The organism is Vibrio sp. HI00D65, assembly GCF_001635455.1.
Taxonomy (GTDB): Bacteria; Pseudomonadota; Gammaproteobacteria; order Enterobacterales; family Vibrionaceae; genus Vibrio.
Map to the genome: position 1 here is coordinate 1 of NZ_LWEH01000007.1, position 57671 is coordinate 57671.

General features: G+C 45.8%; 55 protein-coding genes and 1 pseudogene (1 of these 56 running past the window's edge). 23 read left to right on the top strand and 33 right to left on the bottom strand.

The window, feature by feature from the left end; genetic code table 11:
- Positions 1-38 precede the first annotated feature (38 nt).
- Positions 39-1106 (top strand): annotated as a pseudogene (locus A3712_RS02235) (TrkH family potassium uptake protein); the annotation flags it as partial.
- Positions 1107-1132: 26 nt separating this feature from the next.
- Positions 1133-1708: a DUF3157 family protein gene (locus A3712_RS02240; RefSeq protein WP_063522107.1), complete on the top strand. Its 576-nt coding sequence runs from the start codon at positions 1133-1135 to the stop codon at positions 1706-1708.
- Here A3712_RS02240 and trhA read toward each other — a convergent pair.
- A complete protein-coding gene (gene trhA / locus A3712_RS02245; RefSeq protein WP_063522108.1) occupies positions 1705-2358 on the bottom strand; it encodes a PAQR family membrane homeostasis protein TrhA in 654 nt (217 codons plus the stop codon). The two genes, A3712_RS02240 and trhA, sit on opposite strands and share 4 nt — an antisense overlap.
- Before the next feature lie 141 nt (positions 2359-2499).
- Positions 2500-3291, bottom strand: coding sequence for a sporulation protein (locus tag A3712_RS02250; protein ID WP_063522109.1), 792 nt, complete (start codon positions 3289-3291; stop codon positions 2500-2502).
- 283 nt (positions 3292-3574) lie between these two features.
- On the opposite strand from A3712_RS02250, the gene A3712_RS27660 reads away from it, so the two are divergent.
- The 6 genes from A3712_RS27660 (at position 3575) to A3712_RS02275 (ending at position 8754) form a co-directional block, all read left to right on the top strand.
- Positions 3575-3742 (top strand): hypothetical protein, encoded by a 168-nt coding sequence (locus A3712_RS27660; protein ID WP_197465784.1) that lies wholly within the window; start codon positions 3575-3577, stop codon positions 3740-3742.
- Between the two features lie 130 nt (positions 3743-3872).
- Positions 3873-4136, top strand: coding sequence for a YihD family protein (locus A3712_RS02255; RefSeq protein WP_063522110.1), 264 nt, complete (start codon positions 3873-3875; stop codon positions 4134-4136).
- A 322-nt stretch (positions 4137-4458) separates the two neighbouring features.
- Entirely contained in the window at positions 4459-5877 is a 1419-nt protein-coding gene (gene ccoG / locus A3712_RS02260) for a cytochrome c oxidase accessory protein CcoG (RefSeq protein ID WP_063522111.1), read from the top strand.
- A gap of 71 nt (positions 5878-5948) precedes the next feature.
- The gene (locus tag A3712_RS02265; RefSeq protein WP_063522112.1) at positions 5949-6935 is read left to right on the top strand and encodes a serine/threonine protein kinase; all 987 of its coding nucleotides are present in this window, start codon (positions 5949-5951) and stop codon (positions 6933-6935) included.
- Positions 6936-6990: 55 nt separating this feature from the next.
- Positions 6991-7590 carry a thiol:disulfide interchange protein DsbA/DsbL gene (locus A3712_RS02270; protein ID WP_004739316.1) on the top strand — a complete coding sequence of 200 codons (600 nt, stop codon included), beginning with the start codon at positions 6991-6993 and terminating at the stop codon, positions 7588-7590.
- Positions 7591-7800: 210 nt separating this feature from the next.
- Entirely contained in the window at positions 7801-8754 is a 954-nt protein-coding gene (locus A3712_RS02275) for a DUF2860 domain-containing protein (RefSeq protein WP_063522113.1), read from the top strand.
- 68 nt (positions 8755-8822) lie between these two features.
- Here the strand turns inward: A3712_RS02275 and A3712_RS02280 are convergent, their stop codons facing one another.
- The gene (locus A3712_RS02280) at positions 8823-10346 is read right to left on the bottom strand and encodes a YifB family Mg chelatase-like AAA ATPase (RefSeq protein ID WP_063522114.1); all 1524 of its coding nucleotides are present in this window, start codon (positions 10344-10346) and stop codon (positions 8823-8825) included.
- Between the two features lie 472 nt (positions 10347-10818).
- On the opposite strand from A3712_RS02280, the gene ilvG reads away from it, so the two are divergent.
- From ilvG to ilvA, 5 genes are read left to right on the top strand one after another with little or no spacing between them, the layout of a single operon-like run.
- The gene (gene ilvG / locus A3712_RS02285) at positions 10819-12465 is read left to right on the top strand and encodes an acetolactate synthase 2 catalytic subunit (RefSeq protein ID WP_063522115.1); all 1647 of its coding nucleotides are present in this window, start codon (positions 10819-10821) and stop codon (positions 12463-12465) included.
- Position 12466: 1 nt separating this feature from the next.
- A complete protein-coding gene (gene ilvM, locus A3712_RS02290; protein WP_004739310.1) occupies positions 12467-12751 on the top strand; it encodes an acetolactate synthase 2 small subunit in 285 nt (94 codons plus the stop codon).
- Between the two features lie 12 nt (positions 12752-12763).
- Positions 12764-13717: a branched-chain amino acid transaminase gene (locus A3712_RS02295; protein WP_004739309.1), complete on the top strand. Its 954-nt coding sequence runs from the start codon at positions 12764-12766 to the stop codon at positions 13715-13717.
- Between the two features lie 33 nt (positions 13718-13750).
- Positions 13751-15592 (top strand): dihydroxy-acid dehydratase, encoded by a 1842-nt coding sequence (ilvD, locus tag A3712_RS02300; RefSeq protein WP_063522116.1) that lies wholly within the window; start codon positions 13751-13753, stop codon positions 15590-15592.
- A 3-nt stretch (positions 15593-15595) separates the two neighbouring features.
- Positions 15596-17140 carry a threonine ammonia-lyase, biosynthetic gene (gene ilvA, locus A3712_RS02305; RefSeq protein WP_063522117.1) on the top strand — a complete coding sequence of 515 codons (1545 nt, stop codon included), beginning with the start codon at positions 15596-15598 and terminating at the stop codon, positions 17138-17140.
- A gap of 71 nt (positions 17141-17211) precedes the next feature.
- Here the strand turns inward: ilvA and punR are convergent, their stop codons facing one another.
- Complete coding sequence (punR, locus tag A3712_RS02310; RefSeq protein ID WP_063522118.1) at positions 17212-18126, bottom strand: DNA-binding transcriptional activator PunR; 915 nt, start codon at positions 18124-18126, stop codon at positions 17212-17214.
- A gap of 163 nt (positions 18127-18289) precedes the next feature.
- On the opposite strand from punR, the gene punC reads away from it, so the two are divergent.
- Positions 18290-19501 (top strand): purine nucleoside transporter PunC, encoded by a 1212-nt coding sequence (punC, locus tag A3712_RS02315; protein WP_063522119.1) that lies wholly within the window; start codon positions 18290-18292, stop codon positions 19499-19501.
- A 62-nt stretch (positions 19502-19563) separates the two neighbouring features.
- Here punC and glmU read toward each other — a convergent pair whose 3' ends face one another.
- From glmU to A3712_RS02425, 23 genes are all read right to left on the bottom strand, one after another.
- On the bottom strand, positions 19564-20922 hold the full coding sequence (glmU, locus tag A3712_RS02320; protein WP_063522120.1) for a bifunctional UDP-N-acetylglucosamine diphosphorylase/glucosamine-1-phosphate N-acetyltransferase GlmU: 1359 nt from the start codon (positions 20920-20922) through the stop codon (positions 19564-19566).
- Positions 20923-21103: 181 nt separating this feature from the next.
- Positions 21104-21526, bottom strand: coding sequence for a F0F1 ATP synthase subunit epsilon (locus A3712_RS02325; protein ID WP_004739296.1), 423 nt, complete (start codon positions 21524-21526; stop codon positions 21104-21106).
- An 18-nt stretch (positions 21527-21544) separates the two neighbouring features.
- A complete protein-coding gene (gene atpD / locus A3712_RS02330; RefSeq protein WP_008221380.1) occupies positions 21545-22948 on the bottom strand; it encodes a F0F1 ATP synthase subunit beta in 1404 nt (467 codons plus the stop codon).
- A gap of 51 nt (positions 22949-22999) precedes the next feature.
- Entirely contained in the window at positions 23000-23866 is an 867-nt protein-coding gene (gene atpG, locus A3712_RS02335) for a F0F1 ATP synthase subunit gamma (protein ID WP_004739293.1), read from the bottom strand.
- A gap of 48 nt (positions 23867-23914) precedes the next feature.
- Positions 23915-25456, bottom strand: a complete 1542-nt coding sequence (atpA, locus tag A3712_RS02340) for a F0F1 ATP synthase subunit alpha (RefSeq protein WP_063522121.1) — start codon at positions 25454-25456, stop codon at positions 23915-23917.
- Between the two features lie 13 nt (positions 25457-25469).
- A complete protein-coding gene (gene atpH, locus A3712_RS02345) occupies positions 25470-26003 on the bottom strand; it encodes a F0F1 ATP synthase subunit delta (RefSeq protein WP_004739291.1) in 534 nt (177 codons plus the stop codon).
- Positions 26004-26018: 15 nt separating this feature from the next.
- Positions 26019-26489 (bottom strand): F0F1 ATP synthase subunit B, encoded by a 471-nt coding sequence (gene atpF / locus A3712_RS02350; protein WP_032498590.1) that lies wholly within the window; start codon positions 26487-26489, stop codon positions 26019-26021.
- Positions 26490-26548: 59 nt separating this feature from the next.
- Positions 26549-26806, bottom strand: a complete 258-nt coding sequence (gene atpE / locus A3712_RS02355; protein ID WP_004411110.1) for a F0F1 ATP synthase subunit C — start codon at positions 26804-26806, stop codon at positions 26549-26551.
- A gap of 51 nt (positions 26807-26857) precedes the next feature.
- Positions 26858-27655 (bottom strand): F0F1 ATP synthase subunit A, encoded by a 798-nt coding sequence (atpB, locus tag A3712_RS02360; protein WP_004739289.1) that lies wholly within the window; start codon positions 27653-27655, stop codon positions 26858-26860.
- Positions 27656-27663: 8 nt separating this feature from the next.
- Positions 27664-28053: a F0F1 ATP synthase subunit I gene (locus A3712_RS02365; RefSeq protein ID WP_008221392.1), complete on the bottom strand. Its 390-nt coding sequence runs from the start codon at positions 28051-28053 to the stop codon at positions 27664-27666.
- A gap of 191 nt (positions 28054-28244) precedes the next feature.
- On the bottom strand, positions 28245-29126 hold the full coding sequence (locus A3712_RS02370) for a ParB/RepB/Spo0J family partition protein (RefSeq protein ID WP_063522122.1): 882 nt from the start codon (positions 29124-29126) through the stop codon (positions 28245-28247).
- Between the two features lie 23 nt (positions 29127-29149).
- Positions 29150-29923: a ParA family protein gene (locus A3712_RS02375; RefSeq protein WP_063522123.1), complete on the bottom strand. Its 774-nt coding sequence runs from the start codon at positions 29921-29923 to the stop codon at positions 29150-29152.
- 14 nt (positions 29924-29937) lie between these two features.
- Entirely contained in the window at positions 29938-30570 is a 633-nt protein-coding gene (rsmG, locus tag A3712_RS02380; protein WP_063522124.1) for a 16S rRNA (guanine(527)-N(7))-methyltransferase RsmG, read from the bottom strand.
- On the bottom strand, positions 30570-32465 hold the full coding sequence (mnmG, locus tag A3712_RS02385; RefSeq protein ID WP_063522125.1) for a tRNA uridine-5-carboxymethylaminomethyl(34) synthesis enzyme MnmG: 1896 nt from the start codon (positions 32463-32465) through the stop codon (positions 30570-30572). The genes rsmG and mnmG overlap by 1 nt, the downstream gene beginning before the upstream one ends.
- Before the next feature lie 482 nt (positions 32466-32947).
- Positions 32948-33382 (bottom strand): FMN-binding protein MioC, encoded by a 435-nt coding sequence (mioC, locus tag A3712_RS02390; protein ID WP_063522126.1) that lies wholly within the window; start codon positions 33380-33382, stop codon positions 32948-32950.
- A gap of 50 nt (positions 33383-33432) precedes the next feature.
- Positions 33433-34794 (bottom strand): tRNA uridine-5-carboxymethylaminomethyl(34) synthesis GTPase MnmE, encoded by a 1362-nt coding sequence (gene mnmE, locus A3712_RS02395; RefSeq protein WP_063522147.1) that lies wholly within the window; start codon positions 34792-34794, stop codon positions 33433-33435.
- A 129-nt stretch (positions 34795-34923) separates the two neighbouring features.
- On the bottom strand, positions 34924-36546 hold the full coding sequence (gene yidC / locus A3712_RS02400; RefSeq protein WP_063522127.1) for a membrane protein insertase YidC: 1623 nt from the start codon (positions 36544-36546) through the stop codon (positions 34924-34926).
- Between the two features lie 2 nt (positions 36547-36548).
- Positions 36549-36806 (bottom strand): membrane protein insertion efficiency factor YidD, encoded by a 258-nt coding sequence (gene yidD / locus A3712_RS26450; RefSeq protein WP_004735802.1) that lies wholly within the window; start codon positions 36804-36806, stop codon positions 36549-36551.
- Positions 36773-37096: a ribonuclease P protein component gene (rnpA, locus tag A3712_RS02405; protein ID WP_017055478.1), complete on the bottom strand. Its 324-nt coding sequence runs from the start codon at positions 37094-37096 to the stop codon at positions 36773-36775. The genes yidD and rnpA overlap by 34 nt, the downstream gene beginning before the upstream one ends.
- 45 nt (positions 37097-37141) lie before the next feature.
- Positions 37142-37276, bottom strand: a complete 135-nt coding sequence (gene rpmH, locus A3712_RS02410) for a 50S ribosomal protein L34 (protein ID WP_004735800.1) — start codon at positions 37274-37276, stop codon at positions 37142-37144.
- Positions 37277-37482: 206 nt separating this feature from the next.
- On the bottom strand, positions 37483-38220 hold the full coding sequence (locus A3712_RS02415) for an amino acid ABC transporter ATP-binding protein (protein WP_063522128.1): 738 nt from the start codon (positions 38218-38220) through the stop codon (positions 37483-37485).
- Positions 38217-38888 carry an amino acid ABC transporter permease gene (locus A3712_RS02420; RefSeq protein WP_063522129.1) on the bottom strand — a complete coding sequence of 224 codons (672 nt, stop codon included), beginning with the start codon at positions 38886-38888 and terminating at the stop codon, positions 38217-38219. Before A3712_RS02420 ends, A3712_RS02415 begins: the two co-directional genes overlap by 4 nt.
- A gap of 115 nt (positions 38889-39003) precedes the next feature.
- Positions 39004-39753 (bottom strand): amino acid ABC transporter substrate-binding protein, encoded by a 750-nt coding sequence (locus tag A3712_RS02425; protein ID WP_063522130.1) that lies wholly within the window; start codon positions 39751-39753, stop codon positions 39004-39006.
- A gap of 310 nt (positions 39754-40063) precedes the next feature.
- Here A3712_RS02425 and dnaA point away from each other — a divergent pair, with 310 nt between their 5' ends.
- From dnaA to A3712_RS02450, 5 genes are all read left to right on the top strand, one after another.
- Positions 40064-41491 carry a chromosomal replication initiator protein DnaA gene (dnaA, locus tag A3712_RS02430; protein WP_004739264.1) on the top strand — a complete coding sequence of 476 codons (1428 nt, stop codon included), beginning with the start codon at positions 40064-40066 and terminating at the stop codon, positions 41489-41491.
- Positions 41492-41572: 81 nt separating this feature from the next.
- Positions 41573-42673 carry a DNA polymerase III subunit beta gene (gene dnaN / locus A3712_RS02435; protein WP_063522131.1) on the top strand — a complete coding sequence of 367 codons (1101 nt, stop codon included), beginning with the start codon at positions 41573-41575 and terminating at the stop codon, positions 42671-42673.
- A gap of 37 nt (positions 42674-42710) precedes the next feature.
- The gene (gene recF / locus A3712_RS02440) at positions 42711-43790 is read left to right on the top strand and encodes a DNA replication/repair protein RecF (protein WP_063522132.1); all 1080 of its coding nucleotides are present in this window, start codon (positions 42711-42713) and stop codon (positions 43788-43790) included.
- Between the two features lie 17 nt (positions 43791-43807).
- Positions 43808-46225 (top strand): DNA topoisomerase (ATP-hydrolyzing) subunit B, encoded by a 2418-nt coding sequence (gene gyrB / locus A3712_RS02445; protein WP_063522133.1) that lies wholly within the window; start codon positions 43808-43810, stop codon positions 46223-46225.
- Between the two features lie 506 nt (positions 46226-46731).
- Positions 46732-47166: an Hsp20 family protein gene (locus A3712_RS02450; RefSeq protein WP_004739258.1), complete on the top strand. Its 435-nt coding sequence runs from the start codon at positions 46732-46734 to the stop codon at positions 47164-47166.
- Between the two features lie 119 nt (positions 47167-47285).
- Here the strand turns inward: A3712_RS02450 and A3712_RS02455 are convergent, their stop codons facing one another.
- From A3712_RS02455 to glyQ, 4 genes are all read right to left on the bottom strand, one after another.
- Entirely contained in the window at positions 47286-48539 is a 1254-nt protein-coding gene (locus A3712_RS02455) for a valine--pyruvate transaminase (RefSeq protein ID WP_063522134.1), read from the bottom strand.
- 253 nt (positions 48540-48792) lie between these two features.
- The gene (locus tag A3712_RS02460) at positions 48793-50880 is read right to left on the bottom strand and encodes an alpha-amylase (protein WP_063522135.1); all 2088 of its coding nucleotides are present in this window, start codon (positions 50878-50880) and stop codon (positions 48793-48795) included.
- 202 nt (positions 50881-51082) lie between these two features.
- A complete protein-coding gene (glyS, locus tag A3712_RS02465; protein ID WP_063522136.1) occupies positions 51083-53149 on the bottom strand; it encodes a glycine--tRNA ligase subunit beta in 2067 nt (688 codons plus the stop codon).
- 2 nt (positions 53150-53151) lie between these two features.
- Entirely contained in the window at positions 53152-54072 is a 921-nt protein-coding gene (gene glyQ, locus A3712_RS02470) for a glycine--tRNA ligase subunit alpha (protein WP_008223226.1), read from the bottom strand.
- 420 nt (positions 54073-54492) lie between these two features.
- Between glyQ and A3712_RS02475 the strand changes: the two genes are divergently transcribed.
- Together A3712_RS02475 and A3712_RS02480 are read left to right on the top strand one after the other, a co-directional pair.
- Positions 54493-55050, top strand: a complete 558-nt coding sequence (locus A3712_RS02475) for a TMEM165/GDT1 family protein (RefSeq protein WP_063522137.1) — start codon at positions 54493-54495, stop codon at positions 55048-55050.
- Between the two features lie 147 nt (positions 55051-55197).
- Positions 55198-55452, top strand: coding sequence for a hypothetical protein (locus tag A3712_RS02480; RefSeq protein WP_082856159.1), 255 nt, complete (start codon positions 55198-55200; stop codon positions 55450-55452).
- Positions 55453-55535: 83 nt separating this feature from the next.
- Here A3712_RS02480 and tusA read toward each other — a convergent pair whose 3' ends face one another.
- Positions 55536-55787 (bottom strand): sulfurtransferase TusA, encoded by a 252-nt coding sequence (tusA, locus tag A3712_RS02485; RefSeq protein WP_004739242.1) that lies wholly within the window; start codon positions 55785-55787, stop codon positions 55536-55538.
- A 149-nt stretch (positions 55788-55936) separates the two neighbouring features.
- Between tusA and A3712_RS02490 the strand changes: the two genes are divergently transcribed.
- Both A3712_RS02490 and A3712_RS02495 read left to right on the top strand, forming a co-directional pair.
- On the top strand, positions 55937-56122 hold the full coding sequence (locus tag A3712_RS02490) for a hypothetical protein (RefSeq protein ID WP_063522139.1): 186 nt from the start codon (positions 55937-55939) through the stop codon (positions 56120-56122).
- Positions 56123-56275: 153 nt separating this feature from the next.
- Positions 56276-57217: a LysR family transcriptional regulator gene (locus tag A3712_RS02495; protein WP_063522140.1), complete on the top strand. Its 942-nt coding sequence runs from the start codon at positions 56276-56278 to the stop codon at positions 57215-57217.
- Between the two features lie 88 nt (positions 57218-57305).
- On the opposite strand, the gene acuI is transcribed toward A3712_RS02495, so the two are convergent.
- Positions 57306-57671 carry the end of an acrylyl-CoA reductase (NADPH) gene (gene acuI / locus A3712_RS02500; RefSeq protein ID WP_063522141.1) on the bottom strand. The gene runs 615 nt beyond the window's last position, so 366 of the gene's 981 nt are visible here — the last part of the coding sequence; its start codon lies off the right edge, out of view; its stop codon occupies positions 57306-57308.

Below are 57671 nucleotides of genomic sequence, written 5' to 3' on the forward strand. Positions count from 1 at the left end.
GGCATCGTACTTTTTGACGTTACTGCTTCTTNNGTNTTCTGCTGTGGCGCTCAATACTGCAATGGCTTGGTGGCATTGGTTTCATCGTAATGGCGGTGGCAGTACTGCCGATGCTCAACGTCGGTGGTATGCGCCTATTCCAAACTGAGTCTTCCGATTGGTCCGATAAAAGTAGCCCTCGAGCAAAAACAGTCGCCAAGAACATCGTAGCGGTTTATCTCGTATTAACGGGCTTATGCCTAGTGAGCTACCTGTTTGCAGGCATGAGCGTGTTTGATGCCATCAACCACTCGTTTACCACACTATCGACTGGCGGTTACTCGACTTCAGATGGCTCGATGAACCACTTCTCAAATAGCGCTCACTGGGTGGGCACTCTGTTCATGTTCCTCGGTGGCTTACCGTTCCTACTTTTTGTTAGCGCATTGCGCGGTAGAAAACTGTCTATCCTCTACAAAGATGCTCAAGTGAGAGGCTTCACTTACCTATTCTTGTTCACCAGTGTAGTCATTTCAGCATGGCTAGTGGTGAGAGATGGCTACACCGTTTTGGATGCACTGCGTGTTTCTATGTTCAACATCGTATCCGTGGTCACCACTACCGGTTTTGGTTTGGAAGACTTCACAGCATGGGGCGCTCTACCCACCACCTTGTTTGCCTTCTTGATGATGGCTGGCGCATGTTCAGGTTCAACCTCGGGTGGTATCAAGATCTTCCGCTTCCAGATAGCGATGACGATGCTTCACAAACAGATGATGAAGTTGATTCACCCATCAGGCGTATTTGTTCAACGCTACAATCAACGTCCTGTGAGCGACGATATCGTGCGCTCATTGGTAGCATTTGGTTTGATGTTCTTTATTACGATTATCTTAATCGCTGGCGGTTTGAGTGCGATGGGATTGGACCCAATCACCAGTATCTCTGGTGCTGTGACGGCAGTTGCTAACGTAGGCCCAGGAATGGGTAGTGTTATCGGTCCAACAGGTAACTTTGCTCCACTGCCAGACGGTGCTAAATGGTTACTAAGCTTCGGCATGTTGATGGGAAGACTCGAGATCCTGACGCTTATCGTTCTATTCTTCCCAGCCTTCTGGCGACGCTAGTTACACAAATACTTAAGGATATAGAGATGAGATCATACCTACTTATCGCAAGCGCACTGCTGAGCAGTTCGGCATTGGCCGATCAGATGGTGACTCTGCAAGATGGCAAACAGATATTGCTGAAAGATGATTTTACGTGGCAATACATGGCACCACAGCAGAAAACCAAAGAAGCAGTAACGTCAAAAAGTACGATGCCTGTTGCTGCCGCACCTGTTGTCGCCGTTCCGGTTGCAACGAATGTGCAAGGTACGACGATTGTTGTTGATAGCAAGAAGCCAAGCCTGCAGCTGTCACAATCAGGGGTTGATGTGGTACTCGGTGCTAGCCACTATGAAGATGGTGAGCTGATTATCCCAACGGCGATTACCAACCAAAGCACACAAGCTGTGATCTTGGTATCGGTAAAGCTCGACCTTTATTCTGCCAGCGGTGAGCTTTTAGAAGAGAAAACGGTCTCCGTTTGGAAATCAATCAAGCGTATAGCAGATACCTACCTTCGGCCAAAAACGGATGCTGAAGGCACCTCGATCAAGCTAGAGGTTGAGCAGTACCCTGAGTACCAAATTAAAGCAGAAATCGTTGAAGTACTGACTCGCTAAACCGGGGTCACGTACAGATAGATCGCGAAGAAGTGGCAAGCGCAACCCGCCAACACAAACAAGTGCCAGATGGCATGATTGTAAGGGATGCGCTTAGCTACATAGAAAATCACACCTAACGAGTAAATCACGCCACCGAGTGCTAACAACACCAAGCCGCCCATATCAATATTCATCGCCAGTTGATACACCACGATCAGTGACAACCAGCCCATTGCTAAGTAAGTCACCAATGACAAGCGCTTAAATCGGTAGACGAAGGCTATCTTCATAATAATACCGACCAGTGCAATTCCCCAAATCACCGCCATCAAGCCCATCGCTAGTGGCGTTCTTAAGCTAACCAGTAAGAATGGTGTGTAGCTGCCTGCTATCAGTAGGTAAATCGCGCAGTGATCGAGAGTTTTCAGCAGGCGTTTGGTTTTCTCGGTAGTGATAGAGTGGTAAAGCGTAGAAGCAAGAAACAACAGGATAATACTGCTGCCATACACCGCCATACTGGTAATCGTCAGTGTGTCGGCTTGATGGTCAAACGCACGGATCAGTAGCAGGATTAGACCAACCACGCCAAGTACAACGCCCAAGCCATGGGTTATCGCATTGGCGCGTTCTTCGATGTCACTGTATTCGCTCGCCGATGATGCAGACATGATTATCCTACTAGAGTAAATGTTCGATAACGCTAGTATTACACATTAAGCGTACACGTGTAAGCTTAAATTTTTATGACATGTAGAACTTCAGAAGATCAGAGACAACCGATCCCTTAAACATCATTTATTAAGAAAACACTAAGACGCGTTTTCTAGGTACTCAATGACCATCTTACCCGCCTCTTCTGGGGAGGTATCGAGTGGAACGCTCAACTGTCGATGCAATTGGCCAATGCCTAGCAAGCTTGCCAACATACCTTTTGCCCCATCGCGATTGCGGTCTATTTCAAACCATAGCTTAAGTTCTTTGTCATCTCGATGAGCAACCACTTCCAACTCGCGCCAGCGGCCATGGTAAGGCCCAGTAGTTGGAACAAACTCAAACTCTTGAACAAATGGTAGTTCAAAGCCATCAACCGCCTCACACTCAACCTGACGAATACGTAGGCCTTGAGCTTCCAGTTCGTTAAAAATGCCATCAAGGAGTGCATCAGGGCGAACCGTTAAGATATCTTTATCCGAGGGGTCAATCGCCATCGCGATGTCTAACCCTGTTTCCAGCCACACCTTGGAATCGCCAATCGTCACCGGTGTGTTCAACGGAACATCAAACTCACACTCAAAGTCGCGAGTTTCACCCGGCTGAATAACAAACGCGTATGGCAGACTCCATTTTGCTAGTGAGTATTTCTGCTGCATGCGGCGTGTTTGACCGCCCTCTTGCCTTTGCGAGTTCATGGTGACTTCTTTGACGTAACGACAGCACAGATTAAGATCGATATTGTCGATCTCCTGCGGCTGGGCGCCACCATACACATGCACAATAATGCTCGCCTTCTGCCCTGGGTACAGCACTTCCTGTTGCAATACAGAATCGACCTTGGCCGACCCAATACCAAAACTTGCTAACGTTTTCTTTAAGAACGACATATGCACCTCCTTTAAAGCATCATCTTAAGCCTGAAAGAGGTTCAAACTCAAATATACTGCTCACACAATTTTAGCTCTAATATCGTCTATTTATCACTCAAGCGTCGATCGATAACTGAGATAGTGATAATCTGATACTCGGTATGCATGCATATCATTATCCTGATTTACTATTCGGATTGGCGGAAGCCAGACGAGTGACTCTTTAAGCAATTGAGGCGGATCTCATAGTGAATCAGGCCATTAGATTGGCAATGGATATGCCTGACCGTTAGGTAAATTAATGCGCCCAACAGCTGTCAGGTTCTCGCACACCAACCGTAGTGCGATGCGTCGTCGTAGTGGCTTTGTTGCTACTCCAACGGCAAAAAAATTGGCTCCTACAATGACTTTAGTTGAGAAGACTGCTTTATTAGCACCGACTACAACAAAAGAAATTAAAGCCGCTTAACAAAAAGCGCAGTTTTTACTGCGCTTTTTTCTTGCCTGACATACTCTGGAAATGCGTTTGCACGTTGGTATTCCTTAACCGATTTGATACCTTAACCACAAATCATTATAAAATTTGTGGAGAATAAAGTATGAAGTGTCACCGCATAGAAGAACTGCTTGAACTGATGGAGTCTGAGTGGCAAAAAGATCAAGAGCTTAACTTATTGGAGTTCATCATTAAGCTGTCAAAAGAAGCAGGCTACGATGGCAAGCTTGAAGACCTGACTGACGATGTGCTTATCTACCATCTGAAAATGCGCAACAGCGAGAAAGATGAAATGATTCCAGGCCTTAAAAAAGACCAAGAAGACGATTTCAAAACCGCAATCCTAAAAGCACGTGGCCTACTTTAATCATCTCTATGTGTTAAAACGCGATCTCGCTATAGATAAATAGCTCAATTTAAAAAAGCGACCACTCGGTCGCTTTTTTGTTTCTGTTCGCTATTTTTTCGTCACAACTGTTATGACTTTTGTTGTTAAAGGTTGATTGCGTTAAAGAAATGACAACAAGATTGTCGCTATAATCGCCACCCATAAGGGTCTTCTAAAATAATAAGAGTGAGTGCTCTTTCAGCCTTGCACCAAACTTAAACTTAGATCCTCTCACATCATATTTTTAAAGCAATGTCGTCAATACTCTCGAAGAAGGGTATAGCCACCAAAAGGATAGTCCATGAGTCAGGATAAAATCGATATCAAAGATGTGACTCCTAAAACCTTTAACCCTAAGACACATAAAGGTAATGGAGATCGCTTTAACCCAAATAACCGAATCTATGTTCGAGAAAGCAAAGGTAAATTCCAACAATTACGCCGCTACGGCGGTTGGTTCTTACTTTTACTTTTTTCGCTGACCCCATGGATTCCATTTGGAGAGCGACAAGCAATCTTGCTCGATATCGGTAGCCAGCAGTTCAACTTCTTCGGCACCACGTTATACCCGCAAGATCTAACCCTACTCGCGATCTTATTCATGATTGCCGCCTTTGGCCTGTTCTTTATCACCACCTTTTTAGGCCGTGTTTGGTGTGGTTACCTGTGCCCGCAAACCGTATGGACCTTCATGTATATCTGGTTCGAAGAGAAACTGGAAGGTGCTGCCAATAAGCGAAGAAAACAAGATTCTGGCAAGTTGACCACCAACCTGATGATCAGAAAAACCATCAAGCACATTGCGTGGTGGGCGATTGCGATTGCGACCGGTTTAACCTTTGTTGGTTACTTCATTCCAATCAAAGAACTAGTGGTTGGTTTCTTTACCTTTAACTCTTCGTTCTGGCCTGTGTTCTGGGTACTGTTCTTCGCAGGCTGTACTTATGCCAACGCTGGTTGGATGCGTTCAATTGTGTGTCTGCACATGTGTCCTTATGCTCGCTTCCAATCTGCGATGTTTGATAAAGATACTTTCATCGTAGGCTACGATAACAAGCGTGGTGAGAGCCGTGGCCCTCGTTCTCGCAAGGCGGACCCAAAAGCGCTTGGTCTTGGCGACTGTATTGACTGTAACTTGTGTGTGCAAGTGTGTCCGACGGGCATTGATATCCGTGACGGCCTGCAATACGAATGTATTAACTGTGGTGCGTGTATTGATGCTTGTGATAAGACCATGGAGCGTATGGGCTATGACAAAGGACTGATTAACTACACTACGGAGCATAGGCTTGAAGGACGATCGACTAAAGTAATGCGTCCTAAGTTATTGGGCTATGGTGCAATACTTGTTCTTATGCTTGGCTTGTTCTTTGTACAAATCGCTAGCGTCGACCCAGCAGGATTAAGCGTTCTGCGTGATAGAAACCAACTGTTCAGAGTCAACACTCAAGGGCTGGTTGAAAACACCTATACCCTCAAAGTGATCAATAAGACTCAACAAGAACAAGAGTACAAGCTCGAAGTCAACGGATTACCAGGTTCAATTTGGTACGGCAAGCAGACCGTGACGGTTGCTCCGGGCGAGGTTTTGAACCTACCTATCAGTTTAGGTGCCGATCCTGAGAAACTGAGCTCACCTGTTTCGACAATTCAGTTTATACTCTCGGATAATGAAGAGTTTACGATGGAAGTAGAAAGCCGCTTTATCAAGAAGCTCTGATACTAATCACACACGATTGGTATAACACCTAATAAATGGAAAAAGGCTCAGTAATGAGCCTTTTTTATTATATGACGATGCAAGCCTTTAACTTTGATAACCTGACCCCCGACTTCATGTGGTACGCACTGGAGAGCATTGGGGTACGAGCTGAGTCCGGGCTCCTTGCTCTGAACAGCTACGAAAACCGGGTCTATCAATTCACCGATGAAGACCGTAAACGCTACGTCGTTAAGTTTTATCGCCCTCAGCGCTGGAACAAAGCACAGATCCAAGAAGAGCATGACTTTGCATTAGAGCTCATCGACCAAGAAATTCCCATCGCGCCTCCAATGCGTATCAATGGTGCTACCTTGCATGAGTATCAAGGCTACCTGTTCGCGCTATTTGAGAGCGTCGGTGGCAGACAGTATGAAGTAGATAATCTGGATCAATTAGAAGGCGTTGGCCGTTTCCTTGGCAGAATTCATAAGGCGAGTGCAGCGAAAACCTTTCAGCATCGTCCGACGATCAGCCTAAATGAATATCTGCATCAACCACGTAAGATATTAGAAAACTCTCAGTTTATCCCGATGCATCTAGAGAACGCCTTCTTTAACGACATCGACTTGCTGATCAAAGAGTTAGAGAGTCAATGGCCGAACAACGTTGAGAACATCCGCCTGCATGGTGATTGCCACCCAGGTAATATCTTATGGCGCGATGGACCAATGTTCGTCGATCTCGATGATGCACGTAACGGCCCAGCCGTCCAAGACCTATGGATGCTGCTGAATGGTGAACGCCAAGATAAGCTGATGCAACTGGATATTCTGCTAGAGAATTACCAAGAGTTTTGCGATTTTAATAGCTCACAACTGAAACTAATTGAGCCCCTGCGCGGTCTACGTATGGTGCATTACATGGCATGGTTAGCTAAGCGATGGGACGATCCAGCGTTTCCGTTGGCCTTCCCATGGTTCAATGACCCTAAATATTGGGAGCAACAAGTACTTGCTTGTAAAGAACAAATTGCTACCCTGCAAGAGCCACCACTTTCGTTAATGCCTCAGTGGTAACCGCAATCGCAACATATAACTAGATAAAAATTCAAACATAATGGAGATTGAATAAATGAAAAAGCTATTCGCATTTTTCTCATTGATCATGTTGAGCCTGTCAGCTCACGCTGCGAAATTTAACGAAGGTGAGCACTATAAAGTTCTTGATCTAAAAGCATCAAAGAAACCTATGGTAACTGAATTCTTCTCGTTCTACTGCCCACACTGTAATAGCTTTGAACCTATCATCCAGCAGCTAAAACAGCAGTTACCGAAAGACGCTACGCTGCAGAAAAACCATGTTTCATTCATGGGTGGCAAGATGGGCCTGCCAATGAGCAAAGCTTACGCGACTATGATTGCACTAAAAGTCGAAGACAAAATGGTACCAGTGATGTTTAACCGCATTCACAATATGCGCAAGCCACCACGCGATGAAGCAGAACTGCGTCAAATCTTTATAGATGAAGGGATTGATGCGAAGAAGTTTGATGCGGCTTACAACGGCTTTGCAGTAGATTCCATGGTTCGTCGCTTTGATAAAGCATTCAAAGATAGCGGCCTTTCTGGTGTTCCTGCCGTTATAGTAAATAATCGTTACCTAGTAGAAGCACAAGGCATCAACGGCCTAGATGAATACTTCGAATTGGTTAACTTCTTACTGAAAAAGTAAAAAATCAAAATCCAAATTAAGGAAGCTTTGGCTTCCTTTTTTGCACCAGGCACTTTTTAGTTATCTCTCACAAAAATATTGTTTGGGGACACGGTTCAGTCAACACTTATAAGACACACGATAAAGTGAACTTTTAGGCGTTATTGTTTTCTACAGCTTTTTATCAATATCGATTTATTGCTACCGATCACTGGGGCAAGGAGCCTCTGAATGAAAATCAAATATACATTATTAGCGCTTAGTGTTGCCGCTGCGCCCGCATTTGCCAAGCTTGCTGATGAGCAAGGCTTCAGTGGTGAAATCTCTATCAACACAGGTGTCACATCTTCGACCTCAAACTTTAATACCGACGCTGACAGTAAGATCTCCTCAACCAATCAAAAAGCTTCGTCTGATAGCTCATTTTTAGTTTCACCTCTCGGCCACATTGCTTATACCTTTGGTGAAACGCTAAACCATCAGGTTTATACTGGTACTGCACGTGATGACGTGGCAACGGGTACTGTAGTGCTTGAGTTAGGTTATAAATACCAGCTTAATTCTGGCATGGTGATTGACGCATCCATTCTGCCGACGATAATGTCTGGTGAAACTTGGGCTGATCCATACAAAACGAGCTCATCTCGTAGTAAAACCGATGAAACCGGTAATGCGTTCCGTCTAAAACTAGAAAGTATTGCTGGCTCTGCGTTCTCACTAGATATGGCTTACGCAATTAAAGATGTGAAAAACGATCTAGTTGAAGACGCACTAAAGCGCGATGCCGATACCTTCTACATAAAAGGTCAGTATCGCCAACCTATCAGCAGCACCATGATGTTAGTGCCGTCTTTAATTTATCAATCCAGTGATGCAGAAGGCGATGCGGCATCGTTCGAACAGTTCGGTGGTGAGGTTAGCTTGTTTGGTGGTATAGGTCGTCACCAATACGCACTAACAGCGGGTTACAATCAGCGCTCTTACGATGCAAGCAGCATGACTTTCCAAAAGAAGCGCAGTGATGACAACATCAACCTATTCGCAGCATATGAATATGATCAATTCATGGATTGGGAAAACTGGTCGTTCGTTTCTCTTGCAGGTTACGGTACGAGCGACTCGAATATTACCTTCTATGATGAGTCTCAATACATTGTTTCTGTTGGCTTGAACTACAAGTTCTAACCCCAGCCGATACGGATGCACTATCAAACCAAAGCCTGCATCTATGCAGGCTTTTTTCCTGCTTTTCACTATACAGCTTGTGCCGTAAGTTGCTTCAATAATCTATCCATCGCGCGATAACCGAGAGCCTCCGATAAGTGTTTCTTTTCTATCTGCTCGTTACCATCCAGATCAGCAATAGTTCGTGCGACCTTGATGATTCGGTGATAGGCGCGAATCGATAATCCTAAACGATGCAGTGCTGTTTCGAGAAACTCCGCATCTTCGCGTCTCAATGGGCAGTACTTTTCAATTTCTCGACTACCGAGCAGTGCATTCGATTTTTGGTTCCTAGACAGCATGGTTTGACGAGCCAGCTTAACTCTTTGCTTTACTACTTGGGTGGTCTCGCCGCGATCACCACCTTCGGCGAGCATTCCTTTGGGTAAAAGTGGAATTTCGAGAGACATATCAAATCGGTCAAGCAACGGCCCTGATAGTCGGTTGAGGTAGCGCAATATGATCTGTGGGTTAGCGCGTGCTTGATTGCCCTCGTAGTAACCGGTTGGACTTGGATTTAATGCACCAATTAACTGGAAACGCGCTGGAAAGCGAGTTTTACCCGCCACCCGCGAGATAATGATTTCACCCGACTCCAGTGGCTCACGCAATGAATCGAGCACCTTGCGCTCAAACTCGGGCATCTCATCAAGAAACAAAAGGCCATTGTGCGCCAAAGATATCTCTCCGGGTCGAGGTACAGAGCCACCACCAACCAGCGCAGCCATTGAGCTCGAATGATGTGGTGCGCGAAACGGACGTTGCTTCCAGTTGTACTGATTAATCTCTTGCTGGGTTAACGAAGCCACCGATGCAGTTTCCATCGCCTCGTCATCACTCATGTCAGGTAATAAATCACGTAGACGAGACGCCAACATAGTCTTGCCCGTTCCGGGAGGTCCGAGAAAAAGTAAGTTATGGTTACCCGCCGCTGCGATCTCTAATGCTCGCTTACCCTGCTGTTGGCCAATGATGTCCTGCAAGTCGCGAAGCTCAGACACATCGACTTGATGTTGCTCAGTACGATACAAACCCAGTTGAGCCTGACCACACATATCTGCGCAAACTTCCAATAGGCTTTGGGCCGACTTATGGGCCCCCTTACCCACTAGGGCCGCCTGATCACCATTGTGATGCGGCACAACTAAGCAGCGCTCGACACTATCAGCAGCCAGTGTCGCTGGCAGCACCCCTTTCACTGAGCGCAGTTCTCCAGACAATGCCAATTCACCAATAAACTCATGTTGCGCGATCTTGGAGTTAGGTAGTTGCTCAGAGGCAACTAAGATTCCAAGCGCAATCGGTAAATCAAAACGCCCGCCCTCTTTTGGCAAATCCGCTGGAGCAAGGTTGACCGTGATTCTTTTCGATGGAAACTCAAAGCGAGAATTGATGATGGCACTTCTGACTCTGTCCTTAGACTCTTTGACTGTCGTTTCAGGCAACCCCACCAGCGTGAACCCCGGCATTCCATTGCTGATATGCACCTCAACCGTCACTTCTGGCGCTTCTACCCCCACACTAGCCCGGCTATGAATTATCGCGAGTCCCATAACTTTCCTTTGTCTTTGATTTAAAAGTATTCGCTCTGGATATTCGGTGCGCACCAAAGCAATGAGATTGTTATATAGCTTGGTGAAATGGTGTTTTAATGTGAAAAAAGAATGACATTTTCCTTGTCATGCGACAGATTTGTGTGATAACACTAGAGATGTAGACATTTACTGAACAGAATAAATAAGAAAACTCGAATTATATGAACTTCAACACTCGCATTTACGCACTGATTAACCTGATTATCGTAGTCATTATTGAGACTGCGCGGGGGCGGGTGGGAAAAAAGTAACCACGAATTAGAAAAAACCCCCGCACTGACAAGTCCGGGGGTTTTTTCTAATTTATAGATTCGATTTTTATATTTTTGAACATTTTCGGCTTTGCCGATTTACAGGAAGAATGGGAGCACAAGATGTGCAGAGACAAAGGAAAAAGTTACCAAAATAAAGGTAATACGGGAGAATTCCGATGAAAGGCGCAGAATTAGTCGTATCCGCACTGAAGCAGCAAGGAATAGAGACCGTATTTGGCTACCCAGGTGGTGCCATCATGCCAATCTACGATGCACTTTATGACGGTGGAGTTGAACATATCTTATGTCGCCATGAGCAAGGCGCAGCAATGGCTGCGATAGGTATGGCTCGTGCAACACAAGATGTGGCAGTATGTATGGCAACCTCAGGCCCTGGTGCTACTAACCTAGTCACAGGCCTAGCCGATGCCTTTATGGATTCTATCCCACTGGTTGCAATCACAGGTCAAGTTGCAAGCTCCCACATAGGTACCGATGCATTCCAAGAGATGGATGTGATTGGTATGTCTCTATCATGTACTAAACACAGCTACCTAGTCACCGACATTGAAGAGCTAGCTCCAACACTAGCTGAAGCGTTTGTGGTAGCAAAATCTGGCCGACCAGGCCCCGTTATCGTTGATATCGCAAAAGATGTTCAACTGGCTGAAGCTCCTGTTAACTCTCTTCCGGAATTTACTCCTCCTGCAATTCCAGTTGCGACAACCGATGCTATTGAGCAGGCACAATACTTCTTATCTCAAGCAACCCGCCCTGTTTTATACTTAGGTGGTGGTGTGCAACTAGCAAAAGCTACCGACGCAGTTCGTGAGTTCTTACGTCTAAACCCAATGCCAGCAGTAAGTACATTAAAAGGTTTAGGTACCATTGAGCGTGATGACCCACACTACTTAGGCATGTTAGGTATGCACGGCACCAAAGCCGCTAACTTAGTGGTTCAAGAGAGTGATTTATTGATTGTTGTTGGTGCTCGTTTTGATGACCGAGTAACTGGCAAGCTCGATACCTTTGCACCTCACGCTAAGGTTATCCATATCGATATCGATGCAGCTGAGTTCAGCAAACTGCGTCTGGCTAATGCGCCAATTCGTGGTGACATCAACAAGATCATGCCTCAACTAGAGCTTACTCAGGATATCTCTTCTTGGGTTCACCACTCAGAAGGCCTACGTAGCTCATTCAAGTGGCGCTATGATCACCCTGGCGATCTGATCTTTGCTCCACTGCTGTTGAAACAGCTGTCAGACATGATGCCAGCAAGCTCTATCGTTTCAACCGATGTGGGCCAACACCAAATGTGGGCTGCGCAACACATTCAACCTCGCGATCCACAGAACTTCATCACCTCTGCTGGTTTAGGCACCATGGGCTTTGGTTTACCAGCCGCTATGGGTGCTTCGGTTGGCCGTCCTGATGACCAATCTATCCTTATCTCTGGCGATGGCTCATTCATGATGAATGTGCAAGAGCTTGGTACGCTAAAGCGCCGCCAGATCCCAGTGAAGATGGTACTGCTAAACAACTCTCGCTTGGGTATGGTTCGTCAATGGCAATCGCTATTCTTTGATGGTCGCCATAGTGAGACCATCTTAGATGACAACCCAGACTTCGTTATGCTTGCAAAAGCGTTCGATATTCCAGGCAAGACCATCACTCGCAAAGAAGAAGTAGAACCCGCTCTAAAAGAGATGCTTGAGAGCAAGACGGCTTACTTACTTCATGTTCTTATCGATGAAGAAGAGAACGTATGGCCACTAGTACCGCCAGGTGCTTCAAACAGTGATATGTTGGAGAACACATAACATGAAAAGATACCTATTAGACATCAAAGCCGATGATAAGCCAGTACTACTAGAGCGTGTTCTTCGTGTTATTCGTCACCGTGGTTTCATCGTTAAGCAAGTAGCCGGCACTCAGAACCATGAAAGCAAGATCGCCAGCGTTGAGATCATTGTCGACAGTGAGCGTCCAATCTCCTTCTTGGTCAATCAAATCGAAAAACTGTGGGATGTGCGTACCGTTGACGTTATCTCTATCAGTCGTAATGAATTGCCAAACAACAACTTACAACAAAAGATAAGTGCATAAGGAACCGAAAACATGACAGCAAAAACGGCAGACTATATTTGGTTTAACGGTGAAATGGTTCCTTGGGCAGAGGCGAACGTTCACGTCTTAACCCACGCAATGCACTACGGTACTTCAGTGTTTGAAGGTGTTCGTTGCTACGACACGCCAAAAGGTCCGGTGATCTTCCGTCACCCAGAGCACGCAAAGCGCCTGAAAGACTCAGCTAAAATTTACCGCTTCCCGATTCCTTATACAGAGGAAGAAATTATGGAAGCGACTCGTGAAACACTACGTCAAAACAAGCTAGAGTCTGCGTACATCCGCCCTCTAGGCTTTGTTGGTAACGTTGGTTTGGGTGTATGCCCTCCAGAAAACACGGAGATGGACCTAATCATCGCCGCTTTCCCTTGGGGCTCTTACCTAGGTGAAGAAGCGCTAGAAAATGGCGTAGATGCGATGATCTCAAGCTGGAACCGTGCAGCTCCAAACACCATCCCAACGGCTGCGAAAGCGGGTGGTAACTACCTCTCATCACTACTGGTTGGTGGTGAAGCACGCCGTCATGGTTACGATGAAGGTATCGCTCTCAGTGTCGATGGTTATCTTTCTGAAGGTGCAGGTGAAAACATCTTTGTAGTACGTAATGGCGTGCTATCCACACCACCAGCGACCAGTGCAATTCTGCCGGGTATCACGCGTGATTCAATCATGACGCTAGCAAAAGACATGGGTTATGAGATCCGTGAAGAGAACATTGCTCGCGAAGCGCTATACCTTGCCGACGAAGTCTTCATGACAGGCACAGCAGCGGAAATTGTTCCAGTTCGCAGTGTAGACAAAATTACAGTAGGTGAAGGCAAACGCGGTCCTATCACTGAAAAAGTTCAAGCGGCTTACTTTGGTCTTTTCAATGGTACCACTGAAGATAAATGGGGCTGGCTAGACTATGTTTACCCAGAAAACCAAACTTCAGAAAATCAGTAAGCAACAGCCAAATATTTTATAAGGATTTAAGCAATGCCAATCTATCGTTCAGCAACGACTACCCACGGACGCAACATGGCTGGTGCGCGCGCTTTATGGCGTGCAACTGGCGTTAAAGATGATGACTTCGGTAAGCCAATCATCGCAGTTGTAAACTCTTTCACTCAATTCGTACCAGGCCACGTTCACCTTAAAGATATGGGCCAATTGGTTGCGGGTGAAATCGAGAAAGCGGGCGGTATCGCTAAAGAATTCAACACTATCGCAGTTGATGATGGTATCGCAATGGGTCACGGCGGCATGCTGTACTCACTGCCATCACGTGAGCTTATCGCAGACTCAGTCGAGTACATGGTTAACGCTCACTGTGCGGATGCGATGGTATGTATCTCTAACTGTGACAAAATCACTCCGGGAATGATGATGGCGGCTATGCGCCTAAACATCCCAGTGATCTTTGTATCAGGCGGGCCAATGGAAGCAGGTAAAACCAAGCTTTCCGATCAAATCATCAAGCTAGACCTTGTTGATGCGATGATCCAAGGTGCCGATCCAACAATTTCAGATGAGCAAAGTGAGCAAGTAGAACGCTCTGCATGTCCAACATGTGGTTCATGTTCAGGTATGTTCACGGCTAACTCAATGAACTGTCTAACCGAAGCGCTTGGCCTATCTCAGCCAGGTAACGGTTCTATGCTAGCAACCCACGCTGACCGTGAAGAGCTATTCATCAATGCCGGTAAACGTATCGTTGACCTGACTAAGCGTTACTACGAGCAAGATGACGCATCAGCACTGCCTCGCAATATCGCGAACCGCGCTGCCTTTGAAAATGCGATGGCTCTAGATATCGCGATGGGTGGTTCGAGTAACACTGTTCTTCACCTATTGGCAGCGGCTCAAGAGGGTGAAGTCGACTTTGATATGGGTGATATCGACGAGATGTCTCGCCGTGTTCCACACCTATGTAAAGTTGCTCCTTCAACACCGAAATACCACATGGAAGACGTTCACCGCGCTGGTGGTGTAATGGCTATCCTAGGTGAACTAGACCGTGCAGGCCTATTGAATAACCAAACTCGCACCGTGCTTGGCCTGAGTATGCAAGAGCAGCTTGCTCAATACGACATCATGCAGACAGAAGACGAAGCGGTACTTAAGTTCTTCCGCGCGGGCCCAGCAGGTATTCGTACAACTAAAGCCTTCTCGCAAGATTGTCGTTGGGATCGCCTTGATAACGACCGCAAAGAAGGTTGTATCCGTACTAAAGAGAATGCATTCAGCCAAGAAGGTGGCCTAGCGGTACTTTCAGGTAACATCGCCGTTGACGGTTGTATAGTTAAGACAGCAGGCGTTGATGAAGAGAACCTGAAATTCCAAGGTCCAGCTATCGTATTTGAAAGCCAAGACACAGCCGTAGAAGGTATCTTAGGGGGTAAAGTAAAAGCGGGTGAAGTCGTTGTTATCCGTTACGAAGGTCCTAAAGGTGGTCCGGGCATGCAAGAGATGCTTTACCCAACGACTTACCTAAAATCGATGGGCTTAGGTAAGTCTTGTGCACTACTAACGGATGGTCGTTTCTCTGGTGGTACATCGGGCCTATCTATCGGTCACGCTTCTCCAGAAGCAGCAAGTGGCGGTACTATCGGCCTGGTTCAAGATGGCGACATCATCACTATCGACATCCCTAGCCGTTCGATCACACTTGATGTGCCTGAAGCAGAACTAGAAGCACGTCGCATTAAGCAGGATGCACAGGGCTGGAAACCAGCAGATCGTCAGCGTGAAGTCTCATTCGCGCTAAAAGCTTACGCAAGCATGGCGACCAGTGCCGATAAAGGCGCGGTGCGTGATAAGTCGAAGCTTGAGGGCTAATCTATGAGTGATGACACGGTCAGTCCCCAAAAACAAACTGGTGCAGATTACCTGCGTCAGATCCTGAGAGCACCAGTTTACGAAGCTGCAATCGTGACACCTCTGCAAGAGATGCCTCGCTTAAGTGCTCGTATTGGTAATCAGGTTCAGCTAAAGCGTGAAGACCGTCAGCCGGTCCACTCGTTCAAGCTACGTGGTGCCTACAACATGGTATCAAGCCTTTCAGAGCAGCAGAAAGCCGCAGGTGTGATTGCAGCATCGGCGGGTAACCATGCTCAAGGTATGGCGCTGTCCGGTTCTAAGCTTGGTATTCATACCACGATTGTGATGCCAAAAACTACACCAGACATCAAGGTTGATGCTGTACGTGGCTTTGGAGGTAACGTAGTTCTGCACGGCAGCAACTTTGATGAAGCGAAGGCTGAAGCAGAGCGCCTTTCCGCTGAACATGGCTACACCTTTGTGCCTCCTTTCGATCACCCATTGGTGATCGCAGGACAAGGCACCATGGGTATGGAGATGCTTCAGCAAAATGGTCATATGGATTACATCTTTGTGCCTGTCGGTGGTGGTGGTTTAGCTGCTGGTGTTGCAGTGCTGGTTAAGCAGCTGATGCCTGAGATTAAAGTCATCGCGGTTGAACCCGAAGATTCATCTTGCTTGAAAGCAGCGTTAGATGCGGGTGAGCCAGTAGTACTGGATCAAGTCAGCATGTTTGCCGATGGCGTTGCGGTTAAGCGCATTGGTGAAGAGACCTTCCGTCTGTGTCAGCAGTACATCGATGGTCACATTGCTGTCTCTAGCGATGAGATCTGCTCTGCGGTGAAAGACATCTTTGAAGACACTCGTGCGATTGCTGAACCTTCAGGAGCGCTTGCTCTGGCAGGTTTGAAGAAGTTTGCTGAGCAGAACCAATTGCAAGGTAAGCAACTGGCAACCGTACTATCTGGTGCGAATACCAACTTCCATGGTCTGCGCTATGTGTCTGAACGTTGTGAATTGGGTGAGAAGCGTGAAGGTCTGCTTGCGGTTACGATTCCTGAGCGACAAGGTGCCTTCCTAGAGTTCTGTAATATCATTGGCGGCCGTGCTGTGACTGAGTTTAACTACCGTCATAACGATGACAGCCTAGCGAACATCTTCGTCGGTGTACGTCTCAATGGCGGGCAAGAAGAACTCGATCACATCATCAACGACCTGCGTGAAGGTGGCTACCCGGTCGTCGATCTATCTGATGATGAGATGGCAAAACTGCACATTCGCTACATGATTGGTGGCAAGCCATCAAAACCATTGAAAGAGCGCTTATACAGCTTTGAGTTTCCAGAATACCCAGGTGCATTGATTAAGTTCCTTGATACCTTAGGTACTCACTGGAATATCAGCCTGTTCAACTACCGTAACCACGGCGCTGATTACGGCCGTGTATTATGTGGCTTCGAACTGGATGATGATGATTTGGCTCACTTCTCTACTCACCTCACAGAGCTTGGTTATCAGTGTAAAGATGAAACCGATAACCCTTCTTACAAGTTCTTCTTGTCATAAGAGCGAGTTACCAAAACAAAAGAGCGAGTTTTCACTCGCTCTTTTTGATCTTGCCGACAAAGATCTTTCAACTAGATCATTTTGCGATGATCCAACCAATCTCGGTGAAGTTGTTCACTGGATCCTAAATAGTTGACCATCCACTCGATCAATTTGTGGTTTTCGTCTTTTCGCCACACCAAGCAGCACTGACTCAACGGGCTTGGTTCTGGCAAAATTTTCTCCACCAGCAAACCTTGCTCGATAATCGGCGCGGCAATATGCCTTGGCATGTACCCCACTCCAACACCATTCTTCAGGCATTCAATAGCGCTATACCAGTTAGGTAACAGTAAACGCCTTTGATTGGCGTAGTGGCCAGTGTGGCGCTTAGGCAGCACGCTTGAGGTGTCATCCAAACAGATAGCTGGATATTGGCTCACGAACTCTTCATAGAGGTTCTGTTCGCGAACACACGGGTGACTTGGTGACATTACAAACGCCCAATCTAGTTGCCCCATGTCTTTGACTTCAAAATCGCCACCCACTGGTACCGCAGAGGTCGCGCCAATCACGATATCCGCCCTGCCCTGTGCAATCGCTTCCCATGAGCCGTTGAATACCTCCATGTTGATCTGAAGCTCGGCAAACTCAAAGGTTTGATAGAACTCTTCAATCATCGGCTTCATCTTGTCGAGCTTCACCACATTGTCGAGCGTGAGACGCAAAGTTTTCTTCCAACCACGGGCTGCCCGACGAGTCTGGGCACTGACCTCTTCCATTTGCCTCAGTAGTGCACGCGCTTCTTCAATGAACAATTCACCTGCCGGAGTGAGCTCGACCTTTCTCGGTAAACGCCTGAAAAGTAGCACATCCAGTTCTTGTTCGACCTGTCTAACACCATAGCTGATCGCCGAGGGCACTTTGTGCAACTGCTCCGCCGCAGCAGTAAAGCTACCTAAACGCGCTACCGTGTCGAGCATTTCTAAAGAGGATTTAGAGAACATAAGCATTCAAATTTTTTGATTGATAACCACATATTTTAGCGTTTTATTTTATCATATGCGAAAAATAGAATGTCAGCACTAATAAACAGGGACCTTCACCTCTGTATATCAAACAATTTTTTTGATGATAAAAACATCACTACTTTTAGCGTAATGGCATCTTATGAATATTTCTAAATTTCAATTGGTCTACCTTGCAGTACTTTCAATGCTAGGTTTTATCGCGACCGATATGTACCTTCCTGCATTTAAGGCGATGGAGATCGATTTCGCAACCGGCCCCGAGCAGATAGCACTATCTCTTACTGTGTTCCTTGGTGGTATGGCAATGGGTCAACTGCTTTGGGGATTGGCGAGTGATAAATACGGTCACCGTAATACGCTAGCGGTTGGTCTTCTTATTTTCACTGCCGCTTCGTTCGGTTTGGCATTCAGTACTGAAGTTTGGCACCTACTGACGCTGCGCTTCATTCAAGCGATTGGCGTATGTGCACCAGCGGTAATCTGGCAAGCGATGGTTATCAAACGCTACTCTGAGAGCAGCAGCCAACAAATTTTTGCAACCATCATGCCTTTGGTGGCACTGTCTCCAGCTCTGGCACCTCAACTTGGTGTACTGCTGGCAGATAACTTTGGCTGGCACAGCATCTTCGTGACATTAACACTAATGGGTGCGCTGCTAGTGGCAACCACTATGGCTCAACCAAAAGAAGCGCCAGAAGTAAAGCAAACATCAGTGAAAACTGATATCAAGATGCTGCTTAAATCGAAGCCTTACGTGGGTAACGTATTGATGTTTGCATCGGCTTCTGCAGCATTCTTTGCTTACCTGACGGGTATGCCTGAGATCATGGCTCAGCTGGGCTACGAAGCAAAAGACATCGGTCTGAGTTTCATCCCACAGACGATCGCATTCATGGCGGGTGGTTACTTCGGTAAGCAAGCAGTGAAGAAATATGGCGATGGCGTGGTACTAAGAAATCTGATTGGTTTGTTCAGCGTTGCTGCAATGCTTATCTTTATCGCATCACAGTGGGAACTGACATCAATCTGGCCTCTACTTGCACCCTTCTGTCTGATTGCCGCAGCAAATGGCGCACTTTACCCAATCGTGGTAAACCGTGCTCTATCAAGTGCGAAACAAAGCCCAGCAACAGCAGCTGGTCTACAGAATAGCTTGCAAATCAGCATCAGCGGTCTATCAAGCGCATTGGTAGCAGCAATGGCAAGCCAAGCACTAAGTGCAACAGGTATTGCAGTTGTAATTTGTTTAGGCGCACTGTGGATTGGCTACATTGTGTCGAACAAAGAGCTTTCAGAACACTTTGCAGCGCCAGATAACTCCCGTGTTGTAGCAGAAGAGAAGCAAGACTAGTTTCTAGCTTTATAGAAAAGCCAATAGCGGTCAACGCTACTGGCTTTGATAGGAGTTGAAGCTTATTTCTTCGTTGGGCGCTGCCAATCCGCAATCTTGCGCTCTTTAGCACGACTGATTACCAATTCATTTTCAGAAACATCACGTGTTACCGTTGAACCCGCTCCTACTGTCGCGCCATTGCCGATAGTAACAGGAGCGATTAATTGGCTATCAGAACCAACGAATACGTCATCGCCGATGATGGTCTTAAACTTGTTCGCACCATCGTAGTTACAAGTAATAGCACCAGCACCAACGTTAACACGCTGACCAATCTCAGCATCGCCTAAATATGTTAGGTGGTTCGCTTTAGAACCCTCACCAAGACGAGTGTTCTTCACTTCCACAAAGTTGCCAACGTGCGAATCATTACGCATGTCAGCACCTGGACGTAGGCGAGTAAATGGACCAACTGTACAGTCTTCACCAACAGTTGCACCTTCAATTACGCTGTATGGGCGAATAACCGTGTTATCATCAATTTCACAGTCCTTTAAAACACAGCCAGTGCCGATAATCACGTTATCACCAATACTTACACTGCCTTCAATAATAACGTTGGTGTCGATTTCAACATCCATACCACACTGCAGTTCGCCACGTAGCTCAAAGCGGCTAGGATCGCGTAACATAACACCCTGCTTCAACAGTTTGTCTGCTTGTTCAGCTTGGTAAGCACGCTCTAGACGAGCCAGTTGAGAGCGATCGTTCACACCTTCAACTTCAATTGGGCTAACTGGATGTACCGCTTCTACCGCACGACCTTCATCATGAGCTGCAGCAATAACGTCAGTCAGGTAGTATTCACCTTGCGCGTTGTCATTGCTCAGGCCTGACAACCAACGCTTAAGATCACCACCCGTCGCGACCATAACGCCGGTGTTGATCTCTTTGATAAGCTTCTGCTCATCCGTTGCATCTTTTTGTTCAACAATCGCCACAACTGGACCATTGCGACGAATAATACGGCCGTAACCCATTGGGTTATCCAGTACAACGGTAAGTAGTGCGATACCACCGTTTGGTTGAGCGTCTAATAGGTTTTCAATAGTTTCAGGCGAGATAAGAGGAACGTCACCATAAAGTACCAATACTTTCTCATCGTCAGCAAAGTGAGCTGATGCCTGATCAACCGCGTGACCTGTACCTAACTGCTCTGCTTGTAGTGCCCAATTTACCGATTCCTCAGCCAAAGTAGCCTTCATCTGGTCACCACCATGGCCGTAAACCAAGTGGATATTTTGAGCGCCTAGGCCATTACAGGTATCGATCACATGCTTCACCATTGGTTTGCCCGCAAGAGTATGCAGAACCTTTGGTGTGTTTGAGTACATGCGAGTACCTTTGCCCGCAGCAAGAATTACCGCGCTAAACTTCATTTTAAACCTATCCAACGTAATTTTTATTAAGCTGATATTGTAACCGTTTTGAGACAAAAACTTAAATTGTAATAACCATTTAATTGGTAGTGATACGTAAACGTATATTTATGAGAATGCAAAAAACAAAAAGGCGACCCTTAGGTCGCCTTTAGCTCAGAACCAATAATCTTATAAAAGATTAACGGCGCTGTTTTGTCAGTTCGATAACTCGTAACTGAGCAATGGCTTTAGCCAGTTCACCGGCCGCTTGTGCGAAGTCTATGTCGCCATGCTGATTTTGGATATTCTCCACAGCCTTGCGTTTAGCTTCTTCCGCCTTTGCTGCGTCTAGCTCTTCACCACGGATAGCTGTATCAGCCAGTACAGTCGCTGTACCAGGCTGAACTTCTACCATACCACCAGAAACATAAATGATTTCTTCGTGGCCGTGCTGCTTAACAATACGCACCATACCAGGCTTGATAGCGGTCAGCAGTGGAGTATGACCATGGAAAATACCAAGCTCACCCTCACTACCGGTCACCTGAAACGTCTCAACAAGACCAGAAAAAAGCTTTTTCTCTGCACTTACTACGTCTAGGTGAAAGGTTATTGCTGCCATATCGCCTCCTAGTTAGCCTTATAGCTTCTTAGCATTCTCAATAGCTTCGTCGATAGTACCGCAGTACATGAACGCTTGCTCTGGAATGTCATCGTATTCACCAGATAGTAGACCTTGGAAGCCACGTAGAGTCTCTTTTAGAGGTACGTAAACACCTGGGTCACCAGTAAATACTTCCGCTACGTGGTAAGGCTGAGTAAGGAACTTCTCAATCTTACGAGCACGGGATACTACTTGCTTATCTTCTTCAGATAGCTCGTCCATACCTAGGATAGCAATGATATCTTTCAGCTCTTTATAGCGCTGAAGTGTAGACTGAACACCACGAGCGATGTCGTAGTGCTCTTGTCCAACTACCAATGGATCCAGTTGGCGAGATGTAGAATCTAGCGGGTCGATCGCTGGGTATAGACCCATAGCTGCGATGTTACGGTTAAGTACAACCGTTGCATCCAAGTGCGCGAACGTTGTTGCTGGAGACGGGTCAGTCAAGTCATCCGCAGGTACGTATACCGCCTGTACAGACGTGATAGAACCTTGCTTAGTTGACGTGATACGCTCTTGTAGAACACCCATTTCTTCCGCAAGAGTAGGTTGGTAACCTACCGCAGAAGGCATACGGCCTAGAAGTGCTGATACCTCAGTACCTGCAAGCGTGTAACGGTAGATGTTATCTACGAATAGTAGAACGTCACGACCTTCGTCACGGAAACGCTCAGCCATTGTTAGACCAGTCAGTGCAACACGTAGACGGTTACCTGGTGGCTCGTTCATCTGACCGTAAACCATCGCTACTTTTGATTCTTCAGGGTTTTCAACGTTTACAACGCCTGCTTCCTGCATCTCAAAGTAGAAATCGTTACCTTCACGAGTACGCTCACCTACACCTGCAAATACAGATAGACCAGAGTGCTGAAGTGCGATGTTGTTGATAAGTTCCATCATGTTAACGGTCTTACCTACACCTGCACCACCGAATAGACCGATTTTACCACCCTTAGCGAATGGACAAACCAAGTCGATTACCTTAACACCCGTCTCTAGAAGAGCTGTCTCGTTAGACTGTTCTTCGTAGCTTGGAGCTTCACGGTGAATTGCATAGTGCTCTTCTGCACCGATTTCACCACACTCATCAATCGCGTCACCTAGAACGTTCATGATACGACCTAAGGTCTTAGTACCTACTGGTACTGAGATTGGAGCGCCAGTATTTTCTACTGTCAAACCACGACGTAAACCATCAGAGCTACCCATTACGATTGCGCGAACTACGCCACCGCCAAGTTGTTGCTGAACTTCAAGAACTAGACGCTCTTTCACTTCATTAACATTCAGAGCATCGTATACACGAGGTACTTCGCCCTGTGGGAACTCTACGTCGACTACCGCACCGATGATCTGTACGATCTTACCTGTAGCCATCGTTAATCCTCTAACTATTTAGTTTTACCTAAGCTTAAAACGAATAAGCGATTAAACCGCTGCTGCACCTGAAACGATTTCAGAAAGTTCTTGTGTAATAGCCGCTTGACGCGCCTTGTTGTACACAAGCTCTAAATCATCGATTAGGTCGCTAGCGTTGTCGGTTGCAGCTTTCATTGCAATCATTCGAGCCGCTTGCTCACAAGCAAGGTTCTCTACCACACCTTGGTACACTTGAGATTCGACATAACGAACCAATAGTGCATCTAGTAGTGGCTTTGGCTCAGGCTCATAAATGTAGTCCCAAGCATGATCGCGCTGCATGTCTTCGCTATCTGATTTAGGCAAAGGAAGTAATTGATCGATCGTTGGTTCTTGTACCATAGTGTTTTCAAACTTGTTGAACACTACGAATAGGCGATCCAATTCACCTTCATCATATTTCTTTAGCATTACGCTTACAGAGCCGATTAAGTCTTCAAGGCTTGGGCTATCGCCTAGACCAGAAACTTGAGCTGCTACTTTCGCGCCGCTGTTGTTGAAAAATGCTGTTGCTTTTGAACCGATAATTGCCAGTTCAACTTCAGCACCTTTCTCAGACCAGTCTTTCATGTCTAACATAGCTTTCTTGAACAAGTTAATGTTCAAGCCGCCACATAGACCACGGTCTGTAGAAACGATGATGTAACCAACACGTTTGGCTTCACGTTCCTCAAGATAAGGATGCTTATACTCAAGGCTACCGTTAGCCAAATGACCGATCACTTTACGCATTGTTTCTGCATATGGACGAGTAGCTTCCATTGCGTCTTGAGAACGACGCATTTTTGAAGCTGCTACCATTTCCATTGCTTTCGTAATCTTCTGTGTGCTTTTAACACTACCGATTTTATTACGTATCTCTTTTGCGCCGGCCATCGTTACTCTCCGTTAATGGTATGAGGTGACCCGAAGGCCACCCACCAATTACCAGGTCTGGGTTGCTTTGAAATCGTCAACAAGCTTCTTCAGCTCAGCTTCGATATCATTGTTGTAAGCACCCGTTGTGTCGATCTGTGTAGCTAGATCGCCATATTGACCGCGAGCAAACGATAGTAAAGCAGCTTCAAAATCTAACAGCTTATCAAGCGCTACATCTTGAAGGTAACCACGCTCTGCAGCGAAGATTACAAGTGCTTGGTCAAATACAGACATAGGAGCGTATTGCTTCTGCTTCATTAGCTCTGTAACTTTTTGACCATGGTCTAGCTGCTTCTTAGTCGCTTCATCAAGGTCAGACGAGAACTGTGCGAATGCCGCTAGTTCACGGTACTGTGCTAGAGCTGTACGGATACCGCCAGATAGCTTCTTGATGATTTTAGTCTGCGCTGAACCACCTACACGAGATACTGAGATACCAGGGTCAACAGCTGGACGTACGCCTGCGTTGAATAGCTCAGTTTGTAGGAAGATCTGACCATCGGTAATCGAGATTACGTTCGTCGGTACGAATGCAGATACGTCACCAGCTTGCGTTTCAATGATAGGAAGAGCAGTTAAAGAACCAGTCTTGCCTTTCACTTCACCGTTAGTGAATGTTTCTACGTAGTGTTCGCTTACACGAGCAGCACGCTCTAGTAGACGAGAGTGAAGGTAGAAAACATCACCTGGGAATGCTTCACGACCTGGTGGACGCTTAAGTAGTAGCGAGATCTGACGGTAAGCTACGGCTTGCTTAGATAAATCATCATAAACAATCAGTGCATCTTCACCGCGATCACGGAAGTATTCACCCATCGCACAACCTGCGTATGGCGCTAGGTATTGTAGCGCTGCAGATTCAGAAGCAGATGCAACAACAACAATAGTGTTAGCTAGCGCGCCGTGCTCTTCTAGTTTGCGAACTACGTTAGCGATAGTCGATGCTTTCTGACCGATTGCTACGTAGATAGAGAAAATACCAGAATCTTTTTGGTTAATAATCGCATCGATCGCCATCGCTGTTTTACCAGTTTGACGGTCACCGATTACTAGCTCACGTTGACCACGACCGATTGGGATCATTGAGTCAACAGACTTGTAACCAGTTTGTACAGGTTGATCTACCGATTTACGGTCGATTACACCTGGTGCAATTACTTCTACAGGCGAAGTTAGTTTCGCTTCGATAGGACCTTTACCATCAATTGGCTCACCTAGTGTGTTTACAACACGACCAAGTAGTTCTGGACCTACTGGCACTTCAAGAATGCGGCCAGTACCTGTAACTTTCATGCCTTCCTGTAGGTCAGCATATGGGCCCATTACAACAGCACCAACCGAATCACGGTTCAAGTTAAGTGCTAGCGCGTAACGGCCACCCGGTAGTTCAATCATTTCACCTTGCATCACGTCCGCTAGGCCGTGAATGCTAAGGATGCCATCGCTTACCGAAACGATAGTACCTTCATTGCGAGCTTCACTAACAACGTCGAAAGATTCAATACGTTGTTTAATTAGATCGCTAATTTCAGTGGAATTAAGTTGCATGCTCCAATCCCCATTAAGACTGCAATGCATCGCTCAGGCGGTCTAGTCGACCACGCGCTGAGTTATCGATGACTAGGTCTCCGGCTCGAATAATAACTCCGCTAAGCAGAGTCTCATCTATACTGCAATTCAGCTGTACTTTGCGCGCTAGGCGCTGTTCCAATTTGCTGCTGATATCTGCGCGTTGTTCTTCCGAAAGTTCAACCGCTGAAGTCACTTCAACGTCGATCTCTTTCTCGTGCTCTTGTTTGAGCAATAAGAACTCTTTGCAAACATCAGGAAAAGCCATTAATCGGCCATTCTCTGCCATCACTTTTATCAAGTTCTGGCCGAATTCATCAAATTGTTCGCCACAAACTGCAATGAATACTTCCGCTAATTTTTCAGCAGTTAGAGAACTGCTTAGTAGATTGTGGATATCATTGTTTTGTGCCACTTCGGCAGCAAAAGAGAGCATTTGACTCCATTGGTCAAGCTCACCTTTTTCTACCGCAAAGTCAAAAGCTGCTTTAGCATAGGGGCGTGCGATTGTTGTCAAATCAGACATATACAGCCCCTTGCTTTAAAGTTTTGCAGTAATGTTGTCAAGAAGGTCTTTGTGTACGTCTTTATCGATCGTACGCTCAAGGATCTTCTCAGCACCAGCTATAGCCAGAGTTGCGACTTGTTTGCGCAGGTCATCACGGGCACGTGTGCGCTCAGCTTCAAGTTCTGCTTCAGCTTGCGCTAAGATTTTCTGGCGTTCTGCCTGAGCTTCTTCGCGAGCTTCATCAATAATTTGAGCTTTACGTTTGTTTGCCTGTTCAATAACCTCAGTTGCAGTGCGCTTTGCTTCTTTCATTTGCTCAGAAGCGTTGGCTTGTGCCAGGTTCAAGTCTTTAGCAGCGCGCTCAGCGGCTACTAGACCGTCAGCAATTTTCTTCTGACGCTCTTCAATTGCTTGCATGATTGGTGGCCATACATATTTCATGCAGAACCAAACAAACAGTGAAAAAGCAATTGCTTGACCCAGCAGAGTTGCGTTCATATTCACAACAGCTACCCCTCGTTAAGAATCAACTACAAAAATTTAATTAACTATTAGAGAGTTAATTAGCCTGCTAGTTGACCAACAAATGGGTTAGCAAACGTGAATAGTAGTGCGATTACGATACCGATCATTGGAACAGCATCCAGTAGACCAGCGATGATGAACATCTTAACTTGTAGCATAGGAGCCATTTCAGGTTGACGCGCAGCGCCTTCTAGGAATTTACCACCAAGAATAGCAAAACCAATTGCAGTACCTACGGCACAAAGACCAACAATAATAGCAACAGCGATTGCTGAAAAACTTAGTACAGTTTCCATTTACGTTCTCCGATTAACATTAATAGTTAGAATAAAGCTTAAAAATTTTTTTTAGTGATCACTATCTTCGTGAGCCATTGATAAGTAAACAATTGTCAACATCATGAAAACAAATGCTTGAATCAAAATAACCAAGATATGGAAGATAGCCCAAGGTAGTGCACCTACCCATTGTAAGTACCACGGTAGCATTGCCGCGATAAGAATAAACACCACCTCACCCGCAAACATATTACCAAATAAACGCATACCTAGAGATAGTGGCTTCGCCAGAAGCGAAATTACCTCAAGTACCAAGTTAAATGGAATCATGATTGGGTGATTAAATGGATGCAGTGCCAATTCCTTAGCAAATCCACCCAAGCCTTTTACTTTGATGCTGTAGTAGATCATCAGAGCAAAAACACCTAGAGCCATTGCCATGGTTATATTTACATCAGCTGTAGGAACCACTTTCAAGTAAGGGATACCTAACCAATGCTCTGCAGGATATGGTAAGAAATCGATTGGCACTAAGTCCATCAAGTTCATTAAAATAATCCAGCAGAATATAGTCAGTGCTAATGGGGCAATCAGCGGGTTGCGGCCATGGAAAGTTTCTTTAACGTTGTCGCCAACGAATTCCACTACCATTTCTACAAAACACTGAAGCTTACCAGGTACACCTACTGTTGCTTTCTTAGCGACTGAGCGAAAAACCCAAAGGAATAACATCCCTGTCAACACCGAAAAAAACAGACTGTCTATATGTACGTTCCAGAAACTTGTCTCCTCTACAAAACCTAACTTAGCTAAAGATAGATTCTGTAAGTGGTGTTCAATGTATCCGGATGCTGTTGCCGCAGCCATAACTCGTCCTATTTCTTATTGTTAATGAAAAGCACTGGCGCAAAGATATTAATACCAAGAACCAGTAAATAGGTCAGTTTGAGGGGAATTAACTCCACCTGCATATACATGTAGACAATAGAGAATAGTAGAACTGTGATTAGGATTTTTAGCGCTTCGCCAGCATAGAAAGACGCCGCAACTAACTTAGTCGCGCGAGCTCCACAAAAAAGGAAAGCACACACACAAAAAACCACATTCGCGATGACAAAAATGCCGCCACCGATTAATGCAGCAAAACCCCAGTCAGGATTAACAGCTAAACCTAACCCTATCGCCACTAATATAACCGCGCTAAGCTCGATCAATAACATTTGCTTTGCAAGCACTCGTCCTGGTCTTGCTAACGCCGCTACCATGTATTCGTTCCTCTTTAAGCCCACTTTACCACTCGCTAAAAAGCGTGCTGAGAAATTGGCGAAAATTATACGTTCAGCCAAATCGATTGCAATAAGAACGCTGCAATCATTTACATTTTTGCATACAAACCGACAACTTTTGTACGAAATTACTTGTTTATTACATAATTGACCTAAATCAATTATCTCATTTAGTACTCTAACTTAGCAATAAGTTGCTCTAATTTGTGAGGCTCATCAAGAGTAATTGTCACTTTTGACTTGCCGCTAACAGAACGAGTAACTGAAACGTTTGCTTGCAATTTTTCCGTGAGTCTTCGCGAAAGTTCGATAGCTTCTGTGTCTTCAGGCTTAGATTCAGGCTCAACGTCTGGTTTTAAACACTTTTTGACTAGTTGTTCAGTTTGGCGCACGGTCATGCTTTTGGTCGCCGCAGTGTTCGCTGCCTCAACCTGGGTATCGCCTTCAAGCGCAAGCAGTGCTCGTGCATGCCCCATTTCCAGTTGTTTGTTGGAAACTAAACCTTTTACTTCATTTTCGAGCTGATTGAGACGTAATAAGTTACTAACCGTTGCTCTCGATTTACCAATCACATCAGCGACTTGCTGGTGCGTCAGTTCAAATTCGTTCTGTAAGCGCTCTAGCGCTTGTGCTTCTTCGATAACATTCAGGTCTTCACGCTGAATATTCTCGATTAACGCCATCGCAATCGCGGCTTTGTCTTCAACTCGCTTGATAAGACACGGCACTTGCTTAAGGCCCGCTTGACGAGCCGCTCTCCAACGACGCTCACCCGCAATAATCTCATACTGATCTTGCGCTAATGGACGTACAACGATTGGCTGGATGATACCTTGAGATTGAATTGAAGACGCCAGCTCTTCTAGCGCTTCAGGCGCGATATCTTTACGCGGTTGATAAACACCTGGCTTCAAGCTACCAACAGCCAATTCTGTTAGCTCTCCATCAGCCGATAACGCCTGACTATGAGAAGCGACTTGCTGTTTTTCACGAGCCAATGAGCTAGTTGCAAGCAGTGCATCTAGCCCTTTTCCTAAACCACGCTTAGACATTGAGCGAATTCCTTTGGTTAGACCTATACTGGGACTTCTTCACGACGCAACATTTCGCCTGCAAGGGCAAGATATGCCTTAGCACCAGCGGAATATTTGTCGTAGTACATTGCTGGTTTGCCGTGACTAGGCGCTTCAGCAAGACGTACATTTCTAGGGATCACGGTTCGGTAGACTTTGCTACCGAAGTGTTTTTTGAGTTGATCTGATACTTCGTTTGATAAGCGGTTGCGAGGATCATACATAGTACGCAGAAGACCTTCGATCTTCAGGTTCTCGTTAACCACCGCCGCAAGCTTACTTATGGTATCCATCAACGCAGTCAAACCTTCAAGAGCAAAGTATTCACATTGCATTGGAACTAATACGGAATCGGCAGCTGCCATGGCATTAATTGTAAGAAGGTTTAATGAGGGCGGGCAATCAATGAAGATGAAATCATAATCATCACGAATGGATGCAAGTGCATTTTTAAGGCGAACTTCGCGCGCGAACACTTCCATTAGCTTGATTTCTGCCGCAGTAACATCACCGTTTGCGGCGATGAGGTCATAATTGCCAGATGTACTCCGGCAAACTACCTCATCAAATGGGGTGTCTTCAACCAACAAATCGTAAGCAGTTGCTTCAACCTGATATTTGTCGACACCGCTCGCCATAGTGGCATTACCTTGGGGATCGAGGTCAACAACCAATATCTTGCGTTTAGTTGCCGCCATTGATGCTGCTAAATTAATGCAAGTTGTTGTTTTTCCTACGCCACCCTTCTGGTTGGCAATTGCTACGATTCTACCCACTATGGCCTCGCTGATTATCCCTGACGCGATAAAGTTACTAGATGACGCTCTCCGTCAAGCTCTGGCACTCGCAAAGCTTTGATATCTGTCACTGAACACCATTCAGGTAACAGGTCAATTTCGTCTCTAGGATTTTGTCCCTTAAGAGCCAAAAATACACCGGATTGCTCTTTAGGTAAATGGTGACACCACTCTACCATGTCTGTCATTGATGCAAATGCGCGACTGAGCACTGCATCAAACTTTTCTTCAGGTTGAAACTCTTCAACACGGCTTTGAACCGGCACAACGTTGTCTATGCTTAACTCATGAACTACCTGTTTAATAAAACGAATACGCTTACCTAAGCTATCTAGCAAGTAAAACTCGCAGTCTGGGTTCATGATTGAGAGCGGAATCCCAGGTAAGCCTGGTCCGGTACCCACATCGATAAAGCGCTTACCCTGTAAGTGAGTGCTAACAATGATGCTATCTAAGATATGTTTCACCATCATTTCTAATGGGTCACGAACCGAAGTCAGGTTGTAAGCCTTATTCCATTTGTTGAGTAATTCAACGTAGCCAACCAGCTGTCTACGTTGTTTTTCAGATACTTCTAGGTCGGTCTGGCCAATCAGGTGATCCAGTTTTTCGCGTAATACGCTCATTATGCTTCCTCACCTTTTTTCAACAGGCCGTGTTTTTTCAAGTAAACCAGTAGAATTGAAATTGCCGCAGGTGTAATACCCGAAATACGAGAGGCAATACCAATTGAATCCGGTTTAGCGTTAGTTAGTTTTAGAACCACTTCGTTAGAAAGCCCTTTTACCTGGCTGTAATCAATATCAGCAGGCAGTTTGGTGTTTTCATGACGCAGTGATTTTTCAATTTCGTCTTGTTGACGCTGAATGTAGCCTTCGTACTTCACTTGGATCTCAACTTGCTCAGCCGCTTGTTGATCTTCCAGTGCAGGAGAAAAACGATCCAGAGCCGTCAGCTGTGAATAAGTCATTTCAGGACGACGCAGAAGATCTTCACCGCTCGCTTCACGAGACATTGGTGTTTTTAGGAACTGGTTCAGCGCACCAATATCTTCAGACTTTGGATTAATCCAAGTCTCTTTTAGACGTTGACGTTCTTTCTCCATGTTGTCCATCTTCTCGTTGAATCGAGCCCAACGTGCATCATCAACCAAACCAAGTTCACGAGATTTTTCTGTCAGACGGATATCGGCGTTGTCTTCACGAAGCAATAGACGGTATTCCGCACGAGACGTAAACATACGGTACGGTTCTTTGGTGCCCATGGTTGATAGGTCATCGATAAGAACGCCCATGTAAGCTTGGTCACGACGTGGGCTCCAGCCTTCTTTGCCTTGAGTAAACAAGCTTGCGTTCAAACCAGCCATCAGGCCTTGCGCAGCAGCTTCTTCATAACCGGTTGTACCGTTGATTTGACCAGCAAAGAACAGACCTTTAATAAACTTCGTTTCGTAAGTCAGTTTTAGGTCGCGTGGATCGAAGAAATCATACTCAATCGCGTAGCCAGGGCGCACGATGTGAGCATTTTCGAAGCCCTTCATTGAGCGAACAATTTGAACCTGTACGTCAAACGGCAGACTAGTAGAGATACCATTCGGGTATAACTCATGTGTCGTAAGGCCTTCAGGCTCAATAAAAATTTGGTGGCTGTTCTTATCAGCAAAACGCATCACTTTGTCTTCAATCGAAGGACAGTAGCGAGGACCAATACCCTCAATCACGCCAGCGTACATCGGGCTACGGTCAAGGTTGGCACGAATCACATCATGCGTATTTTCATTGGTGTGCGTGATGTAACATGGGATTTGGCGTGGCTGTTGTGCTCGGCTGCCCATGAATGAGAAAACCGGTGTTGGGTTATCACCGTGTTGAACCTCAAGCTCAGAAAAATCAACACTACGCGCATCGATACGAGGAGGCGTGCCGGTTTTCAGGCGATCAACTCTAAATGGAAGATCACGAAGACGGTCAGCTAAAGCGATCGATGGAGGATCACCAGCACGACCACCAGAAGAACTTTCCATACCAATATGGATCTTACCGCCTAGGAATGTACCCACAGTCAATACCACAGCATTAGCACGGAACTTAAGGCCCATTTGGGTTACCACACCGACTACTTGATCCTGTTCAACGATCAGGTCATCAACCGATTGTTGGAACAAGGTTAGGTTTGGTGTGTTTTCAAGAACATTACGGACAAAGGCTTTGTAAAGCGCTCGGTCTGCTTGAGCGCGAGTTGCACGAACCGCAGGACCTTTTGACGCGTTTAGTGTTCTGAACTGAATACCTGCATGATCAATGGCTTGTGCCATCAAACCACCCATTGCATCGACCTCTTTCACCAAGTGGCCCTTACCGATACCACCGATAGCTGGGTTACAAGACATTTGTCCCAAGGTATCGATATTATGAGTAAGTAATAACGTACTTTGACCAGTACGTGCAGATGCGAGTGCGGCTTCCGTTCCTGCATGGCCGCCACCAACAACGATGACGTCAAATTTTTCGTGATAAAGCATGAACCGACCTCAGGTATTCAAACGTTTTCTAGACTGATAAAAAGGAGCGATATTCTACCTGTTTTCATGGCTTGAGAAAACGTTTTTGGAATTTTTCGATTAAGCTATTTTTAATTAATATAGATAAGATCTTTAAAGAGATCTTTTATTGGATCTATTATTAGGATCGAATTGATCTGTGGATAAGTCTAAAATGATCAATGAGATCATAGATCTTTTTTGGATCAAATGGTGTGATCTAACTTTGATCAGGATGAGGATTAGCTGGGATCAAAATGGCTACTTATTCACAGGGAGAAATGGATCTAAAACTTGTTATTTGGATAACTATAGGTTAATCACCGAATATATATGATCTTATCCACAACAGATCTTGAAAATAAATGGCTAATTTTTAGCTTTTACCCAAAAAAGTTATTCACAATCTCGATATTCAGGCACAAAAAAAGCGGCAAAAGCCGCTTTTTTAAGAGAAGAGAGCGTTAAAATTGGCCACTATGATCGTTAAACCACTGTTCAGCGGCGTCTTCAGGGACCGGAGTCTCCAAAACATCGATGGTAAAACAGTCAGAAATCGCCTGTCCGCCAAATTTTGTTAATAACTCATGAGCGGTTTGGCCTGCTGCGCAGAAGGTGTCGTAGCTTGAATCACCAATGGCAATGACTGCAAAGCGAACCTTATCGAGTTGAGGTGCGTGTTCTGTCAGCTCGGTAATGAATGGCTTGATATTGTCAGGGAATTCACCAGCGCCATGGGTCGAGGTCACCACTAACCATAAGCCTTGCTGAGGAATATCATTGTATTCAGGCTGGTTGTGTAGCGTTATCTCATGGCCTTGTTCTTCTAGAAGATCATTAAGGTGATCGCCAACGTATTCAGCGCCACCTAAGGTGCTACCTGTAATAATGTGGATCATTAAGCTGTCCTTACTAAAGAAAAAGACCGGCATCAGCCAGCCTTCTTGGGTTATTTACCAATACAGAATGAAGAGAAGATACGGCCCAAGAGATCGTCTGAGCTGAACTCGCCTGTGATCTCATTAAGGTGTTGCTGAGTGATACGAAGCTCTTCCGCTAAGATTTCCCCCGCCATGTAGCCTTCAAGTTGCTGCTGGCCAATATCGAGGTGCTCAGAGGCACGTTCAAGCGCATCTAAGTGACGACGGCGGGCCATAAAGCCACCCTCATGACCACCAGCAAAGCCCATACACTCTTTTAGATGACTGCGCAGGGCATCCACGCCTTGACCTGTTTTTGCGGACAAGCGAATCAGAGTTGGATCGTTTACGTGACAAATCCCGAGTTCTTCATTGGTTTGATCCGCTTTGTTACGAATAACGGTCATACCAATGTTATCTGGTAAACGATCAACGAAATCTGGCCAGATATCTTTCGGGTCAGTGGCATCGGTTGTGGTGCCATCCACCATAAACAGGACTCGGTCTGCTTGAGCTATTTCTTCCCAAGCGCGCTCAATACCGATTTTTTCGACTTCATCAGACGCATCACGCAGGCCCGCGGTATCGATAATATGCAGTGGCATACCATCAATATGGATGTGTTCTCGCAGTACATCACGTGTGGTACCAGCAATATCAGTCACGATTGCCGACTCTTTGCCTGACAGCGCGTTCAGTAGGCTAGATTTACCGGCATTTGGGCGACCAGCGATCACCACTTTCATGCCTTCACGCATGATGGCACCTTGGTTGGCTTCTTGGCGTACTGCCTCTAGGTTGTCGATGATAGCCTGTAAGTCAGCACTTACTTTACCGTCTGCCAGAAAGTCGATTTCTTCTTCTGGGAAGTCGATAGCTGCTTCAACATAGATACGCAGGTGAATCAGTGAATCGACTAGGGTGTTAATGCGTTTTGAGAACTCACCTTGAAGAGATTGCAGTGCGGATTTAGCCGCTTCTTCTGAGCTTGCATCAATCAAGTCTGCAATCGCTTCAGCTTGGGTCAAGTCCATCTTGTCGTTCAAGAACGCACGCTCAGAGAACTCACCAGGACGAGCTGCGCGTACACCTGAGATGCCTAGGATGCGCTTGATGAGCATATCCATAACCACTGGGCCACCGTGACCTTGCAGCTCTAGAACGTCTTCACCGGTAAAAGAGTGCGGGTTAGGAAAGTAGAGCGCGATACCTTGGTCGAGCTCGATGCCATCGGCAGATTTAAAAGGTAGGTACTCAGCGTAGCGAGGCTTAAGTGCTTTTCCCGTTACTTCTAGGGCAACCTGAGTCGCTAATGGGCCGGAAACGCGGATAATACCGACGCCACCACGGCCTGGCGCAGTCGCTTGAGCAACAATCGTATCTGTAGTCATAGTTGTGCCTGCTAGCATGTGAACGCCAAAAGGGGCATTCACGATTAATCAATTAGCTGAATTGTAATCAGCTAAAAACAAAAAGGCGACCTTTTGGTCGCCTTTCTTTAGCTCTTTCTATTATCGAACTTACTTAGAATGTAAGCCTTTCTTTTCCAGCGCGCGGTAGATAAGCGTTTGCTGAATCAGAGTTACGATGTTCGATACTAGCCAGTAAAGAACCAGACCTGAAGGGAAGAACAGGAAGAAGAAAGTGAACATAACCGGCATAAATGTCATGATCTTCTGCTGCATTGGATCCGTTACTGTTGTTGGGCTCATCTTCTGGATTAGGAACATTGAAGCACCCATCAGAAGTGGCAAGATGTAGTATGGGTCTTGCGCTGAAAGGTCAGTAATCCAACCGAAGAACGGTGAGTGACGCAGTTCAACAGACTCCATTAGTGCCCAGTATAGCGAAATGAAGATAGGCATTTGCAGGACGATAGGTAAACAGCCACCAAGTGGGTTTACTTTCTCTTTCTTGTACAACTCCATCATTTCTTGGCTCATGCGTTGACGGTCGTCGCCGATACGTTCACGCATTGCAGTCAGCTTAGGCTGAAGCATACGCATTTTCGCCATAGACGTGTACTGAGCTTTCGTTAGTGGGTACATAGCACCACGAACGATGAAAGTTAGGATGATGATTGCCACCCCCCAGTTCGATACGAAGCCTTGGATGAACGAAAGCAGAGTATGAAGTGGTTTAGCAATGAACCATAGCCAGCCGTAATCTACTACCAAGTCCAGGTTTGGTGCAGTTGCTGCCATTTGGTCTTGAAGTTTAGGACCAACCCAAAGTGTTGCTTTAAAGCTTGCTTCGTCACCGTTTGCGATGGTTTTGTTCGGCATACGAACACCGATGTCGCCTAGGTTACCGATTACACGAGTGTAAAGGTTGCTGCCTGCTTCGTCGCGTGGGATCCAAGCACTTGCAAAGTAGTGTTGAATCATTGCTGCCCAACCTTGACCGTTTGCTAGGTTAAGAGACAGGTTGCGATCTTGCATGTCATCGAAGCTGTATTTTTTGTAACGCGTATCTTCCGTAGAGTAAGCACCACCACGGTAAGTTGGCATTGTTAGGCTACCGCCGTCATCCATAACGTTTTGACGTAGATGAGCGTACATACCTAATGTCGCGTTGTTGCCAGAGTTGTTGACTACATCGTATTCAACGTCAATCGCGTAGCTGCCGCGCTTAAGGATGAATGTTTTTGTGTAATTTAGGCCGTTCGCTTGGTAAGTCATTGGTATGCGTAGTTCATCCTGACCGTCAGCCAGCGTAAAGCTGTCTGCTGAAACCGTGTAGCTAGGGCGGTTTGTGCTGCTAAGGTCGATACCTTGAGGACCAACTAGACCGCTTTGAGCGATAAATTGGTGGCCTGGTTCATTCTTAAGAAGAACAAAGCTCTCTTTAGAATCGTACTCAGCTGAATAATCATTTAGGTTTGCTTTCACAACATCACCACCAACCGTATCAATTGACAGAGTCAGTACATCAGTGGTCACTGTGATAGTTTTTACAGAAGAAGCAACTTGACCAGGAGCCGGATCTAGATCATCTGCATAAGATGGCGCTGGTAGGGTGCTGCCAGATTGTGCCTGCTCAACCGCTTGTGGGGCTGGATTCTTAGCTACATTCCATTGTTGGAAAAGTAGGAAAGAAACCAAAGCCAATGCGATTAACAGGATATTACGTTGAGAATCCATCGTTATTTATCTCTGTCTTGTTTTTGGACTGGTGGAACGGGGTCAAAGCCCCCTTCGTTCAAAGGATGGCATTTTAATAGACGTTTGCCTGATAACCAACACCCTTTTACAAAACCGTGAGCTTTCAACGCTTCTATCGCATATAAAGAGCAGGTTGGAGTAAATCGGCAGCGTGGGCCGATGAGTGGACTAATAAACCATCTATAAAAATAGATGGGTATTAGCGCTATCCACGCGAAGGGCGAGACAGGCGAAGCCATAATTTGTCGAGTAGTTTGAACATTTCTTCATTGCTTAAATCTTGCGCGCTCTTCTTAGCGATTACAACAAAATCTTTGTTAGGAAGTTTGTGCTGAGTGTTACGAAAGCTTTCACGAGTAAGACGCTTGAATCGATTACGACCCACGGCAGTTTTAATCTGTTTTTTCGGAACGGCTAATCCAAGGCGAGGATTTGAAAGAGAGTTATTTCGAGCAATGATGGTGAAATGAGGAGAGCCAGCTCGATGAGCTTGCTTGAAGACATTTTGATAATGTTCGGGAGTTAACAAGCGTAACTCCCGACCGAAGGCTAGCTTATTCAAAATAATCAAAGATTACTTAGAAAGACGCTTACGGCCTTTTGCACGACGTGCATTGATTGTTGCGCGACCGTTCTTAGTAGCCATGCGAGCACGGAAACCGTGAGTACGCTTACGCTTTAGAACTGTAGGTTGAAAAGTGCGTTTCATTGTAATTACCTTACTGATCAGTAGTTTTAGGTTTTTGTTAAACCCGGCGTGGGCATTTTTTCTCTTCTTTATATAAGAAAGGAAAACCGACGCCTCTCAACAAAGAGGCGGAATTGTAATCACTGTCACAAAAAGTGTCAATGATTGGGTTAACTAAAATTCCGGTCGGGGGATTATACGTAGAATAACTAAAATCACAAGGATCCTTAGTCGATCCCAACCTTATTTAGGAATTTTTTTAATTTAGGATCTTGTGGATTACCAAAAATATCCTGTGGAGATCCCTGCTCGATAATATGACCGTCAGCCATGAAGATCACTCGGTCTGCAACCTCTCTAGCGAACTGCATTTCATGGGTAACCACCAGCATGGTTTGATGTTGGTTTGCCAATTTTTTCATTAGGTTAAGTACTTCGCCAACCCATTCAGGATCCAGCGCAGAAGTTGGTTCATCAAACAGTAAAAGCTCTGGTTGGAGTGCCATTGCACGGCCAATACCAACACGTTGCTGCTGACCGCCAGAAAGCGCTGCTGGGTAGCTGTCTGCTTTGTCACCTAGGCCGATATCATCAAGTATTTGTTGTGCTTTTTCATAGGCTTGCTGCTTCTTCCAACCACGCACTGTAATCAAACCTTCAGCAATGTTCTGCTTGGCGGTTTGGTGAGCAAATAGGGCATAGTTTTGGAAAACAAAGCCAGTCTTACGTCGCAGTGCTAGCACCTCTGCTTTGGTATGCTTTTGGGCATCGACTTTGATGTCATCAATCGAGATCGTGCCTTGGTCGGCTTGCTCGAGAAAGTTCACACAGCGCAGTAGTGTCGACTTACCTGTACCACTCGAACCTATGATAACAATTATTTCACCTTGCTTGATTTCTAGGTCGATCCCTTTGAGAACTTCGGTGTCACCAAAGTGCTTGTGGATATTTTGTAATTTGATCATCGTACGTATGCCTTATTCAGTTTCACTTCGGCCCAGATTTGAATACGAGTGAGGATAATCACCACGCCCCAGTAAATAAGAGCAACCGCCAAGAAAGCCTCGAAGAAACGGAAGCTTGAAGATGCCTCCATTTGAGCCTTAGCCATAATCTCAGCCACGCCTAGCGTAAAGGCAAGTGAGGTCGATTTGATCATATCGATGAAGTAGTTCATCAGAGAAGGTAAAGCGACACGGGTCGCTTGCGGCAAGATCACTCGACGCATCGCTTGGCTCGTCGTCATACCTACCGAAAGGCTCGCTTCCATCTGGTTGCGATCAATACCGATAATCGCGGCGCGAATACTCTCTGCCATGTAAGCGGCAAAGTGTAGGGTTAAGCCAATGACTGCAGCACTGAATGCATCTAAACCAACCATCCACGGGAATACCTGAGGTAAGCCGTAATAAAGGAGGAACAGCTGAACCAGAAGTGGGGTGCCACGGAAGAAGCTAATATAAAGCTGGCTGAGTTGGTCAAGTACTGGGATTTTGAACACACGAATGTTTGCCAGTATCACAGACAGGATCAGAGCAAAGAACAAGCCCCAAATCGCCATCTCCATGGTGGTGCCGAGATACTTCAACAGTATCGGTAGCAGCTCTAGCATGTAGTTAAAATCAAATCCCATAATCTATCTCGTATTTTTATTGGAAGCCGCGTGATATCAAACGTTTTTATCAGTGATATAAAAGCAAAAGCCCACCGCTGTATAAAGCAGTGGGCCTTGAATGGAGAGTGAGTGATTACTTCTGAGTAATGTCCGCACCAAACCATTTCTGAGAGATACTTTCTAGCGTACCATCTTCGCGCATTGCTGCTAATGCTTCGTTTACTTCGGCTTGTAGTTTCTTACCGTTATCGTTGTCTACGAAAGGCCAAGCATTTTCAATCGTTTCGAATGGCTGACCTGCTAGCTGTAATGGTAGACCAGTCTTCTTGATAAGCTCTAGTGCAGATAAGCGATCCATAATGAATGCATCGGCACGGCCAAGAGCGACATCGTGTTCAATACCTGTGTCGTAGGTTTTTACGTTGATCTTGCCATCTTTATCGTAGCTGCGTAGCAGTTGTTCGAAGTTTGAGCCTAGGTTTACCGCAACAGTTTTGCCTGCAAGGTCTTCGATACCTTTAATGCTGTCATTACCCTTACGAACGGTAATTTGAGCGCCGTCTACTACGTATGGGTCTGCGAATAGGTATTTCGCTTTACGTGCATCCGTCATTGTAATTTGGTTAGAAATGGTATCGATTCGACCCGTTTCAAGAAGACCAAACAGACCAGAGAAGTTCGCTGTTACGTATTCAACCTTGTAGTCGTTACGTTTACCTATCTCATCCCATAAATCCACTTCAAAACCTTGTAGTTGGTCTTGCTTAACGAAAGTAAATGGAAAGTAGCGACCAGACATGCCGACTTTAACTTCAGTCGCAGCTTGAACAGTAGCAGCAGAGAGTGCGATAGCCGCAATTGCAGCCTTAATCCAGTTATTCATTTGGTAACTCCTTATATTTATGGGATTGGATGTTACTGGTAAATTGCTCGATAGAATAAATAACCAGATGTTATTAACCATAACTAGATTGCATTCTCGTTTTGGGGATAACTAGCAAGGATCCGGGCATAAGTGGATCGTTGTGTGAGTAAATTTGGGGCAAGATGTGCGGATCCGCCGGTTAATTACAAATTTATTGTGAATAACTTGGATCTTATTCACTGGATCTGTGATCAATTGCTGGTGATCTGACTTATCAACAGGTAAAATTAGCAGTCATTTCATATTACTTAAATAGAGTGGGGGCACCGTGTCATCTTCGCTTTGGTTGCAGTGTTTGCAACAGCTTCAAGAAGAGTTACCAGCTACAGAATTCAGTATGTGGGTTCGTCCGTTACAAGCGGAGCTCAATGACAATACTCTAACTCTATTTGCACCGAACCGTTTCGTACTCGATTGGGTTCGTGATAAGTACTTAAATAGCATTAACCGTCTGCTGCAAGAATATTGCGGCAACGATATTCCGCATCTGCATTTTGAAGTAGGCAGCAAGCGTGTATCGGCACCAAAGCCAGCAGCGCCTGCATCGGCTCCTGCGCCAACTCGCACTGCTGCAGATGTAGCGGCAGAGTCGTCGGCGCCTGCACAGCTGCAAGCTCGTAAGCCTGTTCATAACACATGGCGCGATGAAGAGCCTGTGGATGTGGACATCAACCACCGTTCAAACGTCAACCCTAAACACAAGTTCAATAACTTCGTTGAGGGTAAGTCGAACCAACTTGGTTTGGCTGCAGCACGTCAGGTGGCAGATAACCCAGGCGCGGCATACAACCCACTATTTTTATACGGTGGTACCGGCCTAGGTAAAACTCACTTGTTGCACGCGGTCGGTAATGCCATTGTTGATGGCAAACCGAATGCAAAAGTGGTGTACATGCACTCTGAGCGTTTTGTTCAGGATATGGTTAAAGCGCTACAAAATAACGCGATCGAAGAATTCAAACGCTACTACCGTAGTGTTGACGCACTGCTTATCGATGACATTCAATTCTTCGCTAATAAAGAGCGCTCTCAAGAAGAGTTCTTCCATACCTTTAATGCGCTGCTTGAAGGCAACCAACAGATCATCCTAACGTCTGACCGTTATCCAAAAGAGATCAACGGCGTAGAAGATCGTCTTAAATCTCGTTTCGGTTGGGGTTTGACGGTTGCGATCGAGCCACCAGAGCTTGAGACGCGTGTTGCGATCTTAATGAAGAAAGCAGAAGACCATCAAATTCATCTTGCAGATGAAGTGGCTTTCTTTATTGCTAAGCGTCTACGCTCTAACGTTCGTGAGCTAGAAGGTGCACTGAACCGTGTAATCGCGAATGCGAACTTCACTGGCCGCCCAATCACAATCGATTTCGTGCGCGAAGCGCTACGTGATCTACTGGCACTGCAAGAGAAGCTGGTTACTATCGATAATATTCAGAAGACCGTTGCTGAGTACTACAAAATCAAAGTGGCTGACCTGCTGTCTAAGCGTCGTTCTCGTTCTGTTGCTCGCCCACGTCAACTGGCGATGGCACTGGCGAAAGAGCTGACTAACCACAGCTTGCCTGAGATTGGCGACGCATTTGGTGGTCGTGACCACACTACAGTACTGCACGCTTGCCGTAAGATTGCTCAGCTGCGTGAAGAGAGCCACGACATTAAAGAAGATTATTCGAACTTGATTCGTACCCTTTCTTCTTAATACACAGTATTCTTAACCTTAATAAGCAGAATTTTGGTCACGCACCTATGCTGCGTGCCATTTAGACCGTAAGAGCAAGATATGAAATTTACCATTGAACGTAGTCATCTGATTAAGCCGTTACAACAAGTGTCTGGCGCGCTAGGTGGCAGGCCAACACTTCCAATTCTAGGAAACCTACTGATTAAGGTAGAAGATAACGTGTTGTCGATGACAGCAACGGACCTAGAAGTTGAATTGATCAGCCGTGTAACGCTTGAAGGTGATTTCGAAGCCGGCAGCATCACAGTACCTTCTCGTAAATTCCTAGATATCTGCCGTGGTTTACCTGATAGCTCAGTGATCACTGTGGTATTGGATGGCGACCGCGTTCAAGTACGCTCTGGGCGTAGCCGTTTCTCATTGGCAACCTTGCCTGCGGCCGATTTCCCTAATATAGAAGACTGGAGCAGCGAAGTTGAAGTGTCTGTGACGCAAGCTGAACTGCGTGGTCTTATCGAAAAAACTCAATTCTCAATGGCGAACCAAGACGTTCGTTATTACCTCAACGGTATGTTGTTTGAGATTGAAGGCTCGACTCTACGCAGTGTGGCGACCGATGGTCACCGTATGGCGGTATCTCAAGCGCAGCTTGGTGCTGATTTTGCTCAAAAGCAGATCATTGTTCCTCGTAAAGGTGTGCAAGAGCTAGTGAAGCTATTGGATGCACCTGAACAACCAGTAACGCTGCAAATTGGTAACTCAAACGTGCGTGCTGAAGTGAACAACTATGTCTTTACTTCGAAGCTAGTTGATGGTCGTTTCCCTGATTATCGCCGCGTAATGCCGCAAAATACCACCAAGACACTAGAAGCGGGCTGTGATGAATTGCGTTCAGCGTTCTCTCGTGCAGCGATTCTATCGAATGAAAAATTCCGTGGTGTTCGCGTGAACCTTGCAGATAGCGAGATGCGCATTACTGCTAACAACCCAGAACAAGAAGAAGCCGAAGAGATGCTAGACGTGACTTATGATGGTGACGCGCTAGAGATCGGCTTCAACGTAAGCTATGTACTTGATGTATTGAATACACTGCGTTGTGAACAGGTTCGTATCTCAATGTCAGACGCGAACGCGAGTGCCTTGATTGAAAATGCACAAGATGACAGCGCAATGTACGTTGTTATGCCAATCCGTCTATAGAGTTGGTGCTATCGTTAATGATTAATATGATGACGCTATGCCGCTTTCTCGTCTAATCGTTCAGCAGTTTAGAAATATTGAAGCCTGTGACATTCAACCGTCATCAGGCTTTAACTTTCTTATAGGGCCTAATGGAAGCGGTAAAACCAGTATCCTTGAAGCGGTATATCTGCTCGGCCACGGTCGCTCATTTAAGAGTTCCCTAACGGGACGCATCATAAAAAATGAGTGTAGCGAACTGTTTGTGCACGGCCGTTTTATGACCTCGGATCAATTTGAGCTGCCAATTGGCATTAATAAGCAGCGCGATGGCACAACAGAGGTTAAAATAAGCGGTCAAACTGGGCAAAAACTCGCGCAGTTAGCGCAAGTCTTACCTTTGCAGTTGATTCACCCGGAAGGGTTTGATTTACTGACAGATGGACCTAAGCATCGCCGCGCATTCATTGATTGGGGAGTCTTCCACAGTGAGTCGGGTTTCTATGATGCATGGGGCAGGGTAAAGCGCCTCAATAAGCAGCGAAATGCCTTATTGAAAACGGCAACCCACTATCGAGATCTTAGCTACTGGGACCAAGAACTGGCCCGTTTAGCGGAAAGCATCAGTGAGTGGCGTGCCACCTACGTCAATCAGCTCAAAGAAGTCGCCGAAGAGATCTGCGCGACCTTCCTACCTGAGTTTGAGATAAAGATTAACTATTATCGTGGCTGGGACAAAGACACCCCATACGCCGAGATATTAGAGAAGAATTTTGAAAGGGATCAGCAGCTTGGTTACACCTTTAGTGGGCCAAACAAAGCAGACCTGAAGATAAAAGTGAACGGCACTCCAGTGGAAGATGTCTTGTCACGAGGTCAATTGAAGTTGATGGTGTGTGCGTTGCGAGTAGCACAAGGGCAACACCTCACTCAAATGACAGGTAAGCAGTGTATCTATTTAATAGATGACTTCGCTTCCGAATTAGATAGCCAACGCCGCGCACGTCTTGCTGAGTGTTTAAAGGCGACCGAGGCTCAAGTTTTTGTAAGCTCTATTACCGCTGATCAGATTGCAGATATGCATGATGAAAATAGCAGGATGTTTCATGTGGAACATGGCAAAATAGAGCAAGGATAATTAGTCAGAGAGTAACTATGTCAGATAATTACGATTCATCGAGTATTAAGGTACTGAAGGGTCTGGATGCGGTTCGTAAGCGTCCTGGAATGTACATTGGCGACACGGATGATGGTACCGGTCTGCACCACATGGTCTTCGAGGTAGTAGATAACTCTATTGATGAAGCGCTTGCTGGTCACTGTAATGACATCATTGTTACTATCCATGAAGACAGTTCAGTATCGGTACGTGATGACGGCCGTGGTATTCCAACTGAAATTCACCCAGAAGAGAACGTGTCTGCTGCTGAAGTAATCATGACGGTTCTTCACGCTGGTGGTAAGTTCGATGATAACTCATACAAGGTTTCAGGTGGCTTGCACGGTGTAGGTGTTTCAGTAGTTAACGCACTGTCTAAGCAGGTTACTCTGACTATCCACCGCGGTGGTCAAATCCATACTCAAACGTACCACCATGGTGAGCCTCAAGCGCCACTAACTGTGATTGGTGATACGGACAAAACGGGTACAGAAATCCGCTTCTGGCCAAGTGAAGAGACATTCTCAAACGTACTTTTCCACTACGATATTCTAGCTAAACGTCTACGCGAACTGTCGTTCCTAAACTCAGGCGTTTCTATCAAACTAATTGATGAGCGTGAAGAAGATAAATCGGATCACTTCATGTTTGAAGGCGGTATTCAGGCGTTCGTTGAGCACCTAAACACCAACAAAACACCAATTATTCAAAAAATCTTCCACTTCGATAACGAACGTGAAGATGGCATTACTGTGGAAGTAGCAATGCAATGGAATGATGGTTACCAAGAGAACATCTACTGTTTCACAAACAACATTCCTCAACGTGATGGTGGTACTCACCTTGCTGGTTTCCGTGCTGCGCTGACGCGTACTCTGAACAGCTTCATGGATAAGGAAGGCTTCTCTAAAAAAGCGAAGACAGCAACATCGGGTGATGATGCTCGTGAAGGTCTGACTGCGGTTATTTCGGTAAAAGTGCCAGATCCTAAGTTCTCTAGCCAAACTAAAGACAAGCTGGTTTCTTCTGAAGTGAAATCTGCCGTTGAACAAGCTATGGGTGAAAAACTGTCTGAGTTCCTTATCGAGAACCCAACGGAAGCGAAAACCGTTTGTACTAAAATTATCGATGCAGCACGAGCTCGTGATGCAGCGCGTAAAGCACGTGAAATGACGCGTCGTAAAGGTGCTTTAGACCTAGCTGGCCTACCAGGCAAGCTTGCAGACTGTCAGGAAAAAGACCCTGCCCTGTCTGAACTATACATAGTGGAGGGTGACTCGGCAGGCGGCTCCGCAAAACAAGGCCGTAACCGTAAGAACCAAGCGATTCTTCCACTAAAAGGTAAGATTCTAAACGTAGAGAAAGCACGTTTCGACAAGATGCTTTCTTCACAAGAAGTGGCAACCTTAATCACAGCTCTTGGCTGTGGTATCGGCCGCGACGAATACAACCCAGATAAGCTGCGTTACCACAACATCATCATCATGACCGATGCCGATGTCGATGGTTCGCACATTCGTACGCTACTATTGACCTTCTTCTACCGTCAAATGCCAGAGCTTATTGAGCGTGGTTACATCTACATCGCTCAGCCACCACTTTACAAAGTTAAGAAAGGTAAGCAAGAGCAGTACATCAAAGATGAAGATGCAATGAGCCAATACCAAGTGGCATTGGCTCTAGACAACGCAGCGCTACACGTAAACCCTGATGCACCAGCATTGGCAGGTGAAGCGTTAGAGAAGCTAGTTCAGCAATACAATTCTGGTATCAAGCTGGTGGAGCGTATGAGCCGCCGTTACCCACATGCTCTAATGCATGAAATGATCTACATGCCTCGTCTAACTGCAGAGCAGTGTCACGATGAGTCAGTAGTAGAAGCATGGGGCAAGCAGCTAGTAGAACAGTTGAACGCGAAAGAGGTTGGTGCAAGCCAGTACTCTCTAGAAGTTGAGAAGCATGAAGAGCTAGGTCTAAGCCTACCTAAGATTGTGGTTCGTACTCACGGTGTGACACACGAACACGCGCTAAGCGTTGATCTGTTCAACTCGAAAGAGTACGGCAAGCTAGCAAGCCTATCAGAAGCGTTAGATGGTCTGATTGAAGAGGGCGCTTACATCAAACGTGGTGAGCGTACTCAAGCAGTATCAAACTTTGTTGAAGCGCTGAACTGGTTGATTAAAGAGTCTCGTCGTGGTCTAAGCCTACAACGATACAAAGGTCTAGGTGAGATGAACCCAGATCAGCTTTGGGAAACCACAATGGACCCAGAGACACGTCGCATGATGCAAGTAACTATTGAAGATGCAGTCGGTGCAGACCAACTGTTCACCACGCTAATGGGTGATCAAGTTGAACCTCGTCGTAACTTCATCGAAGAAAATGCACTTAAAGTAGCAAACTTAGACGTTTAGTATCTTTGATACTTCGCTCTTTGGCTTAATTTCTGTGTCAGAGGTGCTCACATACATTCGTATGCTCCGCGCCTCTTCCTTGAACTAAAGTAAAATAGCTTCGTCTCAAAAAACTAAAATCATTTTAAAGCACTATCCTTTGGATGGTGCTTTTTTACGTTTTTAAGGTATTGAAAAGTATTGATTTGAAAAAATAATTGAAAATAATCCCTTGAAACTATTTTGCTCAATCCATATATCTATTTATGAAGAGAATGACTGTCTTGCTCTACAAGAGAAGAAACAGAACCTTTACTAACGCTGACGAAGTATCGCTCAACAGAGGATAACTTTAGCAGCACACAACTTGAAAATTGATTCACTGTCATGTCCCAGTGTTGTCGCCAATAGAGGTGAAACCCGAGGAATGCGAATTGAATCTCTTAGCTGTTTACTTGGTCTCATACACAGGTTCGATCTAAGTAAAATTCGCAGCTAAGACTATTGCTTACTAAAAGGATAGCATTATGAGAACTGTAGATTTCACTCCACTTTACCGCAACGCAATTGGCTTCGATCGTCTATTCAACATGATGGAAGCGAACACATCGAAGAACACTTCTGGCGGTTACCCTCCATACAACATCGAGCAAAAAGACGAGAACAACTACCGTATCACTATGGCTGTTGCTGGTTTTGCTGATGACCAATTAGACCTGACTCAGAAAGAGAACATGCTAATTGTTAAAGGTGAGCGTAAACCTGAAGCAGAAAAAACGTATGTGTACCAAGGTATCGCAGAGCGTGATTTCGAGCGTAAATTCCAACTGGCTGACTACGTAAAAGTGGTAGGTGCAAGCATGGAAAATGGTCTTCTTCACATCGACCTAGAGCGCGAAATCCCAGAAGCGATGCAACCACGTAAGATTGCAATCAATGGTAATAGCCTACTTGAAGGTTAATTGCTGTTAGCTCCTTAGAGCTAAAAATTATCGGGAAGTAAAGTGAAAGAGCACCTATGAGGTGCTCTTTTTGTTTGTTTTTCTAACGTCATTCCATAGAGGGAGGAATGACCGAATCTCTATTTGCTTTCGCTGTAAGCCTTTTTCACTTCCTCTGCAATGATCGCAATACCCTTCTGCATTGCTTCATCGTCTTGTACGTAGTTCATACGTAGGCACTGATGAGCATGATCCCACTCGTCTTCTTGGCCGATGAAGAAGTATTCACCCGGAACAATCAATACACCACGAGCTTTTAATCTGTCGTACAGTTCCATGGTGGTGATTGGCAGTTCATCAAACCATAGCCATAAGAAGATAGCGCCTTCAGGTTTGTGAATTCGAAAACGCGGGTCATCAATCGCTTCTTGCAGCAGTTCAACGGCGCGCAAAGACTTTTCTTTATAGAAAGGCTTGATCACTTCACTGCTCAAGCGCAGCAGATCACCGTTTTCAATCATGTGGTTGGCGATAGCTGGCCCAATACTGCTTGGCGCTAAGCTGATGATGCCATTCATGTTGGTTAGCGCTTGGGTTACTTCTTCGCTCGCAATCACGATACCGCAACGCACACCAGGTAAACCAAGCTTAGAAAGGCTCATGCACAGAATCGTATTTTCATTCCAGAACGGTTCTACATCTTCAAAGATGATGTTTGGAAATGGTAGGCCATAAGCGTTGTCGATCAGCAGTGGGATGTTGTTGTCACGTGCGAGTTTATCCAACTTACGTACTTCCTCGTCGGTCAGTACGTTACCGGTTGGGTTAGTTGGGCGAGACGCACAGATAGCAGCGACTGAGTCATCCACTTTTAGTTGTTCAAAATCGACATGGTATTTGAACTGGCGATTTTCTAGCAGTTCGATCTCTGGGTGGTAAGAGATAAAGATATCGTCATCAATCCCCGCATCGCCGTAGCCGATGTATTCCGGCGCGATCGGCAGTAGGATTTTCTTATGTGAGCCATCTGGCTGTTGGCCTGCTAGCAGGTTGAAAAGGTAAAAGAAGCCACTTTGACTGCCGTTAGTTAGACTGATGTTCTTTTCGCTGATGTCCCAGCCATAGGTCTCTTTCAGCATTGCCGCTAGAGACTTAATAAAGCTGTCTTTGCCTTGTGGGCCATCGTAGTTGGCGAGGGCGGCGATGAGTTCTCCACTGGCGAGCATGTCGGCACTGGCTTGGTTAAAGTAATCGAGCATGGCAGGGATAGCGGCTGGGTTGCCACCACCAAGCATGATTGCGCCAGGAGTGCGCAGGCCATCATTCAAATCATCCATTAAACGAGTGATTCCAGAGTAACGATTAAACTTTTCACCAAACTTAGAGAACTGCATTACTTATTTTACCTAATTCATTGTGATTGCTTGTTATGTGTCATTAAGGCAGACCTTATGTCTGCCATCAGTGTAATCCTTGAACATACCGCAATGTTTTTGCGACGCATAGCGCCAAATGCTCTAACACGTAAAAAACTTCTATAAAGTTTGGCTAATGAATAACTGCTTGCTTATTGCACTGGTTTTTGAGATCAAAAAGGAGAAGACTAAGCTTCTCCTTGAGTTTCTGCTGTTTTATGTCACTCGGCGTTTACTTAGAACCGGTATACACCACCAACACCTTGTCGTCTTGGTATTGACGTTCGAAGGCGTAATAGCCCTTGCTGTTGCGGATGATGTGCTTACCTTGCGCGACAGCAGGATGGCGCTGACGGAATTGTCCGAGTGCTTGCCAGTGCTTTAACAGCTCAGCTCGCTCTCCGGTTATTTGATCCCAAGGCATTTCTGAACGAGTACCCTGCATGGGATCGGATCCTGTTGGGCCAAAATCACGGGCGATTTCATCTCCGTAATAGATCTGGACTGCACCCGGAGCCAACATCAATGCGTTTGCAGCTTTAGTTTGTTTTTCAAAGTCACTGCCGTGCTGCGTCCAGAATAGTGAGGTATCGTGAGAGGATAAGTAACTCAACACGTTGAACTTGCTGTCACTGTTGATCTTCTCTGCATAGCGAAGGTAGTCAGCATCGAGATCGGATAGGCATTTAAGCGCTTTAGGGGCGATATCGCTCTGGAATTCAAAGTTGATGATCGAATCAAATCCGTTAGCGAAGTAATCTGACTTCACCACGCTGTGTGCCCATACTTCGCCGGTCATCCAAAATGGTAAGTCATCTAAGGCTTTGTCTGGGTTGTTCTGTTTCCATTCAGCCAGCGCTTGGTTGGTGCTCTCTTTGAGCTCTGCCCAGGCTTCGAGCTCAACGTGTTTTGCGGTATCGACTCTAAAGCCATCCACGCCGTATTCACGTACCCAATCTGAAAGCCAAGTGATGAGGTGGTCACGAGGTGTTTTGAGTTCATCAGTCGCGCTGGTGGGTTTGTTGCGATAGAAATTCGGTAGCCCTGTCGTTTCCGTCGATTCTGTCTTGAAATCAGGTAAGTGCGCCAATGACATGGTCAGGTTGTTGTAACCGGGAGAGTCGTAAGCACCGATATCGCTACGCAGCCAGGCTTTGCCCCACCATTTTTCCCACGCTTCTTTGTCACCGTAAGAGATGTAGTTGTTGAAGTAGTGCCAGTTCTGACCTTTAGCGGGTTGCCAGTCTGTCCAGTTTTCGCCAAGTGTTTTTGTTGCTTCTTCATCATTCAGGTTGAGCTTACCAAAGTCGAACTCCTGCATATCGGCCAAGGTAGCGTAGCCAGTGTGGTTCATGACTATGTCCCAGATGACACGAATGCCTTTGCTGTGCGCAGTATCGATGAAGGTTTTTAGCTCGTCTTCGGTACCCATGTTGTCATCAAGTTTGGTCCAATCTTGATGGTAGTAACCATGGTAGCCATAGTGTTTGAAATCGCCACGGTCACCACCGCCAACCCAACCATGTATCTGCTCTAAGGGAGACGTAATCCAGATAGCATTAGCACCGAGCGATTCAATGTAGCCGAGCTTTTCAGTTAAGCCTGCTAGGTCACCGCCATGGAAGGTGCCAATTTCATCTTGTCCGTCTTGGCTACGGCCATAGCTATTGTCATTGTTAGGGTTACCATTGTAGAAGCGGTCGGTCATCACGAAGTAAACTGTGGCGTTATCCCAACTAAAATCTGCTTTGGTTTCTGGTTCAACTTTTTCTAGTAACAAAACGCCTTGGCTACTTTCAGCTGGTTGCATGGTGGCACTGCCGTTAGTGACCGTTGTTTGTATTCCGGAAAGGGCATCTCTGACCAAGGTGCCATCATCAAAGGTTTGAGCAACATTGATGGTGGTTGGCCCGTCACTAGGGAGCGGACAAGCAAAACTTTGGACTTGTTGCTGTTTTGGCTTTATTTGAACCTTTAACTCATTGGTTTGCGGGTTGAGTGTAAATTGGTAGGTATTCGCGCGAAAGACCTTAATAGCGAGTTCAGATTTCTCAGCGCAATCGTCTAGGCGAAGGGGTTTATTGAACTTAATGCGACTCTCTTCCGCAAGTGCATAGTTGGTGCCACAGGTATTTTTACTGTCGCTGATGGAGAAGGTATAGCTACCTTTGGCGAGCTCCTGTTCTGCGATTACAGTGCCTTTGCCTGTTGATTCGAATACAACTGTGTTGTTATCAATCGTTAGTAATAGGTTGCTGTCGCTGGTTTGGCTGCATGCGCTGAGTGCAAGCATTGAAAGTGCGAGTACTGTTTTTTTCATTGTTCCCTTCCCCTGAATAAACAGGTCAGTTATAGCAAACAATGCCCTCTACAGTCTGAGTGCTGATTCATTCAGTTAATCAATAACACCTCTACAAACAAATGCTTGGTTCACAAAAACAAAAAGGGAAGCTTTCGCTTCCCTTTGGGTATTTACCTTTCGTTGCTCAGAGCATCGCTTTGAACAGCTTGCTCACTCGTACTTATTTTTGCAGGAGAGAGATGTCAGCAATCTGTAGGAACAGGTTACGTAGGTTATTCAGTAGCGTTAGACGGTTCTTCTTAAGTGCTTCGTCATCAGCCATAACCATTACGTTATCGAAGAACGCATCAACAGGCTCACGTAGAGCTGCTAGCTTGCTTAGGGCTTCTTGGTAGTTACCTGTCGCGAATGCTGGTTCTAGTGCTTCTGTCATTACAGCAACGTTTTCAGCCAGTGCTTTCTCTGCATCTTCTTGAAGCAGGGCTAAATCGATATCTGCTGCTAGCTCACCATCGAATTTCGCAAGGATGTTACCTACACGTTTGTTCGCTGCTGCTAGTGCTTCTGCCGCTTCTAGTTCACGGAAGTGAGAAACCGCTTTAACACGCTGGTCAAAATCAGTTGGCTTAGTTGGACGGTTAGCTAGTACTGCCTGGATGATATCCACGCTGAAGCCTGCATCTTGGTACCATGCACGGAAACGACCTAGCATGAAGTCGATAACGTCAGCTTCTACGTTGTCGTTGGTTAGCTTGTCGCCTAGTAGTTCTTTCGCTTTTGCGATCAGATCCGTTAGGTCTAGGTTGTAGCCGTTTTCAACGATAATACGTAGCACACCTAGTGATGCACGACGTAGAGCGAATGGGTCAGAACCTTTTGGAGCTTGACCAATACCGAAGATACCTACGATAGTGTCTAGCTTGTCTGCCATTGCTACTGCAGAAGAGATGCCAGTACTTGGTAGGTCATCACCTGCGAAACGAGGCATATACTGCTCGTAAAGTGCTAGTGCAACTTGCTCGTCTTCACCATCGTGAGTCGCGTAGTGCATGCCCATAACACCTTGAGTATCCGTGAATTCGAATACCATAGAGGTCATTAGGTCACATTTAGCCAGTAGGCCCGCGCGCTTAGACTTCTCAACGTCAGCATCGATTTGCTCAGCGATGTAGCCAGCAAGTTCTGTGATGCGATCTGTTTTGTCTTTGATAGTACCAAGCTGCTTCTGGAAGATAGCTTGGTCTAGTTCTGGAAGACGGTCGATCAGAGGACGCTTACGGTCTGTATTGAAGAAGAATTCAGCATCAGCAAGACGTGGACGTACCACTTTTTCGTTGCCTTCGATAACGTAGCGAGGCTCTTTAGACTCGATGTTTGATACGAAGATAAAGTTAGGAAGTAGCTTCTTGTTTTCATCGTAAACAGGGAAGTATTTTTGGTCACCTTTCATAGTGTAAACCAATGCTTCAGAAGGTACTTTTAGGAACTCTTCTTCAAACTTCGCTGTTAGTACTACTGGCCATTCAACCAGAGACGTTACTTCTTCAACAAGATCATCTTCTAGGTCAGCTTTACCGCCAACCGCAGCAGCTGCTTTTTGCGAATCAGCTAGGATGATTGCTTTACGCGCCTCGTAATCTGCTATTACTTTACCGCGCTCTTCTAGGATTGCTGGGTATTGCTCTGCAGAATCGATATTGAACTCTTGCTCGCCCATGAAGCGGTGACCACGGATAGTGCGGCCAGATGCTACGCCTAGGATCTCACCTTCGATAAGGTCAGCGCCCATTAGCATAGTCAGTGTTTTAACCGGGCGGATGAACTGAGTCGTCTTGTTACCCCAGCGCATTGGCTTAGCGATAGGCAGGTTACCTAGTGCTTTAGCCGCTAGCTCAGTAACGATTTCAGACGTTGCTTGGCCTTTTACTTCTTGTTTGAAAAGAAGCCATTCGCCTTTGTCTGTTACTAGACGGTCAGCTTGCTCAACCGTGATGCCGTTACCACGAGCCCAGCCTTGAGCCGCTTTAGTTGCGTTGCCGTCAGCATCGAATGCTACAGAAACTGCAGGACCGCGTTTTTCAACAACTTTGTCTTCTTGGCCTTCTGCCAGCGCTGCTACTTTTAGAGCAAGACGACGAGGTGCTGCGTACCACTTCACGCCTTCGTGCGCTAGGTTTGCGCCTTTTAGCTCTGCTTCGAAGTTTGCCGCGAATGCTTCTGCTAGAGTGCGAAGTTGCGTTGGTGGTAGCTCTTCAGTACCCAGTTCAATTAGAAATTCTTTAGCCATGATTACTTCTCCTCGTCCTTCTTGCACATTGGGAAGCCAAGTGCTTCACGTGATGCGTAGTATGCTTCAGCAACTGATTTAGTTAGGTTGCGAATACGAAGGATGTAACGTTGACGCTCTGTTACAGAGATAGCTTTGCGCGCATCAAGGATGTTGAATGCGTGGCCTGCTTTTAGAATGCGCTCGTAAGCTGGAAGCGGAAGTGGCTTCTCAAGCTCAAGTAGCTCTTTACACTCTTTTTCACACTGGTCGAAGAAACCGAATAGGAAATCTACGTCTGCGTGTTCGAAGTTGTACGTTGATTGCTCAACTTCGTTTTGGTGGAAGATGTCACCGTAAGTTACGTTAGAGCCGTCTGGTGCAACGTTCCATACTAGGTCGTAAACTGAGTCTACTTCCTGGATGTACATTGCTAGACGCTCGATACCGTAAGTGATCTCGCCTGTTACAGGCTTACACTCAAGGCCGCCAACCTGTTGGAAGTAAGTGAACTGAGTTACTTCCATGCCGTTTAGCCATACTTCCCAACCAAGCCCCCATGCACCTAGTGTTGGGTTTTCCCAGTTATCTTCAACAAAGCGAATGTCGTGAACAAGTGGGTCAACACCAAGAACCTCTAGCGAGCCTAGGTACAACTCTTGGATATTGTCTGGCGATGGTTTTAGCGCTACTTGGAATTGGTAGTAGTGCTGAAGACGGTTAGGGTTTTCACCGTAACGGCCATCAGTAGGACGACGTGAAGGTTGTACGTAAGCTGTAGACATTGGCTCTGGGCCAAGTGCTCGTAGACATGTCATTGGGTGAGAGGTGCCTGCACCTACTTCCATATCTAGAGGTTGAACAATGGTACAACCGTTTTGAGCCCAGTAATCCTGCAGCGCGAGGATCATTCCCTGGAAGGTTTTGATATCGTATTTTTGCATAGTCAGGTTCGCGCGATTCTTTTAAATGAATGAGAAAAATAACCTCTGAGTATACCGAGATATTCGTAAAGCGAGTAGGGGTAATCTTGTTTAATTAGTGGTCTAAAATGTCGTTTAATGGATTTTTTTGCCTTTAATGTTTGTTTTTCGGTGCAAGTAGATATTTTGATAAGTTTGACACTTGTTTTTGACTACGTGGGTGATTAGAATCTCGCGGTCTTTGGGGAGTAGCTTACTTGTTCATATCCTAGTGAATGAGTTCGTTCGTCAACATAATTGATGCAAAATCATCATGGCGTTCGAGGCAACCACCATCTTGGTGGCGCTTAGCAAGACCTTAGACAAGCATCGTGAACCGGGATGGGGCGCGAGGTTTGTCTTTGGTTAAATATAATAATCTCCATCCCAAATGAGCATGTCGTGAGCGTTTTAGCTATTTCAATTACAACTGTTGCCTTAGCCGAGATCGGTGATAAGACCCAGTTGCTATCCCTTTTATTAGCCAGTCGATATCGAAAACCGGTACCTATCATTGTGGCTATCTTCTTTGCCACTATAGCCAATCATGCTCTTGCAGCGTGGCTCGGTGTGGTTGTCGCTGATTACTTATCGCCAGAAGTTTTAAAGTGGGTTCTGGTGGTCAGTTTTATTGCAATGGCGGGCTGGATTCTGATTCCAGATAAGCTCGATGATGACGAACAGATCTCAAACCGTGGCCCTTTTGTTGCAAGTTTTATTGCTTTTTTTATCGCTGAAATTGGTGATAAGACCCAGATAGCAACTTCTATCCTAGGGGCGCAATACGCCGATGCTTTGGTGTGGGTGATTCTGGGTACAACCATAGGCATGTTGCTAGCGAATGTACCTTTAGTGATCATTGGTAAGCTGTCGGCAGACAAGATGCCACTCGATCTTATTCGTAAGATTACAGCCCTATTATTTATCGGTTTGGCTATCGCTGCTGCGTTTTACCCATGAGTGTTTTGAGTCTTATTATACTCAACCAGTGGAGTAATGTGTTGTAGGTCATACTCTTACAGCATTGTGGAGTTTATCGAGCGAATGGACATATAACTGCCATACTTGTCATGATATTTTAATCTTGTGAGTTATCAACACGAGGGCATGATTATGTTGACGCGTTATATGGGTATTACTCCACAAAGCCAAAGCTATCTATTTACCTTTGGTCTTGCACTTACACTATTAGGCATGGTGCTGACGGACATGTGGCTACCCATGGTCGCCGGCGCTATGATCATGACTGGACTTGCGGTAGAGGCTTGGATTCGAGTCGCGCATATTATTCCGATGCGCAAAGACATCCGAGCGTTGCAACAACAGCTTGATTACCTGCAAACCAAGTCTAAAGATGAATAAACAAAAAGCCGCTGGTACTCTGAATTCTGCTTGAGAACATAAGGTACTAGCGGCTTTTTTGATGTTTGATTCTCGGTGGGGCGTTACGCCTCTAGTCCCTTTTTGATCAAATACTGGTATGGCAGCGTTTCTGTCTCTTGGCCGACCAACTGGTGATCCATGAATCGACAAAAGCTCGGAATATCTCGAGTGGTCGAAGGATCGTCAGCTTTTACCAGTAACACATCGCCATCCTGCATGTTTCTAATTGTCTTCCTAACCATCATTACTGGCTCTGGGCAACGCAGGCCTTCAGCTTCTAAAGTATGGGTTGCCAGTTCAGGTTTGAATGTCATGGTTTGTATCTCTATATCTATCTAACGTGTGAATAATACGTCTGCAGAAAAAATATGCAATAAGTGCTTGGCAAACAGAATCATTTCCTATAACTTAGTTAACAAGTTGATAACAACTTAACACAAAGGCAACTAGCTAAGGAGTGGCGATGTTGACAGGATTAGATAGATTAACAATTTATTCGGTTCTCTGTTTTATTTCCTTTTGTGCGTTAGTTTTACGCTCATCGGCAGAGGCCTCACTTATGCCTATTTTTGGCATTGTAGCAACGATTATTGGTATTTGGGTTGAGATGCGCCGTTGGCAGGGTACAGCCGAAGAGCAAGAGCACTAACCTAAGTACAGCAAACAAATTCCGATACGACATTCCGACACTATCCCCAAATTTTCTTGGGCTTCCCCGCGTAATTGCGGGATTTTTTTTATCTAAAGCATGCTATAAACAAGTTAGTGAACAATGATCATTGTATTCAGCTAGGTAAGTGGCGTGGAACTAGAAGACATCTATCGTAGAGACCTTAATTTATTGGTCGCCTTAAAGGTATTGATTGAAGAGGGCAGCGTTAGCCAGGCCGCGCTTCGTCTCAACTTGAGCCAGTCGGCAACCAGTCGAGTTTTAGGACGCTTAAGAGACCTACTCAACGATCCTCTGTTTACTCGTCAGGGCCAACACCTTATTCCAACCACAAAAGCGCTCGAGATCAGCCAGCGAATTGATCAGCCTTTGGAATCATTCCGTCAATTACTTAGCCCTAGTGATTTTGACCCTTACTATTGCGGTGAACGTTTTCTAATTGCGACCACTGATTACGCGATGCAAACCATCTTGCCGTATGCACTGCCGAAGATTTATGAGCAAGCACCGAATATCTCTTTGGAATTTGCCCCGCTGCAGCATGAACATTTGTTTAAGCAGCTTAGTACCGAGCGCGTCGATATGGCTATTTGCCGACCAAGTGGCAGTGTTGCGCCACTTCATCAAGAGGTCCTTGGCCCGGTGGGTGTGTCGTGCTTACTCTCTAAAAATCATCCCTTGGCAGATAGTTCGTTGAGTCTCGAGGATTATGTCTCTTTACCTCATGCGATGATTGCGATCAGTGGTGGTGTAAAGGCTTTATTGGACAATGCTTTAGCCAATCAACAACCGAGGAAAATGGTACTGCGTGCTTATCACCTTGAAGCGGCATTGGCGATTGTCGATAGAATGCCGTTAGTGATTACGGTACCGGCTGATTTGGCATACTTGGTTGCAGAGCGTTATGACTTAGTCGTTAAGCCGCTGCCATTCGAGTTTATGCCGTTTGATTACTCGTTGATTTGGCATTCACGCTGCGATTCTTCTGCCTCACAACAATGGCTGAGAAGAGTGGTCAAAGAAGAGTGTGGTGAGTTAATTCAAAAGCGGATTGCCGATGTCGGCTTGGGTTAGGCTTAATAGTAAGTAGCAGATAGAAAAAAGGGCTGATCATGATCAGCCCTTTTGTTCTATTACGTGTTGTCTTTAGAGTGTTAAGCGATTACAGCTTGATAACTACACGGCCTGTGATTTGACCGTTAGTGATATCTTCTGCCGCTTGAATCGCGTCATCTAGAGATACTTCTTTTGTCGCGCTACCGTAGAAAGACTCAGGTAGCAGTTCAGCCAGTTGTTCCCACGCTTTAATGCGTTTCTCACGAGGGCACATAACAGAATCAACACCTTGCAGGCGAACGTTGCGTAGAATGAATGGCATTACCGTTGTTGGTAAGTCAAAACCACCTGCTAGGCCACAGATTGCAACTGCTCCGTTGTAATCAATTTGCGCCAATACTTTCGCAAGTACTTTGCTGCCTACAGTGTCGATAGCACCAGCCCACATTTGTTTCTCAAGTGGTTTCGCTGG

What these genes read in the sequence shown, in the direction of transcription:
- A3712_RS02240 (WP_063522107.1), top strand. Translation starts at nt 1,133, where the DNA reads ATGAGATCATACCTACTTATCGCAAGCGCACTGCTGAGCAGTTCGGCA.
- trhA (WP_063522108.1), bottom strand. Translation starts at nt 2,358, where the DNA reads ATGTCTGCATCATCGGCGAGCGAATACAGTGACATCGAAGAACGCGCC.
- A3712_RS02250 (WP_063522109.1), bottom strand. Translation starts at nt 3,291, where the DNA reads ATGTCGTTCTTAAAGAAAACGTTAGCAAGTTTTGGTATTGGGTCGGCC.
- A3712_RS27660 (WP_197465784.1), top strand. Translation starts at nt 3,575, where the DNA reads ATGCGCCCAACAGCTGTCAGGTTCTCGCACACCAACCGTAGTGCGATG.
- A3712_RS02255 (WP_063522110.1), top strand. Translation starts at nt 3,873, where the DNA reads ATGAAGTGTCACCGCATAGAAGAACTGCTTGAACTGATGGAGTCTGAG.
- ccoG (WP_063522111.1), top strand. Translation starts at nt 4,459, where the DNA reads ATGAGTCAGGATAAAATCGATATCAAAGATGTGACTCCTAAAACCTTT.
- A3712_RS02265 (WP_063522112.1), top strand. Translation starts at nt 5,949, where the DNA reads ATGACGATGCAAGCCTTTAACTTTGATAACCTGACCCCCGACTTCATG.
- A3712_RS02270 (WP_004739316.1), top strand. Translation starts at nt 6,991, where the DNA reads ATGAAAAAGCTATTCGCATTTTTCTCATTGATCATGTTGAGCCTGTCA.
- A3712_RS02275 (WP_063522113.1), top strand. Translation starts at nt 7,801, where the DNA reads ATGAAAATCAAATATACATTATTAGCGCTTAGTGTTGCCGCTGCGCCC.
- A3712_RS02280 (WP_063522114.1), bottom strand. Translation starts at nt 10,346, where the DNA reads ATGGGACTCGCGATAATTCATAGCCGGGCTAGTGTGGGGGTAGAAGCG.
- ilvG (WP_063522115.1), top strand. Translation starts at nt 10,819, where the DNA reads ATGAAAGGCGCAGAATTAGTCGTATCCGCACTGAAGCAGCAAGGAATA.
- ilvM (WP_004739310.1), top strand. Translation starts at nt 12,467, where the DNA reads ATGAAAAGATACCTATTAGACATCAAAGCCGATGATAAGCCAGTACTA.
- A3712_RS02295 (WP_004739309.1), top strand. Translation starts at nt 12,764, where the DNA reads ATGACAGCAAAAACGGCAGACTATATTTGGTTTAACGGTGAAATGGTT.
- ilvD (WP_063522116.1), top strand. Translation starts at nt 13,751, where the DNA reads ATGCCAATCTATCGTTCAGCAACGACTACCCACGGACGCAACATGGCT.
- ilvA (WP_063522117.1), top strand. Translation starts at nt 15,596, where the DNA reads ATGAGTGATGACACGGTCAGTCCCCAAAAACAAACTGGTGCAGATTAC.
- punR (WP_063522118.1), bottom strand. Translation starts at nt 18,126, where the DNA reads ATGTTCTCTAAATCCTCTTTAGAAATGCTCGACACGGTAGCGCGTTTA.
- punC (WP_063522119.1), top strand. Translation starts at nt 18,290, where the DNA reads ATGAATATTTCTAAATTTCAATTGGTCTACCTTGCAGTACTTTCAATG.
- glmU (WP_063522120.1), bottom strand. Translation starts at nt 20,922, where the DNA reads ATGAAGTTTAGCGCGGTAATTCTTGCTGCGGGCAAAGGTACTCGCATG.
- A3712_RS02325 (WP_004739296.1), bottom strand. Translation starts at nt 21,526, where the DNA reads ATGGCAGCAATAACCTTTCACCTAGACGTAGTAAGTGCAGAGAAAAAG.
- atpD (WP_008221380.1), bottom strand. Translation starts at nt 22,948, where the DNA reads ATGGCTACAGGTAAGATCGTACAGATCATCGGTGCGGTAGTCGACGTA.
- atpG (WP_004739293.1), bottom strand. Translation starts at nt 23,866, where the DNA reads ATGGCCGGCGCAAAAGAGATACGTAATAAAATCGGTAGTGTTAAAAGC.
- atpA (WP_063522121.1), bottom strand. Translation starts at nt 25,456, where the DNA reads ATGCAACTTAATTCCACTGAAATTAGCGATCTAATTAAACAACGTATT.
- atpH (WP_004739291.1), bottom strand. Translation starts at nt 26,003, where the DNA reads ATGTCTGATTTGACAACAATCGCACGCCCCTATGCTAAAGCAGCTTTT.
- atpE (WP_004411110.1), bottom strand. Translation starts at nt 26,806, where the DNA reads ATGGAAACTGTACTAAGTTTTTCAGCAATCGCTGTTGCTATTATTGTT.
- atpB (WP_004739289.1), bottom strand. Translation starts at nt 27,655, where the DNA reads ATGGCTGCGGCAACAGCATCCGGATACATTGAACACCACTTACAGAAT.
- A3712_RS02365 (WP_008221392.1), bottom strand. Translation starts at nt 28,053, where the DNA reads ATGGTAGCGGCGTTAGCAAGACCAGGACGAGTGCTTGCAAAGCAAATG.
- A3712_RS02370 (WP_063522122.1), bottom strand. Translation starts at nt 29,126, where the DNA reads ATGTCTAAGCGTGGTTTAGGAAAAGGGCTAGATGCACTGCTTGCAACT.
- rsmG (WP_063522124.1), bottom strand. Translation starts at nt 30,570, where the DNA reads ATGAGCGTATTACGCGAAAAACTGGATCACCTGATTGGCCAGACCGAC.
- mnmG (WP_063522125.1), bottom strand. Translation starts at nt 32,465, where the DNA reads ATGCTTTATCACGAAAAATTTGACGTCATCGTTGTTGGTGGCGGCCAT.
- mioC (WP_063522126.1), bottom strand. Translation starts at nt 33,382, where the DNA reads ATGATCCACATTATTACAGGTAGCACCTTAGGTGGCGCTGAATACGTT.
- mnmE (WP_063522147.1), bottom strand. Translation starts at nt 34,794, where the DNA reads ATGACTACAGATACGATTGTTGCTCAAGCGACTGCGCCAGGCCGTGGT.
- yidC (WP_063522127.1), bottom strand. Translation starts at nt 36,546, where the DNA reads ATGGATTCTCAACGTAATATCCTGTTAATCGCATTGGCTTTGGTTTCT.
- yidD (WP_004735802.1), bottom strand. Translation starts at nt 36,806, where the DNA reads ATGGCTTCGCCTGTCTCGCCCTTCGCGTGGATAGCGCTAATACCCATC.
- rpmH (WP_004735800.1), bottom strand. Translation starts at nt 37,276, where the DNA reads ATGAAACGCACTTTTCAACCTACAGTTCTAAAGCGTAAGCGTACTCAC.
- A3712_RS02415 (WP_063522128.1), bottom strand. Translation starts at nt 38,220, where the DNA reads ATGATCAAATTACAAAATATCCACAAGCACTTTGGTGACACCGAAGTT.
- A3712_RS02420 (WP_063522129.1), bottom strand. Translation starts at nt 38,888, where the DNA reads ATGGGATTTGATTTTAACTACATGCTAGAGCTGCTACCGATACTGTTG.
- A3712_RS02425 (WP_063522130.1), bottom strand. Translation starts at nt 39,753, where the DNA reads ATGAATAACTGGATTAAGGCTGCAATTGCGGCTATCGCACTCTCTGCT.
- dnaN (WP_063522131.1), top strand. Translation starts at nt 41,573, where the DNA reads ATGAAATTTACCATTGAACGTAGTCATCTGATTAAGCCGTTACAACAA.
- recF (WP_063522132.1), top strand. Translation starts at nt 42,711, where the DNA reads ATGCCGCTTTCTCGTCTAATCGTTCAGCAGTTTAGAAATATTGAAGCC.
- gyrB (WP_063522133.1), top strand. Translation starts at nt 43,808, where the DNA reads ATGTCAGATAATTACGATTCATCGAGTATTAAGGTACTGAAGGGTCTG.
- A3712_RS02450 (WP_004739258.1), top strand. Translation starts at nt 46,732, where the DNA reads ATGAGAACTGTAGATTTCACTCCACTTTACCGCAACGCAATTGGCTTC.
- A3712_RS02455 (WP_063522134.1), bottom strand. Translation starts at nt 48,539, where the DNA reads ATGCAGTTCTCTAAGTTTGGTGAAAAGTTTAATCGTTACTCTGGAATC.
- A3712_RS02460 (WP_063522135.1), bottom strand. Translation starts at nt 50,880, where the DNA reads ATGAAAAAAACAGTACTCGCACTTTCAATGCTTGCACTCAGCGCATGC.
- glyS (WP_063522136.1), bottom strand. Translation starts at nt 53,149, where the DNA reads ATGGCTAAAGAATTTCTAATTGAACTGGGTACTGAAGAGCTACCACCA.
- glyQ (WP_008223226.1), bottom strand. Translation starts at nt 54,072, where the DNA reads ATGCAAAAATACGATATCAAAACCTTCCAGGGAATGATCCTCGCGCTG.
- A3712_RS02480 (WP_082856159.1), top strand. Translation starts at nt 55,198, where the DNA reads ATGATTATGTTGACGCGTTATATGGGTATTACTCCACAAAGCCAAAGC.
- tusA (WP_004739242.1), bottom strand. Translation starts at nt 55,787, where the DNA reads ATGACATTCAAACCTGAACTGGCAACCCATACTTTAGAAGCTGAAGGC.
- A3712_RS02490 (WP_063522139.1), top strand. Translation starts at nt 55,937, where the DNA reads ATGTTGACAGGATTAGATAGATTAACAATTTATTCGGTTCTCTGTTTT.